This window comes from Nitrospira sp., assembly GCA_016788885.1.
Taxonomy (GTDB): Bacteria; Nitrospirota; Nitrospiria; order Nitrospirales; family Nitrospiraceae; genus Nitrospira_A.
Genome location: JAEURX010000055.1, coordinates 1 through 57671 on the forward strand (window position 1 = coordinate 1; position 57671 = coordinate 57671).

Annotated in this window: 52 protein-coding genes, 1 tRNA gene and 1 pseudogene (1 of these 54 running past the window's edge); 20 read left to right on the plus strand and 34 right to left on the minus strand. The window is 60.0% G+C overall.

Going from position 1 to position 57671, the window contains the following annotated elements; genetic code table 11:
* The 4 genes from JNL86_15400 to JNL86_15415 all read right to left on the minus strand — a co-directional run.
* Positions 1–537: alpha/beta fold hydrolase (locus JNL86_15400; GenBank protein MBL8044295.1), on the minus strand; the 537-nt coding region annotated here is incomplete at its 3' end.
* A gap of 6 nt (positions 538–543) precedes the next feature.
* Positions 544–1176 (minus strand): porin family protein, encoded by a 633-nt coding sequence (locus tag JNL86_15405; GenBank protein ID MBL8044296.1) that lies wholly within the window; start codon positions 1174–1176, stop codon positions 544–546.
* A gap of 104 nt (positions 1177–1280) precedes the next feature.
* Positions 1281–1607 (minus strand): TRL-like family protein, encoded by a 327-nt coding sequence (locus JNL86_15410; protein ID MBL8044297.1) that lies wholly within the window; start codon positions 1605–1607, stop codon positions 1281–1283.
* 181 nt (positions 1608–1788) lie between these two features.
* Positions 1789–2511, minus strand: coding sequence for an outer membrane beta-barrel protein (locus JNL86_15415; GenBank protein MBL8044298.1), 723 nt, complete (start codon positions 2509–2511; stop codon positions 1789–1791).
* A gap of 323 nt (positions 2512–2834) precedes the next feature.
* On the opposite strand from JNL86_15415, the gene JNL86_15420 reads away from it, so the two are divergent.
* Entirely contained in the window at positions 2835–3257 is a 423-nt protein-coding gene (locus tag JNL86_15420) for a PEGA domain-containing protein (protein ID MBL8044299.1), read from the plus strand.
* Positions 3258–3280: 23 nt separating this feature from the next.
* On the opposite strand, the gene JNL86_15425 is transcribed toward JNL86_15420, so the two are convergent.
* The 5 genes from JNL86_15425 to JNL86_15445 all read right to left on the minus strand — a co-directional run bounded on the left by JNL86_15425 (position 3281) and on the right by JNL86_15445 (position 8355).
* Positions 3281–5182, minus strand: a complete 1902-nt coding sequence (locus JNL86_15425) for a DUF4105 domain-containing protein (protein MBL8044300.1) — start codon at positions 5180–5182, stop codon at positions 3281–3283.
* Positions 5183–5244: 62 nt separating this feature from the next.
* The gene (locus JNL86_15430) at positions 5245–5754 is read right to left on the minus strand and encodes a DUF3015 domain-containing protein (protein ID MBL8044301.1); all 510 of its coding nucleotides are present in this window, start codon (positions 5752–5754) and stop codon (positions 5245–5247) included.
* Between the two features lie 120 nt (positions 5755–5874).
* A complete protein-coding gene (locus JNL86_15435; GenBank protein ID MBL8044302.1) occupies positions 5875–6360 on the minus strand; it encodes a metallophosphoesterase family protein in 486 nt (161 codons plus the stop codon).
* 13 nt (positions 6361–6373) lie between these two features.
* Complete coding sequence (locus tag JNL86_15440) at positions 6374–7507, minus strand: M48 family metallopeptidase (protein ID MBL8044303.1); 1134 nt, start codon at positions 7505–7507, stop codon at positions 6374–6376.
* Positions 7508–7671: 164 nt separating this feature from the next.
* Positions 7672–8355, minus strand: coding sequence for a TIGR00266 family protein (locus JNL86_15445; protein MBL8044304.1), 684 nt, complete (start codon positions 8353–8355; stop codon positions 7672–7674).
* A 208-nt stretch (positions 8356–8563) separates the two neighbouring features.
* On the opposite strand from JNL86_15445, the gene JNL86_15450 reads away from it, so the two are divergent.
* The 3 genes from JNL86_15450 to JNL86_15460 are packed head-to-tail and all read left to right on the plus strand — an operon-like array spanning position 8564 to position 10703.
* Positions 8564–8899, plus strand: coding sequence for a hypothetical protein (locus tag JNL86_15450; GenBank protein ID MBL8044305.1), 336 nt, complete (start codon positions 8564–8566; stop codon positions 8897–8899).
* Entirely contained in the window at positions 8896–9729 is an 834-nt protein-coding gene (locus tag JNL86_15455) for an HDOD domain-containing protein (GenBank protein ID MBL8044306.1), read from the plus strand. Before JNL86_15450 ends, JNL86_15455 begins: the two co-directional genes overlap by 4 nt.
* A complete protein-coding gene (locus JNL86_15460) occupies positions 9726–10703 on the plus strand; it encodes a diguanylate cyclase (protein MBL8044307.1) in 978 nt (325 codons plus the stop codon). Before JNL86_15455 ends, JNL86_15460 begins: the two co-directional genes overlap by 4 nt.
* 48 nt (positions 10704–10751) lie before the next feature.
* On the opposite strand, the gene JNL86_15465 is transcribed toward JNL86_15460, so the two are convergent.
* The 4 genes from JNL86_15465 to JNL86_15480 form a co-directional block, all read right to left on the minus strand.
* The gene (locus JNL86_15465; protein ID MBL8044308.1) at positions 10752–11258 is read right to left on the minus strand and encodes a DUF3106 domain-containing protein; all 507 of its coding nucleotides are present in this window, start codon (positions 11256–11258) and stop codon (positions 10752–10754) included.
* Between the two features lie 300 nt (positions 11259–11558).
* Positions 11559–11915, minus strand: a complete 357-nt coding sequence (locus JNL86_15470; GenBank protein MBL8044309.1) for a hypothetical protein — start codon at positions 11913–11915, stop codon at positions 11559–11561.
* Positions 11912–12463, minus strand: a complete 552-nt coding sequence (locus tag JNL86_15475) for an RNA polymerase sigma factor (protein MBL8044310.1) — start codon at positions 12461–12463, stop codon at positions 11912–11914. Before JNL86_15475 ends, JNL86_15470 begins: the two co-directional genes overlap by 4 nt.
* Before the next feature lie 505 nt (positions 12464–12968).
* Positions 12969–17729 carry a hypothetical protein gene (locus JNL86_15480; protein MBL8044311.1) on the minus strand — a complete coding sequence of 1587 codons (4761 nt, stop codon included), beginning with the start codon at positions 17727–17729 and terminating at the stop codon, positions 12969–12971.
* Between the two features lie 556 nt (positions 17730–18285).
* On the opposite strand from JNL86_15480, the gene JNL86_15485 reads away from it, so the two are divergent.
* Positions 18286–19116: an HAD-IIB family hydrolase gene (locus JNL86_15485; GenBank protein ID MBL8044312.1), complete on the plus strand. Its 831-nt coding sequence runs from the start codon at positions 18286–18288 to the stop codon at positions 19114–19116.
* 58 nt (positions 19117–19174) lie between these two features.
* Here JNL86_15485 and JNL86_15490 read toward each other — a convergent pair whose 3' ends face one another.
* The 6 genes from JNL86_15490 to JNL86_15515 form a co-directional block, all read right to left on the minus strand.
* Positions 19175–19396: a hypothetical protein gene (locus JNL86_15490; GenBank protein ID MBL8044313.1), complete on the minus strand. Its 222-nt coding sequence runs from the start codon at positions 19394–19396 to the stop codon at positions 19175–19177.
* 41 nt (positions 19397–19437) lie between these two features.
* Positions 19438–20145 (minus strand): hypothetical protein, encoded by a 708-nt coding sequence (locus JNL86_15495; protein ID MBL8044314.1) that lies wholly within the window; start codon positions 20143–20145, stop codon positions 19438–19440.
* Between the two features lie 57 nt (positions 20146–20202).
* The gene (locus JNL86_15500; GenBank protein MBL8044315.1) at positions 20203–21504 is read right to left on the minus strand and encodes a glycosyltransferase; all 1302 of its coding nucleotides are present in this window, start codon (positions 21502–21504) and stop codon (positions 20203–20205) included.
* Between the two features lie 205 nt (positions 21505–21709).
* On the minus strand, positions 21710–22078 hold the full coding sequence (locus JNL86_15505) for a hypothetical protein (GenBank protein ID MBL8044316.1): 369 nt from the start codon (positions 22076–22078) through the stop codon (positions 21710–21712).
* Positions 22079–22231: 153 nt separating this feature from the next.
* Complete coding sequence (locus tag JNL86_15510) at positions 22232–22576, minus strand: PilZ domain-containing protein (GenBank protein MBL8044317.1); 345 nt, start codon at positions 22574–22576, stop codon at positions 22232–22234.
* 155 nt (positions 22577–22731) lie between these two features.
* Positions 22732–23031 (minus strand): PilZ domain-containing protein, encoded by a 300-nt coding sequence (locus JNL86_15515; protein MBL8044318.1) that lies wholly within the window; start codon positions 23029–23031, stop codon positions 22732–22734.
* 736 nt (positions 23032–23767) lie between these two features.
* Between JNL86_15515 and JNL86_15520 the strand changes: the two genes are divergently transcribed.
* Entirely contained in the window at positions 23768–24286 is a 519-nt protein-coding gene (locus JNL86_15520; GenBank protein ID MBL8044319.1) for a RidA family protein, read from the plus strand.
* A gap of 1328 nt (positions 24287–25614) precedes the next feature.
* Here the strand turns inward: JNL86_15520 and JNL86_15525 are convergent.
* Together JNL86_15525 and pyrF are read right to left on the minus strand one after the other, a co-directional pair.
* Positions 25615–25691: transfer RNA gene (locus JNL86_15525), tRNA-His, on the minus strand.
* A gap of 115 nt (positions 25692–25806) precedes the next feature.
* Positions 25807–26535: an orotidine-5'-phosphate decarboxylase gene (gene pyrF, locus JNL86_15530; protein ID MBL8044320.1), complete on the minus strand. Its 729-nt coding sequence runs from the start codon at positions 26533–26535 to the stop codon at positions 25807–25809.
* 125 nt (positions 26536–26660) lie between these two features.
* Between pyrF and rpsT the strand changes: the two genes are divergently transcribed.
* Positions 26661–26939, plus strand: a complete 279-nt coding sequence (rpsT, locus tag JNL86_15535; protein ID MBL8044321.1) for a 30S ribosomal protein S20 — start codon at positions 26661–26663, stop codon at positions 26937–26939.
* Here the strand turns inward: rpsT and holA are convergent.
* From holA to JNL86_15550, 3 genes are all read right to left on the minus strand, one after another.
* The gene (gene holA, locus JNL86_15540; protein ID MBL8044322.1) at positions 26920–28032 is read right to left on the minus strand and encodes a DNA polymerase III subunit delta; all 1113 of its coding nucleotides are present in this window, start codon (positions 28030–28032) and stop codon (positions 26920–26922) included. The genes rpsT and holA overlap by 20 nt on opposite strands.
* 22 nt (positions 28033–28054) lie before the next feature.
* Positions 28055–28672, minus strand: coding sequence for a hypothetical protein (locus JNL86_15545; protein MBL8044323.1), 618 nt, complete (start codon positions 28670–28672; stop codon positions 28055–28057).
* Between the two features lie 76 nt (positions 28673–28748).
* Positions 28749–31184 (minus strand): leucine--tRNA ligase, encoded by a 2436-nt coding sequence (locus JNL86_15550; GenBank protein MBL8044324.1) that lies wholly within the window; start codon positions 31182–31184, stop codon positions 28749–28751.
* 218 nt (positions 31185–31402) lie between these two features.
* Here JNL86_15550 and JNL86_15555 point away from each other — a divergent pair, with 218 nt between their 5' ends.
* Both JNL86_15555 and JNL86_15560 read left to right on the plus strand, forming a co-directional pair.
* On the plus strand, positions 31403–32011 hold the full coding sequence (locus tag JNL86_15555; protein MBL8044325.1) for a class I SAM-dependent methyltransferase: 609 nt from the start codon (positions 31403–31405) through the stop codon (positions 32009–32011).
* A 123-nt stretch (positions 32012–32134) separates the two neighbouring features.
* Positions 32135–36079 carry a PAS domain S-box protein gene (locus tag JNL86_15560; GenBank protein ID MBL8044326.1) on the plus strand — a complete coding sequence of 1315 codons (3945 nt, stop codon included), beginning with the start codon at positions 32135–32137 and terminating at the stop codon, positions 36077–36079.
* A gap of 36 nt (positions 36080–36115) precedes the next feature.
* On the opposite strand, the gene JNL86_15565 is transcribed toward JNL86_15560, so the two are convergent.
* The gene (locus JNL86_15565; GenBank protein ID MBL8044327.1) at positions 36116–36730 is read right to left on the minus strand and encodes an HAD hydrolase-like protein; all 615 of its coding nucleotides are present in this window, start codon (positions 36728–36730) and stop codon (positions 36116–36118) included.
* Positions 36731–36862: 132 nt separating this feature from the next.
* Between JNL86_15565 and der the strand changes: the two genes are divergently transcribed.
* The 8 genes from der to JNL86_15605 all read left to right on the plus strand — a co-directional run bounded on the left by der (position 36863) and on the right by JNL86_15605 (position 44553).
* Positions 36863–38257 carry a ribosome biogenesis GTPase Der gene (gene der, locus JNL86_15570; GenBank protein MBL8044328.1) on the plus strand — a complete coding sequence of 465 codons (1395 nt, stop codon included), beginning with the start codon at positions 36863–36865 and terminating at the stop codon, positions 38255–38257.
* 244 nt (positions 38258–38501) lie between these two features.
* Positions 38502–39536 carry a hypothetical protein gene (locus tag JNL86_15575; GenBank protein ID MBL8044329.1) on the plus strand — a complete coding sequence of 345 codons (1035 nt, stop codon included), beginning with the start codon at positions 38502–38504 and terminating at the stop codon, positions 39534–39536.
* 78 nt (positions 39537–39614) lie between these two features.
* Positions 39615–40244 (plus strand): RNA polymerase sigma factor, encoded by a 630-nt coding sequence (locus JNL86_15580; GenBank protein MBL8044330.1) that lies wholly within the window; start codon positions 39615–39617, stop codon positions 40242–40244.
* Positions 40245–40276: 32 nt separating this feature from the next.
* Positions 40277–40576 carry a zf-HC2 domain-containing protein gene (locus JNL86_15585; GenBank protein MBL8044331.1) on the plus strand — a complete coding sequence of 100 codons (300 nt, stop codon included), beginning with the start codon at positions 40277–40279 and terminating at the stop codon, positions 40574–40576.
* 108 nt (positions 40577–40684) lie between these two features.
* The gene (locus tag JNL86_15590; GenBank protein ID MBL8044332.1) at positions 40685–41068 is read left to right on the plus strand and encodes a cytochrome c; all 384 of its coding nucleotides are present in this window, start codon (positions 40685–40687) and stop codon (positions 41066–41068) included.
* Positions 41069–41158: 90 nt separating this feature from the next.
* The gene (locus tag JNL86_15595) at positions 41159–42874 is read left to right on the plus strand and encodes a hypothetical protein (protein MBL8044333.1); all 1716 of its coding nucleotides are present in this window, start codon (positions 41159–41161) and stop codon (positions 42872–42874) included.
* 151 nt (positions 42875–43025) lie between these two features.
* On the plus strand, positions 43026–43451 hold the full coding sequence (locus JNL86_15600; protein ID MBL8044334.1) for a PEGA domain-containing protein: 426 nt from the start codon (positions 43026–43028) through the stop codon (positions 43449–43451).
* Between the two features lie 52 nt (positions 43452–43503).
* Positions 43504–44553: an NAD(P)-dependent alcohol dehydrogenase gene (locus JNL86_15605; protein ID MBL8044335.1), complete on the plus strand. Its 1050-nt coding sequence runs from the start codon at positions 43504–43506 to the stop codon at positions 44551–44553.
* A 204-nt stretch (positions 44554–44757) separates the two neighbouring features.
* Here the strand turns inward: JNL86_15605 and JNL86_15610 are convergent, their stop codons facing one another.
* Positions 44758–45723, minus strand: coding sequence for a multicopper oxidase domain-containing protein (locus JNL86_15610; GenBank protein MBL8044336.1), 966 nt, complete (start codon positions 45721–45723; stop codon positions 44758–44760).
* Positions 45724–45882: 159 nt separating this feature from the next.
* Positions 45883–47247, minus strand: a complete 1365-nt coding sequence (locus JNL86_15615; protein ID MBL8044337.1) for a M20/M25/M40 family metallo-hydrolase — start codon at positions 47245–47247, stop codon at positions 45883–45885.
* A 98-nt stretch (positions 47248–47345) separates the two neighbouring features.
* Between JNL86_15615 and JNL86_15620 the strand changes: the two genes are divergently transcribed.
* The 3 genes from JNL86_15620 to JNL86_15630 are packed head-to-tail and all read left to right on the plus strand — an operon-like array spanning position 47346 to position 49524.
* A complete protein-coding gene (locus tag JNL86_15620; GenBank protein ID MBL8044338.1) occupies positions 47346–47825 on the plus strand; it encodes a hypothetical protein in 480 nt (159 codons plus the stop codon).
* Positions 47826–47828: 3 nt separating this feature from the next.
* Positions 47829–48779, plus strand: coding sequence for an NAD(P)-dependent oxidoreductase (locus JNL86_15625; protein MBL8044339.1), 951 nt, complete (start codon positions 47829–47831; stop codon positions 48777–48779).
* A 13-nt stretch (positions 48780–48792) separates the two neighbouring features.
* On the plus strand, positions 48793–49524 hold the full coding sequence (locus tag JNL86_15630) for a hypothetical protein (protein MBL8044340.1): 732 nt from the start codon (positions 48793–48795) through the stop codon (positions 49522–49524).
* 223 nt (positions 49525–49747) lie between these two features.
* Here the strand turns inward: JNL86_15630 and JNL86_15635 are convergent.
* The 7 genes and pseudogenes from JNL86_15635 to hyfB all read right to left on the minus strand — a co-directional run.
* Positions 49748–50806, minus strand: a pseudogene (locus JNL86_15635) (porin).
* A gap of 307 nt (positions 50807–51113) precedes the next feature.
* Positions 51114–51635 carry an NADH-quinone oxidoreductase subunit NuoB gene (gene nuoB, locus JNL86_15640; protein ID MBL8044341.1) on the minus strand — a complete coding sequence of 174 codons (522 nt, stop codon included), beginning with the start codon at positions 51633–51635 and terminating at the stop codon, positions 51114–51116.
* Positions 51636–51711: 76 nt separating this feature from the next.
* The gene (locus tag JNL86_15645) at positions 51712–53304 is read right to left on the minus strand and encodes an NADH-quinone oxidoreductase subunit C (GenBank protein MBL8044342.1); all 1593 of its coding nucleotides are present in this window, start codon (positions 53302–53304) and stop codon (positions 51712–51714) included.
* A gap of 4 nt (positions 53305–53308) precedes the next feature.
* The gene (locus JNL86_15650; protein ID MBL8044343.1) at positions 53309–54841 is read right to left on the minus strand and encodes a hydrogenase 4 subunit F; all 1533 of its coding nucleotides are present in this window, start codon (positions 54839–54841) and stop codon (positions 53309–53311) included.
* A 37-nt stretch (positions 54842–54878) separates the two neighbouring features.
* Complete coding sequence (locus JNL86_15655; protein ID MBL8044344.1) at positions 54879–55544, minus strand: hydrogenase; 666 nt, start codon at positions 55542–55544, stop codon at positions 54879–54881.
* Between the two features lie 3 nt (positions 55545–55547).
* Complete coding sequence (locus JNL86_15660; protein MBL8044345.1) at positions 55548–56501, minus strand: NADH-quinone oxidoreductase subunit H; 954 nt, start codon at positions 56499–56501, stop codon at positions 55548–55550.
* Positions 56502–56572: 71 nt separating this feature from the next.
* A protein-coding gene (gene hyfB / locus JNL86_15665) for a hydrogenase 4 subunit B (GenBank protein ID MBL8044346.1) crosses the window boundary here: on the minus strand, positions 56573–57671 show its 3' portion. 929 nt of this gene lie beyond the right edge of the window; only the last 1099 of its 2028 coding nucleotides appear in the window; its start codon lies off the right edge, out of view — the gene reads right to left on this strand; the stop codon is at positions 56573–56575.

Sequence of the window (57671 nt, forward strand, 5' to 3'; positions counted from 1 at the left end):
TCGAAACGAGGCTCCCAGCAGCCAGTGCAGCGGCAAACCCATATAATGATGGCGGGCCACGGCCTCGATCGAAGGGAAGCAGGACTCCAGCAACAGCCCCATGGCAGGCCGCTGCGTCGCCAGTTCCCCGGCCACCGCGCCTCCCAGCGAGCGACCGAAAATCACCAGACGTTCCGGCCTGATTCGACAAACGCGCGTGAGATAGTCATAGGCCCCGATCGCATCCTGATACAGCCCGTTTTCCGACGGCCGCCCCTGGCTCCTCCCATATCCTCGATAATCGAAGAGAAACACCGAGAGCCCCAACCGATATAGGGCACGGAGATTGTCCAACCGATGGACCATATTGCCGGCATTGCCGTGACACCACAGCAGGACCGGAGACGCAGCAGACTGCTCCGCATACCAACCGAACAGTTTCGTCCCATCGGCAGCCTGAAACCAGACATCCTCCAACGGCACGCCGCCGGTCGCGGACCAATCGCCCTCTTTCCACGGCTCCGGATGATAGACAAAGAATTGATCGAGCAGACTCATGGCAGCTTAGAACCGCAGCCCAACCCCGACCACTCCATAATGAACGCGAAAATCTACCGCGAGGCCGTCCCAATGGTAGTTGGCAGAGAAGTAGCGATACTCTCCGAAGACATAGACCTTCGGGCTGACCATGACCTGAGCCCCCGCCAGATACTGATGCCCGAATGCGCGCGCGGACTCGAAATCCTTATCGGCCCGCCCGATGATATTGGGATTGAGCAACGTCCCATGCGACCAGCCGCCACCGATCCCGATGTAGGGCGTCACAACCTCCCCCGGATACCGGAGCACCAGGTTGACCATGGTATTCAGCACCAGCAAGCTTGAGCGCCCGGTCCCATTGTTGTGTCCGTTCGCCGTATTCGGGAAGGAAAGTGCGCCGCCATGCCCGTAGGAATCAATCTCGATACCGAGCATCCGGCGCGTGGCATGTGGGAAAAGGCCGATTTTCAACCCCGCGCCGAAGCCATGCTGAACTGAAGCCGGCACCGTATCGCCCTGGTTGAAGAGGGTCTGGTCCCTCGGCCAACTCCCCAGCAAATACCCGCCCAGATCGATTTCGCCGAATTCCGCGCTGCCGGCTGCGAGCGGATGCCAGAGGGAACCTAAGAGAAAACACAGGAAGATGGGAAGCCACATACACGTCGTACCGTACCATGTAGGAGGCCACTGAACGAAGAAAGAAAAAAGGGTCTTCGGGATACTCTCCCGAAGACCCTTTCTCAGAGGGATAACTAACCGGATCAGCTGCCCTTAACGATCGTGCACCATTCGCCAAGGATGACGAGAATGTTCTTCGCCGAGTGATCAACCGACGCCACCGTGGTGATCCCGCCGGCCGCTTTCGCTGCCGAGACGCTGGCATCACCCGTTGCTACCCAGCCCAGAATCGAGGTACCGCAGGCCTTACCTTCCTTCGTGGCGCTGTTGTGGGTCGTGGCCACATCGCCGTACTTCGTTTCGTTGTAGATTCCACCCGCCATCGGAGACGCCACGATCTGACAGCCCGTGAGGCTGAGATACGCTGCGCTGATCAGGCTCAGAGAAAACAAGACGGTCACCTTCTTCATAAGTCCTCCCTCTCGAGGTTAGTTGATGGCGCCCACCAAGTTGGGGCTCTACGTGGCGGGAGTATAGGTAACCTGCCCAGGCTTGTCAATCGCAAAGCCCGCCAGGCGCGGCCAGATACTGCCAAGCCGTACAAACCCTAGGTCCATACGGCCCGTGACGGCAACCTCGTGCTTGATGGTCTTAAAAGGTGAGGCCAAGCCCAAGCGCCACAATGTGGGTTCGAAAGGTAAGTGATGTGGTTGGGCCCGACACGCCCGAGGAACTCTCGCTCTTCCAATCATATGTAGATCCGAAGTATTTGTACTCACCGAACAGATACACATTCTTATTCACATAGGTGCGCATGCCCGCGAGAAACTGATACGCAAAGGCCACATCGCCGGCTTTTCCCGTCATTGTCCCCGAGCTCGTCTGAAGGGTGATATCCCGAAGGTTAGCCAACGAAGCACCAGCACCCGCGCCCACGTAGGGCTGTAAAACTTCACCGGGATAGCGGGCCATGACGTTAACCATCCAATTCAGCACCAACAAATCGGCATCCGCGTGAGGAAATGTTCCTCCGGGAGTCTTGAGCTTTCCACCATGCCCGAAAAATTCGCCTTCCAATCCCAGTACGCCGCCCATGGCTCCCGGATAGACACCGGCTTTAAGACCGGCACCCCCTGAACCTCGTATATTGGTTCCTCGAAACGTCTCATTCGCACCCCCGTTGCCTCCAATCGACAGATTGTTATCGATCGGAAAGGTGCCGAGCAGGTAGGGAGCAAAATAGGCTTCGGTCTTCCTGGCACTCTTTACCTCGGATTCCTGAGCCGACACGTCCTGGGCCTGCACGTTCGACACCCCTCCCATATCACCGGCGATCGCAAGCCCAACACAAAAGAGAACTCGCAACACCCGCATTCTGCCCTCCTTATTACAGATGACTTCCTGTGCGTCCTCGGCAGTTCACGTCAGGGCGTGTATGTGCACACTCACGACACCGGGACTCCGCACCGAGGGCTCTTACCTGCCATACTCGGCCAACGCCTGCTACACTACAGATCTGTGTCCTTCTCCTCCTTCAGGAATGGCCTAACTTGCTTCCGAGGAATTGTGCGTCACCCTGCTGTAGCCCCATAAACACCTCTCGCGAGCTTCTCAAATCGTGGTATCCGACCACCCGCGTGCCATAGGGTTACGCAGAGGACGACGAGGAGGAAATGATGGCGAGGGGATGGCAGACAATGGCAGCGTTGGCGATAGTGGGAATGATCACTTCCGGCTGCGCCACCATCGTTCATCTTGGTAGCAGCGAAGAGCTCAACGTGTCGTCGGAACCGTCAGGCGCAACGGTGCTCATTGACGGGACCGAGCGGGGTGTGACTCCCTTGGCCACTAAAGTAGAACGCAAGAAAGATCATGCCGTGGTCCTGACGAAGGAAGGATTTGAGGAGAGTCAATCACGGGTCGAGAGTCATATTTCTTGGTGGGTCGCAGGTAACGTTATCTTTGGCGGCTTGGTTGGTATTCTGGTGGATGTGATGAGCGGCGGCGGGTACACGATCGAACCGGACAAGGTCGCTGTCACTTTGAAGCCCGTCGAGGGGGGTGGCAGTTCCCCAACACCCTCCCTGTCTAGCGTCACGCAATCTCCTCCCATTCCTTGAGCACACGCAACCGTACAGGCGTCTTAAAAAAACGCCTGCACGGTGAAGAGCACGTCGTTGTCGTGATCGCGATGGTTATACTCCAGCCGAAGAGCCCAGTTCTGTGCGAGAGTATACCGTTGGCCCACCGACCATCGCATGTCATCGGATCGATCGCCTAACGCATACCGCAGATAGGTGGCTGACGCCAACAGCCGCCAGCGCTCGGTCAGATCGGCATACAATCCCGCCGATGCACCACCACCCACACGATGGCGTTCCTCATAGGCCCGGCTGTAATTCCCTTCGACTTCCGCAAACGCAAAAAACACTTCACGCCGCAACAAATGCGTTTCGGCCGACGCGCCGATCCCGCCATTCACATTCCAGTTGCTGCACAACTGGCACTCGCCGTGCCTGATAGTCTGCATCCCGAGATTCAATTTCCACGACGGCGCACGAAACAGGCTATCGATGGGCGACAGGGACACCACATTGAGTAGAGTCGCCCGCTCGATCCTGGTCTGATCGGCACGGTTGTAGTGACGCAGGCTGATTGAACCGACCTCGATCTGAGCATCGGGCGTGTACCCCGGCTCGGGATCGAGCAAATCGTGGTATGCGGTCCGCACGCTGAACTCTTCAAACGTATCGTTATTGCGCCAGCCTCCCCCGAGACTCGCGCGGGAGGTCTTGTGCCCCGACTCCGGTTGCGTCGCAAACGGCAGAATCGCGAGATCTTCGGATGGAATCCGCAAGAGGCTGCGCGCAGTCAGGAGCTGCCGGTTATGGTCGCGGGCCGCTGGCGCCTTCGATTCATCGTGTTCACCCGTGTACCGCACATAGTCCGACGCCACATCCAGTACGAACGCCTGGCGCGACAGGGGCAAGCTTCGCAGCTCATCCGATTGTACAACCGCCGCATCGCGCACTAATCGCTTGACCAATCCGTGCTCCGATGCCGTGAGATGCTCTCGTTTGCGACGAATGAGGGTCACACGTGATGGGCGAAAGGCGATATCCGTCACCAGTCCCGGTTGATCCGCCAGCAGACGAACGGTGTCTGCAGGAATGGTCCAAAAGCGGAACCGGTCGGTCAGGTGCAGCGAAGGATCGGCATATTCCAGCAGCGACAACAGGTGGTAGGAGCAATTTTCCTTGAAGAAAAAATAGTCGAATGACGCATTCCCGAGTTCCCACGCATGCATGAGCAACCGCCGTATTTGCGGCTCGCCAAAGCTCAGGCGGTACTCCCAGATATCGCGATTTTCAATGTCCCGATACTCCTGCACTTTGAGGTAGTAGGGAATGGTGGAAAAATACCCGCTATACCCCCCAAAAATCCCGCGAATCGGATAGGCCAGGCCCTCATCTTTGGGAACATCCGCGGCGAAGTTGATGGTGTAGGCCAGGATGCGGGTGTTTGGAGTCTGCCCCCGCTGATCGATCCGGAGAAACGTATGGCCGAACATCGACGCAGGGTTATTCATGAAGGCCGAGGGGAAAATAAGGGTGACTGCCTGGGCCTCGAACCCGGCAAACCAGGCGTCGAATCGCTCGCACCTCAACGGCTTCAATTGTGCCTCATCGAATGCGAGTTGCGCCTTCAGCCATGTATACCGCGCCACAAAAGCACATTGAGCCGGTTGTTTGGACCGCCCCACCAGGTCGGGCGAGAAAAATTGAGTCAGCGTCGCGTCGAGTTCAGCTTGAGGATCGGTCTTGCCGTCGGGGGAAAGAAAAAACCCGGGATCGTCCTGCTCGCTCGTATACCCGCCGAACAGATCAGCACGGTAGTGGAGCAGGAGATGCCATTCGCTCTCGTTGGCCAACTGCGCCTCATGGGCCCGTTGAAGGAGCTGTGATAGGTACGGAACCGGCGCTTCTTGCGCCTCGAGAGAGGTCGCCAGGAAAAGACCGGTCAGGAGGATCAACAGAATATGCACGATTGGAGACAGAAAACAGCGCAGGGCCCCGGTTATCGACCGGAGCCCTGGCATGGTATGAATTAGCGGCTGACGGCTTGGGCGAGAACGGGGCTCTTGGAGATCGCGTCATTCAGCGTCTTCACCAAAGCCACCGACGAGGTTTCACCCTCCTGCACCAGTGCCGTATAGCGTTCCTGGGTCAAGGCGAAGAAGGCCGCATGCTGCTCGTTGGGCACACCCATCAGGGTCGCCAAGGAGGCCAAATGCTCGCCCTTCCCTTGCGCCATTTCCTGCGTCAGGTTCTCGAAGTTCAACAGCGCGAACATCGTCGTCTTCTGATCCGCCATGACCTGACCATCATTCGTACAGCCTGACGTTCCGGAGCTGATCCCGAACGTCCCGCTGCCAAACGTGCCGTTCGTCGTGGCCATCATCACCTGTGGCGCAATGTTCTTTTGATTCTTATAGTCCGCCCAGGCGAGCTTCCCTAGACCGCAACCGGGTCCGGTATCCGGATTGGCCGCCATGGCCAAACCGGCCTGTGACGCAACAGCGACCATGCCCAACGCAACGATGACTTGTCTCAGCATACGTCCTCCTCCTCTTAACAAGTGAATGACTCCACCCGATCGATCGTCGAACAAGAGACCTCGCGCATTATAGCCAAGCCTCCGCAGCATGTAGAGTAAAAAATCCCCCGATCGGCGCGACTACTCCGCTCGATCGCCCAACATGATGTGCTGCGTTTCGATCGATCCATTTTGGAACAACAGCAATCCCACCGCGCGCGGCAAATGAAACCGTTTGGGCCCGGCGGAACCCGGATTGAATAACAAGACTCCGTCTCGCCATTCGGCCTTCGGTTGATGCGTATGCCCATACACACACAGCGATGGACGGACACGCGCGAGCATAGCCATCCCCTCCCGCGTCAACCGGCCACCTTCGTACAAGCGATGGTAGATTGCGATGCGGTGGCCCGCCAGGTCAACGGTCTGCTCCATCGGAATCCCGCTGGCGTCGAATCCATCCACGTTGCCGGACACGGCAATCACCGGTGCGATTCGTTCGAGTCGAACGAGCACATCACCCGGGCCGATATCGCCGGCATGCAGAATCTGCTCGACCCCCGCGAAGTGACGAGTGATGGAGGGATCGAACAACCCGTGCGTATCCGAGATGACCCCGATGCGCATGCCACACCTCGCGTTACGTCTTCGGCTCGGACGCTCCCAGTGAATCCTGAATGGTCTTCCACTCGAAGGTGAACGGTTCAGGCATGCGCTTGGGTAACGCCGCCAACTCCGCCTTCAATCGCTCCACACGCCCCGCACTCATGGGATGGGTTGAAAATATTTCGACGCGAGCCTTGTCTTTCTCCGAGAGCCGTTCAAAAAACCGGATCATGCCATCCGGGGCAATGCGTGCGTCAGATAGAAGTCGAATGCCGGTGACGTCCGCCTCCGTCTCCTGGGCGCGCCCGAACTTCAGCGTCACAAGCTCCATGCCCACCTGCTTCGCCAAGCCGGTCAGGCCTTGTTGATCCCCCAGCAGAATCCCTACGGCAGCCGCCAGCCCCAGCATTTTGACTATGCGCTCCATACCATGCCGCTGCAACACGTGGTTCAGTTCATGGCTCAACACTCCGGCCACTTCTTCGCCGCTTTCTACCTTCTTCAGCAAACCGGTAAACACCACGACATAGCCTCCGGGCAACGCAAAGGCATTCACCACGGGACTCTGCACCACCGACACCTGAAACTTGTATGGGTTATCGTGAATGTTGTCCGTTAACCGCTGCGTCATCTCCTGCACGGCGCTGACGGCCGGACCTTCCTTCAGCACCGTCTCTTTGGACAAAAAATCCTGGTACACCGATTCGCCTAATTTCTGTTCCCATTCGATGGGAATTCTGGCGACCGCCCATTCCACGATCAGATCAGACCCGAACCAGAACAACAGTCCCAGGCCAATCAAGACTCCGACGACAGTCCCCCACAAGACACGATGACTGTGCCGTGCGCGACGGACCTGTTGGGCCGCCCGATCGAGATGGGCGGTTAATTCCGGCGGCGCCGCGCGACGGAAGGCAACAATCAAGGCGGGATCTTTCACATAGAGTGTCCGGGCCAATGAGCCGGTCCCCCACGACACGACCAGCTGGTCATGATCCAACCCTCCGGCTTCGACCGACATCTCTGCAAAGGCCACACCTTGCTCCACGAGCGGCGATTCGCCTATAGGACTGACGCGCAAGCCCTCTGCCGACACCGCTGCCACACAAGGCACGCCCGACCCCGGCAAGCCGTCACCGAAACAAAGAGCGTTGGGCGTAGAGTTCATCGGGCTTGGACTTTCCTCATGAAGACCTATCGCCTGTGAAGCGGGCGTTCAACACGGCGGCCAACGCGGCCGCAGGCGAACGCAAACCGGAGGCGTACCCGCAGCGGTACATTGCGGATGTGTCGTGAGCCGAGAACGACGTGCACGAGCATGTTGGACAGCCGCTATTCCGAAACCGGGATGAACTGTCTGATCCAATTGCCAAAACTGCCGGGATTGCGGCTTTGAATGTAGACGACGCCCGGCCCGCGGAAACGGCACACCAGGCCCTCGCCCGATGTCAGGCTGGCAATCCAGCCGGACGACGCCTTCTCGATGTTGTAGGTGGTCGTGGAGGTCCAGGCCACCAGGTGGCTATTGTCCACGATGTATTCTTCGTTCGGTTTCAGGTCGATCTTGTGAATGGCTCCGAAACTGTTCAGGACCAACGGCCCGGTGCCGCCGATCTTCAAAATGAAAAATCCTTCTCCGCCCAGCAACCCGCGCGTGAGGCTTTGCATCTTGCTTTCGATCTTCACGCCGTCCGCGCCGGCCAGAAAGCCGTCTTTCTGCACCATGTACTCATTGACGCCGTCCAATTCCAGCAGCACAATTTCGCCGGGTACCGTCGGCGCCAACAAGACTTCGCCCGCCCCGCGACTGGCTCGAAGGGTCTGAAAGAAAAACTTTTCACCACTCAACATTTTCCGGGACAACGCGCCCAGAAACCCGCCCTCCATCTTGCTCTCGATGTCCACCGTCGGCGAAGCGGCCACCATCGCGCCGGATTCGGCTTTCACCGTCTCATTGGCGTCCAAATGGACCCGCACCATCGGAAATGCCCCGGGATACAGAATCTCACACTTCATCGATTGCTCCCTTCGTGAAACCACAGCCCCTGATGACCGGGATGATTCTGTTGAATGTCCCCCATCCTGTCAAGCCAACGGCGTAAAGGCACACCTCCAACGAGTGCCGCTATAGGAGTTGACCCATCTTCAGATTCACACGGAATCAACCGATAAGGCACTACCGTACTAGGGCCTCGACACCGTCGTCTCCGCAGAAACCGCTCGCATGAAACGCGTCGTGATCGAAGAACTCACGCCGGGCATGATCCTGGCCAAGCCCGTCACCAACAGCACAGGCCTGGTCGTGCTGCCCATCGGCGCGGAGTTGGATGAAGCCACCCTCGGCCGGCTCCAGCGTCTGGGCCTGCCCTCCGTCTACGTGGAAGGCGAAGCCGGCGACGCCAGCGGGAAGACCCTCGCTGAGTTGGAAGCCGAACTCGACCATCGGTTTCGACGCGTGATCGACGATCCACTGCAACTCCAGCTCCGTGAAGCGATCCGGCTGCAACTCCGGGCAACTCACGGAGTTGCCGATCATTCCGAGGCACCGCCGACCACATGAATCCTTCAGCCAAAGTCGATCTTCGCCGGCGCATCGAACAGGTGGGCGAGCTGCCGACCCTGCCCCATGTCGTCCAGAAACTGGCGTCGATGATCGGCCGGCCGAACGTCTCGGCGGAGGAGATCGGCATCCTGATCGAGAAAGACCAAGTCCTGTCGGCCAAAGTGTTGCGGCTGGCGAATTCGCCGTTCTATGGATTCCCCTCACGCATTGCATCCGTCGCGCATGCGGTGGTGGTGCTGGGGCTGAATGTCGTCAAGGGCCTGACGCTGTGCGCCACGGCGTTCGACATGATGCGCAATGCCGGAATGAATGAGCTGTGGCGTCATTCATTGGGCGTCGCGATCACGTCGCACATTCTCGGCACACAAGCAGGCATGAAGAATCCTGAGGAAGCCTTTGTCGGCGGACTGCTGCACGATATCGGGAAGGTTGTCCTGTACGTGAAATGGACGGACGTCGGCCAACAGATCACGGCGGCCCGAGACACCTCCCACTTCCTGATGGAAACCGAGCTGGCGTTATTCGATGTCACCCATGCCGATGTGGGAGGCTGGCTCGCCACCGCCTGGCATCTCCCGGCCAGCCTGCGAGAGCCCATTCTCCATCATCACACACCTTCGGCAGCGCAAGACGCGAAACTCCAAACCGCCATCGTCCATGTGGCCGATGTGTTGGTGAAGGGCCTCGCCTGCGGGAACCCCGGCGACGATCTCGTCCCCCCGCTCTCACGCCAGGCCTGGGACCTGGTCGGCTTGGACTCGCACAGCCTGGCCGGATGTCTCGCCCAGGCCACGGAAGAATTTCAAACCATCGACGACTACTTATGAGCGGGTCTCCTGCCAACCGACGCATCCTGTTGCTGCACAACGACCCGGTCGAAATCACGCGGGTGACGACGAGCCTCAACCGGTCTGGCTTCAGCGTCATCACGGCTGAAGCCGGTCGGCTGGCCATGCATGAACTTGTGCATGATCCGCCCTGCCTGGTGCTAGCGGCGGAAGGCACGAATGGACGATCGGCGGATACGCTGGCGCGGGAGATGCGCGCGGATCCCTTCCTCGGTCGGCTGCCGTTAATCATTCTCGTGCGGGATATCCGGATCAACGATTTGGACTGGGCCACGCTCGGCATCGATGACTATATTGCCGTTCCCTATCGGCCCGATGAAGTGCCGCAACGCGTGCGCCTGTGCCTCAGCCGTCTTGAACGGTCGCTGGATGCCAATCCCCTCACTCGCCTGCCAGGCAACAGCACCATTCTCCACGAAACGACGACACGGATTGAAAGCGGCGCCCCGTTCGCATTGGCCTATCTTGATCTCGACAACTTCAAGTCGTTCAACGACCGTTATGGGTATGCCCGTGGCGACGAAGTGCTGGTCGTCACCTGTCGGATCCTGACCACGGTCGTCAGTGAACTGGCTGGAACGGACGGATTCGTCGGTCATGTGGGCGGAGACGATTTTGTGTTTATGAGCGCACCGGCCACCATCGAAGCGATATGTCAGACCCTGATCAAACGCTTCGACTTAGTGATCCCGGATTTCTACGATCCGGAGGATCGCGCCAAAGGATTCATCGACTCCGTCGACCGCCGCGGCAATCACGAACGCTTCCCGATCATGAGCCTGTCGATCGCCGTCGTGACCAATGAACATCGCACCATCTCCCATCCTGGCGATGTCAGCAAAATTGCCTCGGAATTGAAGAAGCTTGCCAAGAGCCAGCCCGGCAGCGTCTATGTGAAGGATAACCGGAAGACCGAAGCCGGGGACCCAGCCTCAGACAGCCACGCGGCGTGATTGCTGTACGGACGTCCCGGCCGCGGATGCGAGAACGCTGCCCGCCTACTATCGCGAGGCGCTCTCCTCCGAAGGCTGACCGCCGCCGGCCCCGCCGTACTGGCGGCGAAGTTCCCGTCGATACGCACGACGTTCTTCGGGGGACATGCCCTGAAACTTTTCCCGCAACTCCTTCCGTTGTTCGGGGGGGAGTGACCGAAACCAGCGCCTGGCCTCGCGCACCGATTCTCGCTGTTCAGGCGGAAGCTGACGGAACTGCTGAAAGCGTTCGCGCATCTGCTGTCGTTGCTCCGGCGGCAGCGAACGCCATTGCTTGAAGCGCTGTTTCGCCTCCTGACGCTCTTCCGGCGTCATGGTGCCCCACTGTCGGGCACCATTCCGCAACCGTTGCTGTTTCCGCGGCGGCAACTGATCCCAGGTGTCGCTGAACCGCTGCAACAGTTGCTGCTCGCCAGAACTGAGCTGGTTCCACGGCACCCCAGCCGGATCACCCTGCGCCCACGCAGGCATGACCCCGATCACGACCAGCAGCACTCCTACCAACAACACTCTCATGGACCTGTGTGTATCCTCAGTGAATCGTGCGGGTGATCCTGGGCAGGCGTTGACGGGTTCTCCCGCGCGGGTTTTCGAACACCGGCTGTCGCCCTCTGGTGATCCGACGTTGACTCCACCGGAACCTGCGAAGCCCGATCACCGGTGAGGGCAAAGGGATCGACCCAGCGACCATCCTCATCCTGCCAGCTCCCCAAAAAATCGAGCAACTCGGCATCCGGCTCTTCTGTCGCCGGTGTCGGTGTCGGCGCCGCTTCTGCAACTCCAACGGCCAGGCAGAACAGGAGCAGCAGTCCCGGTCTACCCGGTGGTGGCGGTGCCATCGGCCAGCCAATCGTAAAATTCGAGGTCCTCGGATAATTCGAGATTTTCCGGAGATTGCATCAGCTCAAGGTCTTCCAACAACAGATGCGAGTGGTGAGTGCCATTCGCCTGCCACAGCCACATCGTCACTGCCAGCGCGGCGATCGAGGCCAAGGCCAGAGCACTTGCCCATCGGAGCCAGGGTCGATGCGCACGAGCCTGGCTCAGGGCATTCACCCGCGCACGTTGCACTGACAGCACGGTCTTCTGATCGAGCGCCTCGACACTTTGATCGAGAAGATGCTTCGCCGCGAGGGTCAGCGGATCCAGCCGTTCATCCGATCGTCGGTTCATGGCCAATGTGCTCCTAATCGCTGTCGCAAGACCTGCAGGGCACGAAACAAATGGGTTTTCACACTGCCTTCCGAACACCCCATGGCCCGAGCCGTTTGCGCCACGTCTAATTCTTCCCAGATTCGCAACAGAAACGCCTGCTGCTGCCGGAGCGGAAGGGCACGGAGAGCCACCTCCAATTCAGCACAAGCTCGCTTCTGCTTTATCTCTTCATCAGGCGCGGGAGCCGTCGAGTCGGGAACCTGTTCCAGGGGATCTTCGCTCTCTTCCTCGTCCTGAGAACCGCGGAAGAACTCCCGCAACCGATTCCGCACCCGTTCCCGCCGATACCAATCGCGAATCCGGCTTTGCAGAATACAATGAAACAGCGGCCCCCATTCCTCTTCGGGCCGCTGGCCGTACTTCTCTGCCAGTTTCAGCATGGCATCCTGGACGAGATCCAACGCCTCATCCTCATTGCCGGTGGCAATATGTGCCATACGGAATGCGCGCCGCTCAATGCCCGCCAGGAACCGGTCCAATGCCTGGGTTCGATCCAGAGAGCCCACCCTCTCCCCCAGGCAGAGATCGCCTGGCTGTCCATTGACGGCCATGGGAGACGACCACCCGATCATTCTCCCACCCATCTCACATGCGTCGAGTGGCCGGCTCTTGGTGGCCCAAGGTCGGTCACCGAGCTACAGGCATCCTCCTGTCGCTCAGGCCCGCCGTCACAACGCTCCCGCACGTCGTGAGCCTGGACCGCGAAAACAATGCCGCCGCTTCGATTCTTGGCTTGCCTCATCATGAAATCAAGAGTCGCCGAAGATCGCACCGGAAGACAGATCACCGTCCGCTCACTCCTTCATCTAGTCGGGGGACATCCTGTCTCTGCCCCGATTACAGGCAGGGCACGCTCTCCCTCTTAAGGAGAAACGCAGACACAGGCATACGGTTGACCAGACTCACGGAGTGATTCGAACGGGAGGGGAAGAACCGACGTCCACGAGGGAGCGATGCCTCAGGCCACAGGAAGCACCGCGAGGGGTCGCGGAGCAGGAGTTGCCGAAAGGATTACTTGGCGGCGCTCTGATCAGCCGCCTTCTTTCCGCCGGCCCAGGCGACCGAGGGAATTTTGGCGACGAGGTCGAGGCGCTCGTGCGCGTCATTGTCGTTGAGATCAGGACCGACGCTGTACAGGACCCCCTTCTTGAGATTGACCAACATCGGTAGGCCGGTGAAGGGATCATACAATCCTTGTCCGGCCTTGGCGAGCCTGGTCAACAGGTCTTGCTCCGACGGCGTCCGGCGTAACCACGCCTGCAATGAGGCCAGCCTCAGGCGCGCATCAGTTTCCAGCACTCGACCGGCATAGGCTTCCCACGTGGGAAGGGGATCGACGCCGACCAGACTCTCAATGGGATTCAGCACGAGGTCGCCCACACCGTACGGCGGCGCATGCACAAACGTTGACTGCTTCGGCACATCTGCATAGCGGCCCTCCGCCGCTGCCTTTCCGGCATCTTCATAATATTGCGCATACGCGTTGAACCGACGCTGCTTGGGTAGGGGCAAGGCCGCCGCGATCGCACCGTAGAACGGGCGGGTTTCAGCCCGGTCACGGTTGATGGCCTCATCCACCGTTTTGGTGGCTAACACGAACTGACTCTGCATCGGCCAGCGAACCGACAGTTCAGCCGGCTCGAGTGGCCGAGCGAGTTTGGCCAAACGACCGATCTGCCGCTCATCGAGATCGGGCCGTTGCAGCAACCCGCCCATGACCGCAATGTCGTCATTCATCGCGGCACTGGCCAGCAGTTTCATCGGCATGGTCTTGGCCTGCCCCAACACCGTTCGCCAGGCCGTCACATCGGTTTCGAGCCGGGCAAACCCTGTTTCGACATCCTGCGCAAACCCTTCAGCCACATAGAGTCGATGCGTCTGGAGGATCAAGCCGCAGTTTGGGCTGATCGATTGCCCATAGCCCTCGTCTTCAAACGGCTTGCTCAACCACTGCCGGTACCGCCCCAATCCGACCTCGTTCTGGGACACGAAGCTCTTCACTCCACCGGCGTTCTGAGACATCTGCAACGCCGGGTCGGATGCCTTGATCCATTTGCCGACCGCCTCGGCCGATGAGGTCTGGTCTCCGCTGGACGAAGCGCCTTCACCGGTCAGACAGACCTGCGCGAACGTCTGATCGGCACCCTCGACGCGTCGATCCATCCCGACCTGCACAGGATCCTGCGTGGAGGGCGCACCGAAACCAAGGAGAAGGACATAGCCGTTCTTGGCGGAATCCTGCAGCATCTGTTGCGGCACGGACGTCATGTTTCGATAGGCGGCACTCGGCTGCTCCTCGAGGACCAGCCAGGTCAACGCCACCCCCGCAACGGTTCCTCCGATCAGGAACAAGACGAATCCAACGAGGGCCAATCCCATGACCACCAGCGATCGCGTCGTGGACACTCCGGCGCCGACAAGCGCCGCGACCGCTTCTCCCGCACGAGCCCACAGGGGTCTTCCGGCAGGTCGACTGACGACGGGACGTTGAGGTACCTCCTGCACAAGCACCGGGATCTCCGGTGCGACCGGGGCAACCGGTTCGATCTCCTGCTCCTCTACCGGAGCGACGGACGCCTCTTCCTGCAAGACCACCGGAACATCTGAAACAAGCGAATCTGCAGCAGGTGGTGCGACATCAGGAACGGCACCGGCTTCGACGGCACCCGTCTCCATGGATTTTTTGAACCAGCGGGTCAGCATGTTCCCGCCGGACGCAGCGGGAGCGGGGGCCGGCGCGGAGGACCCATCCTCCCAGAGAATCTTCAAGTTCTCATCCGCAACCGGCTCGGAGGGAATCGGTGACGCCGATACTGGCCCCTCTTCCGCTGAGACAACAACAGGCTCGTCCGACACTTCTGCAACCACGGCGGGCGCAACCGGTTCCGGAACATCCACCGACGCAACAGAGATGGGGGCCGATTCCTCCAAGGGGGCCACCGCCGCTTCTTGGATTTCTGCAACCGCGGGCGACTCTTGACTCGGCTCAGCCGGCACGCACTCGCATTGCGGCAATTCGGCGAGGGATTCGTTTGCCTGAGCCTCGCACACGCTGTGGAATTCGGATTCGAGGGTCGGTTCCTGCACAAGAACCGGAGCGACTTCTGCTGCCGCCGGAATGTCCGGCTCGACAGAAACCGCCTCGTGCACCACCGTCTCTTCTTCCTGGGGAACCGCCGGCTCGACCACGGACTCAGGCGAAGCGGGCGCAACAGCAGCCTCTGGAATGGTCTCGAGCGGGGCCGGCTCGACGACCTCCTGCACAGCCATCGCTTCCACCGGTTGTTCCACCGGCAGAACAGCTTCTGGCAACGAGGCCTCCCTCGAAACCGGTTGACTCTCTGCAAGTGTGAATTCCGTCACCGGCTGGGCGCTCTCAGAATGCGACACCTCCGCGGCCATCGGCGTGACCGTCACGCTCTCAGCCAGACGGAAGGCTGGCGCTGCAAGCTGTTCCACCGTGGATGTGAGTGGCGGGTCAGACCCTGGCAACACATCCGGCACCGGCTCAGCAATCGCCTGATGCGCCTCCACGGGCACCGGGGTCACTTCATCTTGTGATGTGACCGGGGCGTCCGGCGACAGGATCTGGAGTTCGGCCGCAGAATCGGCATTCGCATCCAGGGAAGGAGCAGCCGCACTCTTCTGTTCGTGGGTCTCCTCAGTCGCCGCCGGTTTGGACTGGTCCGATGCAATCGGTACGAGTCGCGTGGCTTCCTGCTCAAGCTCAATGACCTCGACAGTCATAGATTCGACTGCTGGTTCCGGTTCCGGACTGGGAATCGTGATCTGGTCTGCTTCGATCTGTTCCCACGGCATGGGTGCTGACAAGGAGGAGGCCGCTACGACTGAATCGCCCGAGGGAGCTGCCGACGGAACATCGACCGACAGCGGGGCTGCACCGACGCCATCACTGGAGTCCTCGACAACGGACGCAGCCGGCTCAACCAGGGCCTGCTCTGGAGCTCGCTCGACCGGCGCTTGTGACAGGGGCGATGCAGGCTCAGCGGGAACTTGCATGGCCGCGACCGCTGCGAGAATTTCTTCCCACGTCAGCCCGGAAGACGTGACTTCAGAACGAGTCTGTTGGGCAGCCGGTTCCACCGTCGCGGAAGGATCGGGCATGGGCGAGACCACGGCTGTTTCATTGGACAGAGCGGTTTGCACAATGGAGCTGTCAGATGTGGGTGCAGCAGCCGCAGGCACAGAACTGATCTCCTCCTGAACGTGATCCCATGGCATGGGACGCGGACTCGTTGGAGCCTGGGCAATCGGCTGGCTACTGGTCTGCAGGAGCACTTCGAGCCTGGGAGACGCCGCCTCAGTCGATACGGATGCACCTACGTCCTCCACCGGCGCAGCCACATGGTCTTCCGCGGCCGGTGTAGTCTGCTTGGCAGGAGGCGGAATCAGAATGGCCGCCTCCTCGACCTGATCCCAAGGCATCGGTGCCGGAGGCTTGGGAATCTCGACGATCGGGTGACTCCCGCTCTGCGACAGGACCTCAATGGCCGGAACCACCGGCTCCACCGTTGCCACCGGTTCCGGAATCGACGCACTCGAATGCGCTGGAGGAAGTGCCGCCGGCTCCTCCGTCACGCTCGATTCCAGGCTTGGCGAGGTGGGAGTGATGGTAACAGGCCCTTCTTCAACTTGATCCCATGGCATGGCCGCCGGAGCAGTTGGCGTTTGAGCAATCGGGTGCGCACTGGTTTCCGTTTGGAGTTCGATCGCAGGCTGAGGTTCGGCCTCGACGGAGGGCATCGGCAACACCATCTCCGCCATCGGGGCCGGAGTCTCGTCCTTCGAAGGCGAACGGGTCTGATGCCGCTGTTCTGTCGGCTGTTCTTCGACCGCTGCGGCCGGAGGTACAGGTTCGGCGGAAACCTGAGGCTCCGGCAGAGCGTCCGGCACCACGACCTGCACGACTGCCATTGGATCGGGTGGCGCTTCCGCTGGAGCCACCACTGATGCCGCTTCAACCGGTGATGTAGGAGGGACGATTGCTTCCTCGGCTTGAGTCGATGGGTCTGCTGCCGAAGCAGAGGTGAGCTGGGCAGCTGACGGATCAACCGGTGCCGGGTCCATCTGCTCCCAAGACATGAGCCTGGGACTCTCCGCGGGTGACTCCGAGACCGCCGCAACGGCAGGTGGTTCACTTGTGACATCGGCAACCGCAGCCTGGGGAGCGGGCTGTAACACCTGCCCCGTTACGGTGTCAAACATGGCCGCAAATCGAAATGCGACCGGACTACCGGGTGCGAGGGAACGAATCCGTGCAAAGAGTTCACTAGGCCAGTTTGGCTTTTCGGCATCAGGATCTTCCAGCAAGACCTCGACTGCCTTGCCGTACTCGGCCACCGCTGCCATGACGTCGCCTTTTTCCTCATAGACATGTCCCAGCATTTCCAAGAACGGGACGAAACGCGGGCCCGCCGTCAGGTACTCGCGCAAGAGCGACTCTGCCAGCCAATAGTCCTGACGCTCCATGGCCTCCCGAGTCAGCGATTCGAACGCGGTCCTCGCGCTCATGAGGCTGCCTAGCCGCAAATGAAGCGTGGCAAACAACCGACGTGCTTCAGCATTGAGGGGATCGAGCGCAAGGAGATCTTTGAGCGCAGACGAGGCCCGGCCATACTTGCCGGCATTCATTTGTGTAATGGCGTCCTCGAGCAGCGCCGACTTTTTGTTGTAGCCGATGCTGCCCTTCTTCTGGGTCTTTGGCGGGACTTTTTTGTCGGGTTTAAGAGGCGGTTTTTTATCGAATCGCACGAGGTAACCCTATGACCTTACGGATGTTTTGTTCTCGCTACGGCTAAGTGGATGGCACACAGTCCCCCTGAGAGTCGTGCGAGCATGCGTGCATGAACAACCAGAGGACAGTTCGGGGAAAAGCCAAGGAAGTGCCGTGGCCACAAAAATGGTCCTCTTCTGAGCCATTGCGCACCGGAGGTCGGCACTGCCGGTCAGGCCCCCCAACCGACAACCCGGGGATCCGACAGAGCCATGTGACTATCCTTGTCGGCATCTCCGGGGACGATCTTGATTGGGGATTCTCCTGTGCCGGTTCCGACACAGACACCAACCGGCCGGAACCCCTACCGACTAGCCATCTGCGCCCCTTGGATTGGCCTGCGGGCAGGCTTTCTGACATTGCTTGAGCAATTGGCCGGGTTTGGACGCATTCGTGCACCGTTTCGCCTTCCAGTCTGAACAACGTGCTTCTCAGGTTGGCGAGAGGGACCGGTAAGGTCATACTGGCACTGCACCGGGACGGGGTTTTCTCCGCTGGTGGGACTTCCGTATACTTCCTTCAAGGAGTGACTCCGTGACCATGCGCCGCATCCTCATTTTTACAGACCTCGACGGGAGCCTGCTCGACGCGACGACCTATTCTTACGAGGCAGCCGGCGAGGCCCTGACACTCATCGGTCGACTCGGCGCCTCACTCATACTCGTCTCCAGCAAAACCCGGTCTGAGATGGAGCCGCTTCGCCGCCGTCTAAACAATCAGCACCCTTTTATCGTGGAAAACGGCGGGGCCGTGTTCATCCCGCAGGGCACCTTTCCATTCCCGATCGAACAGGCATCCGCTCGTGAGGGATACGAAGTCGTCGAAATCGGCACTCCCTATGCGCAGCTTCGCACGGCACTGAACGGCATTCAGAAGCAGGTCGGTTGTCGGGTACGGGGATTTGGGGATCTTTCCCTTGAGGAAGTCGTTCGCCTGACAGGCTTGTCAGACGCCGAGGCGGTGCACGCAACTCAACGGGAATATGACGAACCGTTCCTCGTTGAAGGTGAGCGCGTTGACTGGCATCGGCTCGCGGCGGCGGTGGACAGCCACGGGCTGCGCTGCACCAGGGGGGGACGGTTTTATCACGTGATGGGGGCGAACGATAAGGGAATCGCGACCAAGCAACTCATGTCGTGGTATCAGCGCTTGGCTGAACGGGAAGGACAGCAGGTGGTGACCGTCGGTCTGGGGGATAGCCTCAATGATCTCCCGATGCTGGCGGTGGTCGATCACCCTATTCTTGTCCGAAAACCTGACGGCTCCTACGACCCGGATGTGCAGCTCCCCCATCTCATTCGCGCTGATGGAGTCGGTCCGGTCGGATGGAACCGAAGTCTCACCGCCCTCTTGTCTCGCCTCTGAGGCTCGACCGGGCAGCACTCTCGGACAACTCTGAGCCAACGATGTAGCGGTCGACGCATTAGTGCCCCTTTGGTGGAGCAGTGGTACGACGGCTCTGCAGCCCGATGAGCAACCCACCGGCAAACCCCAACCCGACGGCAAAGGCGACCAGCCCCAACAACGAGCGGTTGAACCGAAACGGATTCTGGCGCCGTTGCGGGTAGCGTGGCACAGCCGCCTCCCCGCCCAACCAGCGTCGTGCCTTCGCTTCGCCATCGATTTCCGAAATATGTTTGGTCATACCCTGTCCTTTAGCATCCATCTGCCACACCCGTTCGGCCGTCATAAGTGCCTCAAATCATCGGGCGCGCCGGCACGAGTACGAACCGACAACCCCCGCTCGAGGTAATCCTTGGCTAAATCTTTCGCGCCCAACCCGAATGCAATTGCCCCCGCCATGACGATCCCGCCCAACGTAATACCGAACCCGACGACCACGATATTTTGGGCGATACCGAGCTGCTCCAACGCCATGGCCACGGCCAACAACTGAATGCCCCAGCGGGAACAGGTCGCCACCAGGCGCGCCGGTGGCAGCCCTGCGTTGACCGCGGCGATCAGCACCGCCTGGGAGACGAAGTTCGACAGCAGCCATCCGGCAACCAGAATCAGACTGGCGGTCACCAAATGCGGCACATAGGCCAGGAAGGACTTGGCAAAATCGTTGATCGGCTGAAGATTGAGCGCGCCCAACGCCGCGACAGTCGCAAAGATCATGACCAGCCAATAGGCCGCTTGCCCGACCAATCGCGAGGGATCGGTCTTCACCCCTCCGCGAAGGAGGGCGCCGGTGACCCCCAATCGATCGAACAACCGATCCAACCCCACCACACGCAGCAACCGTTCCAGTGCTTGGCTGGCGGTCCACGCCACCACGAGGCCCGCGAAGAAAATGATGGACATCGCCAGGAGGCTCGGCAACACCGCGAGGACCTGCCGCGCCATCAACTCTAGAGGGTCGAGGAGACCCTTCTCGAAAAATTCCTTCATAGTTCCCTCCTCCGGCCTCGACTACAGCCTGCCTTCAGATGGACGGAATTGCGACCATCAACTTGTGTGCGGTTCATTCCAACGCGCCACCAGGTACGACTTATCTTTTTCAAACGCCTGACAAAGCGCCTCAATACGGCCCTCCGCTTCGCTCGAGGTCAGCCCCTGGGTATCCAACACAAACGAGGCAGTCCGCCCCAGATACAACGGAGTGAATGCTTTCAGCACGTGATCTCGCGGCAACACACGATTGCGGTAGGCGACAGCCGCGTCATACACAACCCGAGCCCACAGGCTGTCTGCAATGCGAAAGTCCTGCAAGGCACAGGTTCCCAACGGCCGCAGGCTTTGCCTGGTCCCGGGCGCAAGGATTTGATCCCAGATTGCCCCCAAGTCGCTCAGCCCCTGCCGGAAGGTGCTGATCATGCGATCGACATTCACGTTGACCGGCTCCACGCCAACTTCGTACTGGAACCCGAACAACGGAACCGCGTTGGAGCCATCGGTCTTGCCCCACACCGCATAGTGATCTTCCATGAGAGCGAACACCGCACCGAGCACTTGCACCAGCATGGCCGACAAGTCGGCCGCCGGATCCTTGGGATTATGGATCTTGGCACCCAAAAAACTTTGGCAGACCCGCGCCCCGCTGGCGATGGCCTCGGTCGTCATCCAAATGTCGATGCCGAATTTTGCAACTTCCGACTCCCATACATGTTTGTCTAGATAGTGCTGAGCCAGTTGGCCGGAAAACCCAAAGTCGCCGCCGATCGGCTGTCTGATCCGGTGGCCGTAGAGCGTGCGGGTCAACGGATACACAATACTATTGGTGATCGTGCCGTCGTATTTGTGTCGCAGATAGTAGGGCGCGACGTAATCGAACCCCTGTTCAAACACTGGGCTCACCAGGAGTTCAATCCACTCCGGGGTAATGCTCCGCAAGTCCGAATCCACGACGGCACAGGCCTTGGCTTTCAACCGACGCGCGATTTCAAAGATCGTCCGAAACGCGCTGCCCTTGCCGGGAATACCGTGATACGGCGTAATGATTTTATGGAGCGAACTCTGTTGGTCCCCGATAAACAACGTCTTGAGGTCGACTACGGCCTGGGCGACCACATGCTGCGTGCCATCCGTGGACCCGCCGTCCGAATTCACCAAGACCGCGCGGGCGTCCGGAAAGTACTTGGCCAGGCCGGCACTCACCGCCTTGACCACATGACCGATCGTTTCGACGTTATTGAAACTGGGGATCCCGACCAAAATGTCCGTATGGGCAAATTGGTCAACCTGCGCTTCCGTTTCCGGTGTCAGGGGCGTGGTATGGACTACGTCAGGAAGATGGGAGCCAGGCGTCATACGTTCATCCCGCACGCCTCCGCCCTGGCAACACTGTTATGACAAGACCAAACGGAACCGGCGAAAGGCAGGTGTCTGTACTCATGTCTCTAAGCTAAGAGACACCATCTTACCCAACGATGTCAAGCCAATCGGCCGCGATGCAGGCAGCAATGGAAGGTGTTCGTGGAGACGAAGCGTAGGGGTCTGGAGGAAGCAGCGGCAATTATCCGGCATCCAAAATGACAATCTGCTCTCGCCGATCATGATTAAAGGGAGGCAACGGAAAATGCGCACTGACGAAATCGTTCAGACGGAGTTGATCGTCGGCATCCATGAGAATGGGATCGACCCCCAGGCGGGATTCATTCGCCCAACGAATCGTTGCGAGCCTCACAGAAAGCGGTTTCGGCTGCCCGGGAATATGCAGATGCAGCTGAAGGAGATCCCCCGCCTGCAACCCTTTGAGCCCGGTTCGCGACCAGCCGGGAATGGAAAGGTCCAGCATCCGGCCATTCCACACCAGCAGTCCATCTTCGGAACGCGACCCCGTACACTCGACGATAAAACGCGGGCGATTCTGTTGTTCCATCATGCCTCCAAGCAAATGCCTCGGCAGAATATGAAAAACAACAGATTGCAAGATAGTCCCCGAAAGTGGGGGATTCTCAGAGGCCGGGCAAGGGAGCGACGTGAACTTGCAGAACGACCGGAGCAGCGGAAGGCGGGAACAGCATCACCCTCCGGGTCAGGCGACGCGGGAGGAATCTGAAGACTTCAACACCGACTCCACGAACCGGTGAATGCGCGCTTCCGCGCTGGCGTTCATCCTGACGGTTTCCAGACCGAACACGCGATCTTGCACCCACTGAACGGTGACGCCTTCAACATCGATCGCCTTAGGCTGATCGGGCAGGAACACGCGCAGCGTGAGTTTCATGCCGACCGTGACCGGCTTGTCGCCCTCAATCCGCCAACCCTTGACGGAAAGATCACAGACCTTGCCGGTTCCGACCAGCCCATCTCCGAGGTAATAGAGAAAGCAGCTGACTGGTACGCGTGAATGGGAGCGAGTTTTGTGTGATTTAGCCATGGTGTTACGCAACGATGTTGGTCCCGGACGAGACGAACCCCGACCATGATCGAGTCTACTCAACTTGAGGGAAATGACCAAGGAGATTCTCGTTCCCGACACAGGGAGCCATCGTGATTCTCGGCTGGGTGTCGAGAGGAACAGCAGGGACGAGACTACACCAGGGCCGTCACGAACTGCTCAAGCCGAGCCCGTTCATCGGCTTTGATCGAATGGACTTCGATCCCGAATTCTTGGCCCCGCGACCAGCGCACGATTGCCTGATCCACAAAGACAGTGGGATGGTGATCCGGAAGAAAGATACAGAGCGTGACTACCGTCCCAGCTTCGACCGGATGCGTCCCATCAACTCGCCATCCGTTGAGAGAGAGATTCCAGGCCATACCGCTGCCTTGGAACTCATCGCAGGAATAGTAGACCGAACACTGGACAGGGAACCGACGGAAAGACCGCACCTGAAACCTGGTCCCAACCGTCGCCCGGGACCGAGAGGGGGCTAACGGAGCAAGATAGTTGTTACCACCAGTCATCATATTCCGGCCACAGAAATTCTGGCTCTGCGAAGTTTTGGTGAGCGGAGAGTGTCGAATTCCCCCGGACACCAGTTCCAACTAGCACAATCCACACCCTCTATCTCACACTTGATGCAGAAGTGGGCAAATTGTACGCGAATCCACAACCAGCCGCAACCAGGCATCAGAAGGGAATGAGCACACGAACAGACTCGTCTTGCGCACTGGAGCCGAGAACTTCCAGCCCCCGCGAAGAAGCCGAACGTGCGAGCAGGGACCTCCCGCATTGCGGAATGGGCCATGAAGGCTGTACTCGAACGGAAGCAACTATTTATTCCAGGGAGATAGGCGAAGGACGAACGCGTACACTTCCTTATAACCTGTACAAGAAGACAGCATTGACTGGCTGCAGACAAACGCCCATCGGGCGATTCCTGAGATCCCATAAACTTTTTCGAACCTGGGCGGAAACAACCCCCCGCCATCCATGCGTTCTGCACGCCTGGAATCAAGATGAGAAGGTATACTGTTTCGTCCTGTATATCGAACATCCACTTGAGGGAGAACGGCGATGCGAAACCCTATGGATGTGCCTTATCGATTCATGTTGCTCTGTGCCGGCCTCCTGCTCGTCGGCTGTGCAGGGCCACCGCGATCATATCCAGTTGGAGACATGCCCATGTCCGGCCCTCTCCCCCTCAAGGAAACCACCACGTTGGACACGTCCTGGGAAAGAGAGTTCGGGCTTGTCCAAGGGGTCAAAGCGAGTGGACTCGTGTTTCTCTCAGGTCAAATGAGCATAGATGAGAACGGCGTTGTCGTCGGGAAGGGCAGCATGGAAGCGCAGATGCGACAGGCCTATGCCAATGTCGAAAAAGTGCTGCAACAATTCAATCTCACCATGAACGATGTGCTGGAAGAAACGTTGTGCGTCACGGACATACCTCCGGCTCTCACGGTCGGGCCAAAGATTCGACGGGACGTCTATACCGGCCCGCCTGCCGTCGCGAGCACGATGATCCAAGTGCAACGGCTCGCCTTCGCCGACGCCATGGTCGAGATTCGAGTCGTTGCGAAGTCTGGACTCACTGCCGGATCACGTTCCGGAGGGTCATCATCGGATGATTCGCCACGGCATGGAGGTCGCGGAGGAGGGCGAGGACGAAGCGGAGGATATGGAGGAGTCTCTCCCGATTGATCAGGAAGCATCTCGCGGGGCCGCCCACAAGAGGCCGGCCCCGCGACGCCACACTACCCACCTCTATGCAATCACATTGACTTGGCTGGTCGCACTAGGCTGCGAGGAGGACACGCTGGCTCCCGTAGCCTGTTGATACTTGCTCAGCAAGTCATTCGCGATGCTCTGTGCGAGCTTGTCGATGAAGGAGTCCCCCGTTGCACTGGAGCTCACCGAAGCTGGCGTGGCTGATCCGGCCTCGGGCGATCCCCCATTCTCGGTGGCCTGCTGCAGATCGGAGAGAATCGATTCGGCAAGCCGATCTACGAAAGAACCGCCATCTTGCTCACCTCGATGATGATGGTGATGATGACGGCCCTGTGTGCCAACGGCGCCAGAAGGCTGCGACGAATCGGACACTTGCGAAACCTGGCTCGCATTGAGCTGAGCGGCCTCCTGGGAAATCGACGCGGTATCACCGGATGGCTGACAGCCACACGACGATGCACTGCCCTTCGAAGATCCGGCACCGGAAAGATACGATTGAAGCCACTGTAGGACCGGCGATGACCCGACACTCGAGATAGACATACCATCTCCTGGGTGAGCAGAGAATCCTGCAGTCCGTGCGTGGTGACTCTCTAGCGTGGAGAAACGAGCAGCGAGTCCATGTGCCGCCCACGGCGCCTCTTCGGTCGATTGGACCAAGGTCTTGAGAGACACGCGCAAGAAGCACGCCTACTAATCGAGAACGGCCACACCACGAACGGGCGCGAGAACCGGCGATTCTTTCGTCAAACGCCCAGACCACTAGGAAAAAATTGCCTCCTCAGGAGCATGAACGGAGTGACTGGGCAAAAAGCGCCTGCGGCCCGTTCCTGTGGCACGGCCGGCAATCTCTCCTTGGCCATATTGGAGACTCTTGCGGCATGAATCTGCCTCCGCAACCAAGCCTTCGCTGAGCAGATGAGCTTCGGGAATGACCCAGACACACACGGCGAACTCGTGCGTTCAGAACCGGCTTCGACCTCTCAGTCCGGCTCTCAGACTTGTCGTAGAAACTCGAGCACAGGCTGAGGGATCGGCAGAGGCAACGATAGGATGAGACCACCGCGATTGGTGGTCTACGGGAAGGATCAAATGGGGCTGCTCGTCCTTTCAGGTGACTATGGAACTGAGAGACACCTGATTCCGGGAGGCAACAAACAGGCGGTCGACCGACTCGATACTCCGGCCGCGGCATGGTTTGGCGGGGCCCAATCCGAAACCCCGGCGCAACCAGCGCAACCGGGGCCAGTGACTGGGTTCTCAGATTACTCGATGTATCAAGGAGTTACGGAGAGAACGGTTGGGGTGAGTGACGGGTTTCGAACCCGCGACCTCCGGATCCACAATCCGGCGCTCTAACCAGCTGAGCTACACCCACCACACACAATGCCTCAGGGAGCGCGCATCATAGCAAACCGCGAAGAACAGTCGCAACCGCCCCGCCCGACGATGGTATGATGCACCTCGGGTGAGGAGCGGGCGAATGAGAATTCCTAGGCTTGCTGTCCAACCCGGCGATCGAAGGCTGCCTGCATTTCGGCCAAAATCGCTGCCGCCGCAAGCGCCGGATCTTGTGCGTCTCGAATGGGTCGGCCGACCACCAAATAGTCGGCACCGGCCGCAATGGTCTGAGTCGGGGTGGTCGCCCTGGCGTGATCGTCGGTTCCGGTTCCCGTCGGCCTGATTCCCGGGGTGACGATGATCAGGTCCGGCCCCACCTTGGCCCGAATCGCCTCGGGCTCTTCTCCCGATGCGACGACACCATCACAGCCTACTTCCGCCGCCAACAGCGCGCGGGCCGTCACCAGATCCCTGACGCTCCGCTGAATCCCCATGTCTTGCAAATCGGCTCCATCGAAGTTGGTCAAGACGGTCACCGCGAGCAGTTTGAGGTTCGACTGCCCCCGCCCCTGCACGGCAGCGAGCAGTGCCTTGCGATTCGCATGCACGGTCAAAAACGTCGCGCCCATGGCGGCAACCCTGGCCGTCGCACGCCGAACAGTTTCTTCAATATCAAGAAATTTGAGATCCAGAAAGACACGTTTGCCGCGGTCCACCATTGTTCGCACAATGTCGGGCCCCGCCACCGTGTAGAGTTCCAGCCCAACCTTCACAAAGCGCACGTGATCTCCCATACGATCGACCAGCCGTTCCGCCTCGGCCGCCGAAGGGACATCCAGTGCGACTATCAACCGATCTCGAGCATCAATTTGCATCTTCATAACTCCGCCACAGCCACCGGGGGAGTCCCCAGCAACCCGACGCACTCCTTTCCGTCGTGTCTTCTCCTTGACCTGCCTTCTCCACCTGTGCTACAAGCTCAAGCTTTGAACGTAGGAGATTCCGTATGCCTGTTGTCCACAAATCCACGATTCGACGTGCCCGTCAATCCGAGAAGCGTCGGTTGCGCAATCGCGCCACCCTCAGCTCGGTCCGAAGCATCCTTCGCAAAGTTCAGGATGCGATCGCAGCCAAGAAGCCTGACGAAGCGAAGGCGACCTTGCGCGATGCGACGGCAGCCCTGGGCAAAGCGGTCACCAAAGGTGTCCTTAAGCCCAACACGGCCTCACGCCGCGTGTCCCGGCTTGCTGTTCGAGTGAACGCGCTCATCGCTTCCGCGTCGTAATCGTTCTGACATTCGACACCGGCCTCGCCCCAGACGGTCGCGGGGCCGGTGGTATCGCTTGTGCTCGCTCCGCCGCTGCCGCCGGTTTCGATGCCGGTCCGCAGAGTCGGAACAGCAGGTCTTCCATCACACGGACCGGGCTGCTCCCGCTCCCGCCTTTAAGCTTGGAATCGGTTTCCAAAAACCAGTGAAATGCCTGCGTCAACTGCGCGTCGGGGAATTGGGCGAAGAAGCCACGTAGTCGTGACGGGTCCATCCGGAACGTCCGCGCCGCCTCCCCCTCACGCCCTCCCGCCTTCATCTGGTCTTTCAATTTCCACAGTCGCCGATACTGCCAGATCAACGCGCCGAGGATGCGCAATGGCGCCTCCCCATTCTCGACATTGCGCGCCAGGATCCGTATCGCCCGCCCGTGATCGTGAGCCCCGATGGCGTTCAGCAGATCAAACACCGACACGCCTGGCTCGGTCCCCCGCAACGCCTCCACCTCTGCCGCCTGGACGCTTCGCTCGGACGACACATAGGCCGCCAGTTTCTCCAACTCCCGCTTCACCGCATAGAGCGATTCGCTGCCCACTTCCTTGAGCAACTGAACCGCATCGTCCTGAAGGCGCACCCCCAGGGCCGCGGCTTCCTGCCGAATCCATGTGGAAAGCTGCGCCTCTCGTAACGGCGCACAATTGACCGACACCGCCTGCTTCGTCAGCGCCTGCGTCCACTTGAGGCGCCCATCCAACTTGACCGCCACCACAATCAGGGTCGTCGTGTCATTCGGAGCCGAGAAATAGGGCAGGAGTTTGTCTCCCTCGCGAGCCGGAAGCTTCTCCACAGACTTGTAGACCACGACACGTCGCTCGGCGAACACTGGAATCTCCGCCGCGCAGGCCAACACATCCTCAATCGCCGAGTCGTCGCCATGAAAGATGTCGTAGTTGAATCCGCTGTCCGCTGCCACGCCCAAGGCGGCAGTTCGAAGGGCAGCCACGGAGTGGTCACGGAGGTAATCCTCCTCGCCGACAACCGCATAGAGCGGTGCGACTCCGTCGCGCGCAAGCGCCTGAGGCAACTCTAAACTCGTAACCGAGGCACCCATCCGTGACAGCCCTCCCGTATCTCTATCGCACCGACTCCGGCTGCGGCGGGTTACCCTGGCCGGCCTCCGCCTTCACCGGGCGCTTCAGCACCTTGTCCAGTTCGCCCGCATCCAGAAACAGCAGGAAACGGGAGGCAAGATCTTCCGCCACAAATCGCCCCGCCTGCTCCAAGGCCCGATTCTGCAGCACGCGATTGAATTGCAGATCCTGGGTGAGAAAAAACTCCGACGTGCCCTTGGCGACCTGCGACCAGACCACCCGCTTGGTCTTTGCATCCTCGATTTTTACGCTCACCAGCATTTCCACGCGGCTTTCAAACGTGGTGGTTTGGTCGAAACTCAAGGTCGGCAGAAGAATTTGCATGATCTGCCCGGACAAGAACAGGTCGGCACCGGCCGAAGGACCCACAATCTCCGCCCCTGCCCCCGCGGAGAATTCCCGACGAAGATAGTTGGCGAGCTTGATTTCAAAATTCGGCTCATAGGTAGTATTGGAGATCGGCAGAATGGCCAATCGCGGGGTCTGCGTGCGCTTGGTGGTCGTTTCCGGGGCGCCGCCGACCGTTGGACCTGCGCCCTGCACTCGAAACTGATACCCGCAGGCACTGAGCGACAGGCTCATCGCCAGGGCACAGGCCATACGAAACACATGCCCAGGGACGGCCGAGCCATCCCAAACGCGAGAGTCCGTTCTTCGTGGTTCCAGACGCACCGCTTCACACCACAAAATTGATCAACTTCTTCTCGACGTAAATGACCTTTTTCGGCTCTTTCCCCTGCAGCCATTCGGCGACTTCTTTCCGGGCGAACGGCTCCAGCTGCTCGCGTAATGCCCCGGCATCGACCTCCAACTTTCCGCGCAGCTTCCCGTTGACCTGAACCGGTATCGTCAATCGATCGCTGACGACCAGTGCCGGATCGAACTCCGGCCAGGGCTGCTGGCCCGCGCTTGGCGCATGACCGAGACGTTCCCAGAGCTCCTCACTGAGATGGGGGGCAAACGGCAGCAGCAGTAAGACGAACGGTTCCAATAATCCGCGAGGCCGCTGATCCAACTTGGTCATCTCGTTCGTAAACACCATCATCTGCGAAATGGCCGTGTTGAATCGCAGCGCCTCGATATCGTCCGTCACCTTCTTGATGGTGTAGTGCAGCAACCGCTGCTGCTCCGGCGTCGGCGCCGCACCTGTCACCGCCACACTCAGCGTGCCATCCTCAGCGACCATCAGTCTCCACACACGATCCAGAAATCGTGTAATACCTTCGACGCCGCGCGTGCTCCACGGCTTCATGGATTCCAGCGGCCCCATGAACATTTCATACAGGCGCACCGCATCGGCACCGAACTGATCGATCATATCGTCCGGGTTGACCACGTTGCCGCGCGACTTCGACATCTTCTGATTGTCTTCCCCCAACACGATGCCCTGGTGCACCAGCTTCTTGAACGGTTCGGGGGTACTGACCACTCCGGCATCGAACAACACCTTGTGCCAGAACCGGCTGTAGAGCAGATGCAGCACCGCATGTTCGCTGCCGCCGATGTAGAGGTCCACCGGCATCCAGTACCGTTCCTTCAGCGGATCAACCATCTGACGGGAATTCTTCGGGTCGATGAACCGCAGGTAATACCAGCAGGAGCCGGCCCACTGCGGCATGGTGTTCGTCTCGCGCCGCGCCGGCTTGCCGGTGACAGGGTCCGTGGCCTGCAACCAGTCTTCAAGATTGGCCAACGGGCTCTCGCCGCTCCCGGAAGGCTTGAAGTTCTTTGTTTCGGGCAAGGGCAACGGCAACTGCTCTTCCGGCAGCGGCCTGGGCTCTCCGTCCACCCACACGATGGGAAAGGGCTCACCCCAGTAACGTTGCCGGGCAAACAACCAGTCCCGAAGTTTATAGTTGACGGTCTTCTTCCCCTTCCCGGCAGCTTCCAACCAGGCAGTCATTTGGGGGATCGCTTCGCTAGGCAGCAGGCCATCGATTGAGCAGGACCCGTCGGGCGTGGTGGAGTTGATGACACGGCCGCGATCCGTATCGACGAAGGCAGCCTTGTCGACCTGTCCACCTTGAATCACTTCTCGAATCGGGAGCTGGTACTGCGTGGCAAACGCCCAATCGCGTTCATCATGGGCCGGCACGGCCATGATCGCGCCGGTGCCGTAACTCATCAGCACGTAGTCGGCGATCCAAATCGGCAGACGTTCTTGATTGGCGGGGTTGATGGCATAGCCGCCGGTGAAGACGCCGCTCTTGACCTTCTCCAATTCCTGGCGCTGCAAGTCGCTCTTGCGCGCGGCCGCTTCACGATAGTCTTTCACCCGCGTGCGCTGCGAAGGCGTCGTCACCACATCGACCAGGGGATGCTCGGGAGCCAGAACCATATACGTAGCGCCGAAGAGCGTATCGGGGCGGGTGGTAAAAACGCGCAGATTGCCCGGCACATCAGCAAGCGCGAAATCGACCTCGGCACCGATGGAGCGCCCGATCCAGTTCTTTTGCATCTCCAGCGTACTGGTCGGCCATTCAACGAGACTCAGATCTTCCAACAACCGCTCCGCGTAAGCGGTGATTTTCAGAACCCATTGTCGCATCGGTTTGCGGATGACATCGAATCCACCGACTTCGCTCTTCCCGTCGACGATTTCCTCATTGGCCAGCACCGTCCCCAACGCCGGGCACCAATTGACCGGGACCTCGGCCACATAGGCCAGCCCGCGCTCGAACAGCCGGAGGAAAATCCACTGCGTCCACCGGTAGTAATCCTGATCGGTGGTGCTGAGCTCACGATCCCAATCGTAGGAGAGCCCGACGCGCTTCATCTGCCGTTTGAAGGTCGCAATATTTTGCGCCGTGGTGATGGCGGGATGGACACCGGTTTTCACGGCATACTGTTCAGCCGGCAGCCCAAACGCGTCCCAGCCCATGGGATGCAGCACATTAAACCCGCGCATCCGTTTATACCGGGAGACGATGTCAGTGGCGGTGTACCCTTCCAGGTGCCCGACGTGCAGGCCGGACCCAGAGGGATACGGGAACATATCGAGACAATAAAACTTCGGCTTCGAGGGATCATCCGACGCCCGAAAGGGGCGATGTGTCTCCCAATAGGTCTGCCACTTCGACTCGACAACCTGGTGATCGTATGATTTGCTCATCCTGCTCACATGAAACGCGAGGCGCCCATTCGCACTCGGCGAGAGAACGGACGACTCTAGCATACGCGACACGGAGCGACAAGGATGAGACCGGCGAATGAGGGCCCTCGGGCCCCCTCCACGCCCCTTGATCCCCGGCCCGACTCCTGGTCAAATGCTCGAAGGTATCGAGACACTCAGTACCTGTTCTCATCGACCATCGGAATCCATCCCACGCCATGTACGCGACCTACATCTTCCCCCGCCTCATGGATTGGGTGCTTCGGGGCGAGCGCTTCCAAGCCCAGCGACAGCGACTACTCGCCGCAGCCCATGGGAACGTGGTGGAGATCGGCTTCGGCACCGGACTGAACCTGCCGCACTATCCTCGAACTGTCACCGACCTGTATGCCGTCGACCCCGCCCCCCTGCTTCCCCAGCGTGTGGCGCAGCGGGTTGCGCAGGCCCCGTTTCCGGTCCGTCTCCAACATGTGAGTGCCGAGGAACTGCCATATGAGCCCGCCACATTCGACTGCGCGGTCAGTACCTTCACGCTCTGCACGATCCCGGACCCATTGCGCTCGTTGCGCGAGGTTCGACGGGTGCTCAAGCCCGATGGGCGGTTCCTGTTCCTGGAGCATGGCCGAAGCGACGATCCCATCACCGCCCGATGGCAAGATCTCCTCAATCCGTTGCAACGTCGGGTGGCCTGCGGCTGCAACCTCAACCGCCAGATCGATCGGTTAGTGGTCGAAGCAGGTTTTCACCTCGAACAGCTTGACCGTGAGATCCTCTCCGGCGTGCCCAGGATCGGCGGAGAGTTGTATCGTGGCACCGCCATTCCCTAGCACCATCCCTTAATGGGAACCAACGACGTTCATCAAATTGTATCCCTCACGGCAATTTTGTAGACTGCAGTCTATGGCGCACATGCCTTGCAGTCGTCCTTCCCCAAGACGGGAGTGATCCCGATGGCTTCCACGCAACCAGTTCCACTGGACCGTCCCTCCTCGACCGCGTCACTCACACACGCCGCCGATGCGGCCATGGAAGCCAACCTGATGCTGCAGCGAGTCACGCTGCTCTATGAGGGTATGCCGGCGGCCCTCGCAGCCGGACTCGGCTGTGCGCTTGCGCTGGTCGTCGTCGATTGGCAGGTCCTCCCGCAGAACTGGCTGCTGGCGTGGCTGACCTACCATATGATCCTCTCCACCGGGCGATACCTCCTCGCACGATCATTCAGAGCCACCAAACCGACCACCTCTACGAGCCAACGCTGGCACCGCGCATTTCTGACCGGAACGACTCTCGCCGGACTGGGATGGGGTGCGTCGGCGCTGATCCTGTTTCCCGAGTCTTCTCCCACGCATCAGGTGTTTCTGGCGTTCGTACTCGCCGGGGTCTCCGCCGGCGCCTCATCCACTCTGGCCGCGCGCTTCGATGCGTTTCTCTCGTTCGCCCTTCCGACTCTGACGCCGCTCATTCTGCGGTTTTTCTTCCTCAACCATGAGCACGCGCTGCCCATGGCGATCTGCACCCTCTTGTTTTCCCTGCTCATGATCTACACCGCGTCCCGAACCTCGAACACCGTGCTGGAAACCCTTCGGCTGAAATATCACAACGCCCAACTCGTGGATCAACTCGCCTCACAACTGGAGGAAGGGGAACAAACCGCGCTGCGTCTGAACGTCCATTCCGAACACTATCGCTTCATCATGGAGTATGCGCAGGACATCATTTACCGCACCGACCGGAGCGGCCGCTTGACCTTCATCAATCCCGCCGTCATCCGCCTGCTGGGCTATCACGAGACCGAGATGCTCGGCCACCGCGCGCTGGACCTGGTACACCCGAGCTACCGCCGTACCACGGAACATTTCTATATCCGGCAATTCCTCCGGAAACTCCCCAGCACCTACTACGAATTTCCAGTGGTGACCAGACGCCTTCAGACGCTGTGGGTCGGCCAAAACGTGCAGCTCCTGCTGCGCGACCAGGAGGTCATCGGATTTCAAGCGGTGATGCGTGACATCTCCGCACGCAAGCAAACCGAGGAAGCGTTGCGCTTCAGCCAGGAGCGCTATCGGGCGCTGTATGAGAGCAGCCCTGAAATGTTATTGACCGTCGACTCCAAAGGCAACCTCCTCACGGTCAATGCCACTGCCGCCGCCGAATTGGGGTATGACGCCGACGCATTGATCGGTCAGCCCGTCTCCCTCATCGTCCACGCAAACGATCAGGCCAAGATGCAGCAGCATTTTGATGACTGTCTTGCCCGGCCTGGCGACGTGCTCCGTTGGGAGTTCCGGAAAATCCGGAAAGACGGAAGCCACATCTGGGTGAGAGAAGCCGCCCGCGCTGTTCGGAATCCGGACGGCCGATTCGACATCGTCATCGTGTGCGAAAACGTGACTGAACGAAAAGGCATGGAAGACGCCCTAACCCATACACGCCAGCTCCTCGAATCGATCGTCGAACACATCCCTCATATGGTCTTTCTGAAAGACGCGCTGGAGTTGCGATACGTCCAATTCAACAAAGCGGGCGAGCAGCTGACCGGCCTCCCGCGTGAAGCGCTCCTGGGAAAGAACGATTTCGACTTCTTCCCTCGGGAACAGGCGGAATTTTTCACCGCGCGGGATCGCGAAGCGCTGACGGGCGGCGCCATGCTGGACATTCCGGCCGAACCGATCCAGACGAAGGATCACGGGCTGCGTTGGCTCCATACCAAGAAACTCCCTCTGTACGACCACGCCGGCGTGCCACGGTACCTTCTGGGCATCTCGGAAGACATCACGGACCAGAAGCAGCGACAGGAAATCGAACAGCTCCGCTTGGGGCAACTCGCGACGCAACAGACGGTCCTCCACAAACTGGCCGAAGACCCGGCCATTCATAGCGGACACCCGCAACAGGCGTTCCCCGCGATGACTGAACATGCCGCCGCCACCTTCGCCGTCGAACGGGCGAGCATCTGGCTTTTCGACGAGGCCCAAACAACGCTGATCCTTCAAGACCTGTTCGAAGCCACACCGAAACGCCACCTGCGTGGGGCCACCCTGTCCACCGCCCAATACCCGGCATACCTGCGAGCACTGGAAACCGAACCCTATTCCCTGGCCGCCCATGCGGCCCAAACCGACCCACGCACCTGCGAACTCAGCGCTTCCTATCTGGCTCCGCTCGGCATCGTCGCCATGCTGGATGCCCCGATCCGCCGTCACGGGCGCGTGGTCGGAGTCTTGTGCCTCGAGCATATCGGCCCGCCGAAATCCTGGACCAGCGAGGAAGAAGCGTTCGCTGCCTCCCTGGCCGCCATGGCCACCCTCACACTCGAAGCCGCCGACCGACGGCAGGCGCAAGAAGCCCTGGAGCAACATGTCCGTGAGCGCACCGGTGAGTTGCGACGCATGACCGCGCACCTGCAGACCATCATCGAAGAATCCCCGCTGGCAATGATCGAACTGGACCAGGCCGGACACGTCACGACCTGGAATGCCGCCGCCACCTCGCTGTTCGGATGGACCAAAGAGGAAGTCCTTGGACAGGAACTCCCGTACGTGCCGTCCGGACAAGAGCGGGAGTCCGATGAATTGTGGAATTCGGTCATGAGCGGGGGCGCGCCACGCGGCCTGGAGCTGCGCCGCAAACGAAAAGATGGCAGCCTCATCGACGTCAACATGTGGGGGACACTGCTTCAAGGCCCGGGCAGCCAGACAACCGGATCGATCGGATTTTTCATCGACGTGACTCAACACAAACAACTGGAAGAGCAACTCCGGCAAGCCCATAAGATGGAAGGCATCGGACGACTCGCCGGCGGCGTCGCCCACGACTTCAACAATCTTCTGACCGTGATCAACGGATGCGCCACGCTCGTCCTGGAACAGGTGCGGACTGAAGATCCGTTGCGCCGCTCGCTGACTGAAATCCTGACTGCCGGTCAACGGGCGGCGGCACTGACCAGGCAACTCCTCGCCTTCAGCCGAAGACAAGTCCTCACCTTTCAGACCTTCAACTTGAACGAAGCCCTGGCCTCCATCGGTTCGATGATCGAGCGGCTGATCGGGGAAGATATCACCCTCATTCGGGATCTGACACCGAAACCGTGCATCATCCGCGCAGACCGGGGGCAAATCGATCAAGTGATCTTGAATCTGGCGGTCAATGCAAAGGATGCCATGCCGCATGGCGGAACGTTGACGCTGGGGACGCGCATCCTGCTCATCACTGAGGATTCGCCGGTGCCGCATCCCGCCCTGCTTCCTGGAAGCTACACACACCTGTCCGTCCGCGACTCGGGTATGGGCATGGACCGGGCCACCCTGTCGCATATCTTTGAGCCATTCTTCACGACCAAGGAAGAGGGCAAGGGAACTGGCCTGGGACTGGCGACGGTCTATGGGATCGTCAAACAAAGCCAGGGCTTCGTCTTTGCCGACAGCAACCCGGGCGAGGGCACTACGTTCGATATCTACTTTCCCTCAGCCGAGGCCCCTCAGCTGGCCGCCCCGCCACCTCCCGCCTCACGACCACATTGCGGGCATGAAACCATTCTGCTGGTGGAAGACCAACAAGCCGTCAGGCTGTTACTCACCCACGCCCTGTCGGACTATGGGTACACCTTGCTGGAAGCCTCCAGCGGACAGGAAGCGTTGCGGCTCGTCGCCGCAGCGAAGACACCGATCCACATCCTGCTCACCGATGTGGTCATGCCACAGATGACGGGGCCGGCATTGGCCGAACGCCTCCGTCAGCAATGGCCGGATCTGCGGGTGTTGTTCATGTCGGGGTATGCGGAAGGGAGTGTGCTACCGACATTTCTCGCCGAACCGGGCACCGGCTTCATTCAGAAGCCGTTCCTGCCCACGGAACTGGCGAGGAAATTGCGCGAACTGCTCGATCCGGCCAAGTGACTCACCCGCACCGGAAGGCGGAACAGCGGGGCCGCCCTACCGCGACAAAATCGACTGAAACGTTTCGATGGAGTGAAATCGCGAGGAAGGGATTGCGGACGCCTGCGAGCTCGACTTCGAACGGTGATAGATGCGGCCGATACCAAACTGCGCCGCCGCCGCGAGACATTGCTCGTCGTCATCGATGTAGAGCGCGCGTGACGGCTCGAATCCGACCAACTCTCGGCACGTCGGCCAGTATTCAGACCGCATCTTGAGCCACCCCACCTCAAAGGCGTCCACGATACGATCGACCCGCCGATCCAGACCGGTCTTGGCGGCTTTGACCTCGACTCCCGCCCGATGCGCATTGGTGAGAATCGTCACGCGTTTGCCCAATCGCCGCAACGACGTCAAAAATTCCTCCGCGTCGGGAAGAAACCCGATCATATGGTCGAGTTCCCGATGCATCGCCACCACGTCGATATCCACTTGCTCCGTCCAATAGTGCAGATCCGTCCAGGCCAGCTCACCCTCCACGGAACGATACATCCGCATCAATCGGTCGCGGGCTTCGTCGAAGGGCAACGCATGTTTCACCGCATACCGTCTCGGCAACTCCTCCTCAAAAAAGAAGTTGTCGAAATGACGGTCCAGCAACGTGCCGTCCATATCGAGCAGGACATCGTCGATCTCGTTCCAGTCGAGCGTGTGGGGTGCCCGATCGGACTGATTGTGGTGCATGGTCACAGTATAGCGGAGACCGGCGGAACAAGACGAGTGATTGTGTTCGTTGAAATCTCTGTGATACCGTCCTTCACCATGCCACGCCCCAAAACCGCTCGTGGACCCGTTGCGCCGCTGTTCACGCTTGAAGGCGGTCGACTGCCCATTATCGCCCTGATCGGACGGCCCAACGTCGGCAAATCGACGCTGTTCAACCGCATTCTCGGCACCAGAGCCGCGATTGTGGACGACGTGCCGGGCGTGACGCGCGACCGCAACTATGCCGATACCAGCTACCGCAATCGGCACTTCCGGCTGGTCGACACGGGCGGCCTCGATCCGACGGCCCACGAAGGCATGTTGTCCTTAATCCGGCAACAATCCCAACTCGCCATTGCCGAAGCCGATATTCTCGTGCTCGTCCTCGATGCCCGAGCCGGCCTGACCCCGCCGGACGAAGAAGTCGTCCACACCTTGCGCGGAACGGACAAGCCCGTCTTTTATGTGGTCAACAAAGTGGATACCCCGAAGGCCGATCCGCTCGTCTCCGACTTCTACCGCCTGGGCCAGGAACAACTCTATCCCCTGTCCGCCGAACATGGGATCGGCGTCGCCGAATTGCTCGACGACCTCTTGCCTCACATGGTGGAGTTGGCCGGCGAGGAGACTGCGTCGGAGATCCCCCGGATTGCGATCGTGGGACGTCCGAACGTCGGGAAATCCACCCTCGTCAACTCGGTTCTCGGGGAAACACGCGTCGTCGTCAGCGATGTGCCTGGAACTACGCGAGATCCGGTGGACTCGGTCGCGACGTTCAAAGATCGACAGTATGTATTGACCGACACCGCCGGCATCCGTCGTCGAGGCCGCGTGGAGCGCGGCATTGAAGGCTATAGCGTCGCCCGATCCTTGCGTGCCATCGGCCGTTCGGACGTGGCAGTGCTCCTCCTCGACGCCGAAGAAGGCGTGACCGAACAGGACACCAAGATCGCCGGCCTGGTCCTCAAACAAGGACGAGCCTGCATCCTGGTCGTAAACAAGTGGGACCTCAAGGCCGACGACGTGAGTGCCCGTGAAGCCTACAAGCAAGACCTCGAACGACGCTTTCCCTTTCTTGCCTGGGCTCCCGTGCTCTTTATTTCTGCCCTGGAGCAGGATTTCTTGCGCGGCCTGTTTGCCCTGATCGACCAGGTCTACCTGTCATTCTGCAAACGGGTTCCCACCGGCAGCCTGAATCAATTTTTCCAGGGCCTCTTGGAGGAACACCCGTTGCCGGTGCGAAAAGGCAAACCGGCCAAGGCCAGCAAGTCGGCCTTCATGACGCAAGTTGCGACACGTCCCCCGGCATTTGCGCTGTTTGTGGGACACCCGGACAACATGACCCCGGCCTATCTGCGCTTCCTCGAGAACCAAATCCGGAAGGAGTACCATTTTTCCGGGACCCCCATTCGGTTGATGATCCGAAAAAAGTGACGCGGCGTTCCGGCGAGTGGCCCCCTACAGTTCGCCACGCCTGATCCTTGGCGACACCAGCCTCGCAGCAGCCGGCTTCGAGGGCCTTTCATCTTGACTCACACCGACCGGCATGTTATTCGCACAGGAGACGTTGTACGCCACGCACGATCCGGCAGGACCCGTCACTCCCAGGAGAGGACCGGTTTCTCCCCCGCACAATCGGCGTCACACCATTTCCACACAGAACCAGTCGATGAACACTATGGCTACCTTCGTGCATTCCCATCAGCGATCGTTGCTTCTCTCACTCCCGTTGCGCATGGGTGTTTCCCTGTTGTGCCTGACGACACCGACCTGGGCAGACACGGCCACACCGCTCATTGAACCGCCACCGCTGGCCGAATCCGGCGAATCCCCCGCTCCGCCCATCGAGACGGAAGGAGCCGCGCCCGAGATGGTGGCCCCTCAGGCCCCGGTTTCGCCGTCCGTGCAGGTCTCCGGCTCAATCTGGCGGTCCAAACCCGGAATCATTTTCCTGCAGACCCCGATCGGCCCGCTCTCGCTCAGTTCAAAAAGCACGCTGCGGGACATCAAAAATTCCCACAAGATCACGCTCTACGTCCATGGCACCACCACCGTCGTCGATATACGCGAGCGGGGCGTCGACAAACTGGTGCACCGCTACGTGACGGGGATGCCTAACTTCACGACTCCGGATAAACATGCCGTCGAGCTCTGGACCCCAGACGGCGAACGGTCGTTCACGCTCGGCGCGTATGAATCCAAAATCGCCGGCCGTTCGGACCAACAGCCGTTTACCGTCGAAGTCGACGGAGCGGGAACCGTTCGCGGCCTACACGACGTGCAGTTCGATCTCCAGGTCAACCAGATTCCCCGCACCGCCTCAGCCGTCCGCCTCTTGCTGAACGGAACCGTCTCCAAGCTGAAGTCGAACTATGTCTTTCTTAAAACCCCGCTTGGCATCGTCACTGTCAGCGCAAAAACCGGGGTCCGGAACGCCAAGGTAGGGCAAGAGATGTCGGTCTGGGTCCAGGACCGGCATGTGGCCATCGATCTCTACCAAGACGGTCTCTCCACCCCCTCGCGCCGATTCCTGTCGGGCCCGCTGGCGTATGAAGACGGACAGACCGCGCTGATCATGCACACTCCCGAAGGGACACAATCCATCCCCCTCACACAACGACCGTCGTCCCTGTCAGCCATGAAAGAAGGCCTGCCGATCACCGTGGAATTAGGACAGCAAGGCGAACTCGTCGACATCCGTCGCGTTCCCTAACCGTCGGTGCAGCCACATGGAGTCGAATCTCGCTCCCTTGACAGGATTCCAACCCCGCCCGTAGACTTCCCTCCGCGTATGGCAGCACGGAAGCACAGTCATCACGGCTCTACAGACGGCCATGACGCCTCCCCCGCCGCATCTCGTCCGTTCGACCAACTCTACCGCGACAACGTCGATGTGATGTATCGCTTTGCCTATCGTCTCTGTGGCGAAGCAGAAGCGGCCAAGGACCTGGTCCAAGAGACCTTCCTCAACGCCTACCGCGCCTACGACCGCTTCCGCGGGGACTCGCAGGTCTCGACCTGGCTCTATGCCATTGCCTCCCATGCCTGCCAACGCATGCGGCGCAAGCGAAAGGGGGAACCGGAACGAGAGTTATCCCTCACCGAGTTCATCCCGACGTCCGAGGGCGAATTTTCCCTACAGATCCCCATGGAAGGCCTGAGCCCTCAGGAAGCGCTGGAAAATAAGGAACTGCGGCAGATTCTCGACCGGGCCATCGCCAAGCTGCCGCGCAAATACCGCATGGTCCTGGTCTTGCGCGACATGGAAGGGTTAAGTGCCAAAGAGGTCGGCAGCATTCTCGGACTGAACGAGCGCGCCATCAAGTCCCGGCTACACCGCGCCCGCTTGTTTGTCCGGAAAGAACTCAGCGGAAACGGCCTGACGGCAGAAGGGCACGAGGGCATTACCACCCGGCACTGAGAGTTTGGTATAGTCAAGAAGACGCAACCACCATGGCAGACCGCGTACGCACATATCCAGGCAGCCGCAAGCCGACCCCTCACCAGGGTCACGGCAAGCGAAATTGTGTGAAGGTCCTCGAACGCCTCTCAGCCTACCTGGACAACGAATTGTCGAGCGATGTGTGTTCGGAGATTCGCATGCACCTCGGCGATTGCCCGAATTGTGAGGTGTTTCTCGACTCCCTACGCCAAACGGTCCGCCTGTGTCAGCATCGCCCTGCCCCGCCGCTCTCCGAAAAAGATCGTACCGCCCTGCGGCGACAGATTTTAAAAGCTACCGAAGCGGTGTAGCCGGTCGTGATGGCGGCGCTCCACAGCCCGACGAAGCCTGCGTCGCCGTGCGCTGACTGTTACACAACCGCCGATTTACCCGCGCACCCCACCACCAGATCTCGTCGCATGAGGCTGTCCGACCGCCTCTTCCTCGTGCTGCTGCTCTGCGGGAGTGGAAGCGGGGTGCTGCTGGCTCAACCATCGGGCACGCTTGATCGCGGCCACACCGTCTACCGTGAACATTGTGTGGAGTGCCACGGGGAAGGCGGGAAGGGCGACGGCCCTAAGGCCCCGTTTCTCTCGCCGCGCCCGGGGAATCTCGTGTCGGCAGCCACCTCCGCCAAAACCGATAAGGAACTGCTGCGCACGATCGCGCAAGGCAAGCCCCGCACCGCCATGCCCGCCTGGCAGGACCGATTAGCGGCGGAAGATCAAGAGGCCGCGCTCCAGTATATTCGCTCATTGGTGCGGTTCAGCCGATCCCCGGCCCCCTCGTCCCCATCCCCCTGAAGCGGGACTCTTTACGTCCACGCCCCTTTCGTCTGAAAAGAGCCCCGTGATAGAGTGACCTTCTTTTTATCCTCACGGGAGGTCGTTCGCATGATTCGCGGGAACCTGTTCCATCGACGACAGATGACTACTCTTGCAACCCTCGCACTCACGCTCGTGGCCTGGGCCGGATCAGCCGAATCGGCACCCACAGCCGGCGCGAAGGGACATGCCAAGGCTGGCGCCGTCAAAACGACACCGGCCATACAAACTGCGATCCGGTATGCTGAAGCCCTTTCACAGGGCGATCGCGTCACGGCGGGACAACTGGACTTCGCCTGCCAGTACCGTTTCGTCACCGCGCTTCAGGGGAAGGCGAAACAATTCGCCCCCTCCGGAGACGCCTTCTACGATGCCTGTTGGCAAACCCTGACCGACGCGTATGCACCCATGCTGAAACGGTCGGACATCGCCATGGATATCCTGTGGCCAAGCGCCGGCCCGCTGGTCTTTTTCGGCGATGATCTTCCAAGAGCCCCCGCCTCCACCTTCGTCGCGGACGTGGTGGGGATTTCGCCTCCCGGCAGCGGCCTCCATGTCACGGCCCTGGGTAGCCGCACCATTCCGTCCGGTTCGTTCAAACTGACGCGAGCCGGAAAGGTGCTGGCGGCCCCGACAACCTTGGTGCAGCTTGCGATTCAATATCAGGACCCCCTCACCTCGCCTGTGAGCTATGCCGCGGGCAATGTGAAATGGACCAATACGATCAAGCGCCCTCGACGGGCGCTCAAATCCATGACCACCCAATGGGTCGTCTTCACCGGATTGAAGCAACACGGATTCCCCGGCGATACCGCGGTCTTCAACCTGCCGGTTGCCTCCCAACCGGAAGCACCGGGCATGGTCGCGGATAAAATTCCGTTCACCACCGAGGTGAGCCGGGTGTTGCCGGAATCCCTGTCCTGGTGGGGACCGAACGATCAGCCTGGGGTTCTGACCGCCGCGGCCGCACGCGCAGCCATTTTCCCTGACCTCCGGGATCGGGTCGCCTTGCTCAATCGCGTGCTGATCATCGATCCTCAGCAGCCGGACGCCCTTACGGTCCTGACTCGTCATCTCTACAGTGCACTCCTGTTTGAGGCTCGAAGCGCGCACCAGGTGCCGACGAAAGATCCGGCACTGGGCATCGTCGTCGACGAGTTTTATTGGAACATCTATGCGCAAGGTCTCCGGATGGACCTCTCGAATGGGATGGAGATGGGCGGCCTCAGTCAACCGACGCCGGCCGACCTCTTGTACCGCCTGATACCGGCGCTCCAAACCCTGGCCACCATCCGGCCGGAGCAACTCGACAACCGGTTCCGGCTCGGAGTTGCCTATCGATGGAACAACGACCAGATTCCCATGGTTGAAACCTTCGAAGCTCTGGTCAAAGACATTCCCGACAGCCGCAGAACGCCCAAAGCCGAGGCCTTGCTCCAGCTCGCCTGGTCTCGCATCAACAAGGTGTCTTGGAATCGTATCCTGCATGACCCGGAAACCCCGCGAGCCTACGCCAACGCCGAAGCCTCTTTGGCGCAAGCCGAGCTTCCCCTGGATAAATTCCTGGCCGAATATGCCATGGCCTACACCATGATCTTTCTGCCGAACTACGGGGACAAGGAGAAGATGCTCCACCACCTCACCGAAGCCAAACGATGGTTCGATGAAGTCCCCGGCAAATCGGATGCCGTATGGCGCTACTTCCTTCACACCGGACTGTTGAAAGCGGTGCTTGACGCCGATCCGCTGTTCGCCCCCATCCTGGCCACCGCTCCCCAGTCCTAACCGATCGACCCAGGACCGACAGAGGCGGACCAGCCTCTGTCGGTCTGTCGGCGAAGCCCGCGAGCACATTCCTTCCACCCATCCCTTCCCGCCTTGTCAACCATAGATGCCTGTGGTAACGATGTCGCCGAGGCAGAGAGCAGGAGGGACGATGCCACACCCACGACCAAGCCGATACACACACCACTTCGCCACGCTCCTCATGCTCCTCGCCTGTTCGCTTCATCTCGCCGGCTGCTCGATATTCGGTGGAACATCACAACCGTTGATCGTCAATTCAGAGCCGCCGGGCGCTGACGTCTTGATCAACGGCACCCTCGCCGGCACCACCCCATTGCAACAGCAGGTGCCCCGAAGAGGAGACCTCACCGTGGAGGTCCACAAAACCGGCTACACGCCGCAGACCCGCGTGACCGGCCGAAAACTCAGCAGTGTCGGCATCGTCGATGTCATCGGAGGAGCATTCTTCCTGCTGCCGCTGCTCGGCCTCATCGCGCCCGGCGCCTGGGAGCAGGACCCGTCGACGATCGGCATCACTCTCGAACCGGACAAGCCACACCCTGCAACCACACCCTAACCGACCTGTCCATGATGCCCCGGCCATGAACGGATCAGAAGGAGTACAGAGAATGATCGACGTACAGGGCTATGCCGCCCGCACCGCAAAATCCCGACTCGCCCCGTTTACTTTTTCGCGCCGCGCTGTGGGCCGGCACGACGTGCTGATCGGAATCCAGTACTGCGGTATTTGCCATTCAGACGTGCATCAAGCGCGGGATGAATGGGGCGGCTCGAGCTTCCCCATAGTGCCTGGACATGAAATTGTCGGCATCGTCGAACAGGTCGGCGCCTCAGTGAAGCAATTCAAGGTCGGCCAACTGGTCGGCGTCGGATGCTTCGTCGATTCCTGCCGGACCTGCCCGCAATGCAAGAAGGGCCAGGAGCAATACTGCGAGGGCCATCTCAGTTTCACTTACAACGGGACGGAGCGGGACGGGGTCACTCAGACCTATGGCGGCTACTCCACGAAGGTCGTGGTCGATCAGCGGTATGTCCTTCGCATCCCCAAGCAATTACGTCCCGAAGAAGCCGCGCCACTGCTGTGCGCAGGCATCACCACGTACTCTCCCTTGCGCCATTGGGGGGTGGGAAAGAAACATCGACTGGCGGTGGTCGGCCTGGGGGGACTTGGCCATATGGCCGTCAAAATCGGAGCGGCCTTAGGAGCTCACGTCACCGTGCTGAGCCATTCCGACAAAAAACGGCGCGATGCGAAACGATTGGGCGCCAAAGACTTCTTCAAGACATCCGATCCCAAAACATTCACGACGCTGGCCAAACAATTCGACTTCATTCTGGACACCGTTTCAGCGCCCCATGACTTGGATGCGCAATTGGAATTACTCAAGACCGACGGCACGATGATTCTCGTCGGCGTGCCGGACAAGCCGGCGCAATTGGGGGCCTTTCCATTGATCATGCAGCGGCGGAGATTGGTCGGCTCGTTGATCGGAGGGATTCAGGAAACGCAGGAGATGTTGGATTTCTGTGCGAAGCACACCTGCGGAGCCGACGTGGAGGTCATCCCGATACAACAGGTGAATGAGGCCTATGACCGACTGGTTCGAGGCGACGTCCGCTATCGGTTCGTCATCGACATGAGTTCATTGCGACAATAGCCGCGAGGCCCGTTACAGTGGCAGGACGTTCGATCCTCGCTCCGCATCCCTGATCCAGCCTGCGATCGTAACACGTCGACAGACTCATGGCCCTACGCAAGCCGATGAAGTTCCCCGCTCGGTGGCGAACCACGCGTATATCCTGTCAGGAATCACACGAACCGGAAGGCCGGGCGGCCACAGGGCCGCCCGGAGTCGAAACGATTACTTGGCAGGAGCCACCAACGGCATGAGCGGCAACTGCCTCGCATCCTTGTCCACCTTCAACAGTGCAATGGCACCACGGAGAGCGTCGGTCAAGGAGTGGGTGACGATCGGATACACCCCGTCGTTGTTATCCAACACCATATCGAGAATGGCAGCTCCCGCCGGCGGAATCAGTTGCGTCTGCACGCCACGCGTGTGATTGGCCGGATTTCCGCTTTCCCACACATCATCCCAAATTTCGGCAATCGGATGGACCGCCGACACGTTGTTCGGTCCGGCGTTCACGAAATAAAACCGGACCCGTTCACCCGGTTTGGCATCCAGAAAATCGCCTCCTGCCTTGCTGTGCACGGGGTCATACCGGAAGACGGCTCCGTTGAAGACGACGTGCTGATATTTCCGGTCGAACATCCCGTCGACATCGTCGGGCTCTTTGAACAGTTCGCTCTGCACGAGTACATATTCGCGATCCGCCTTGGGCATGGCCTTGGGATCTTTCGGATCAACGATGATCGCCCCCATCATGCCACGCGCGATGTGCTGGATCATCGGAGACGCGCCGCAGTGATACGCAAATACGCCGGGCCACTTGGCCTTGAAACGATACTGCAGCGACTCGCCCGGCCGCACTTCTTTGTAGTGTTCCAAGAAATTGGTTTCCGCGGCGTGAAAATCCATCGAGTGGGGCCGACCGTTGGTTTCGGGATTCGTGAGCGAAAACACGACTTCATCGCCTTCCTGCACACGAATCACCGGACCGGGAAATTGCCCGTTGAAGGTCCAGGCATCGTATGTATGTCCTTCGCCGTCGATGACGAGCTTCGTTTCCACGGCGGTCATGGAGACTTCGACGACTTTCGCGAACGCGGATTCGACCGGTTGCATGGCGAGGCCCGATAGCGCGGCCAGGCCCAGAACCGTGCGGATCACCGATTGACGAAAGCGGGTAGTGCGTACTGTCATAATGCTGCGGCTCCTCCTGTAAAAGTTATTGATATTGGTTCATACAGAACCGGGTGGAGGATACCGCACCTACCCACACATCCAGTATGACGTTTATCATGTTTTCAACACGTCATCCGAACATGCGGTTGCTTCGCCATCAATACCTTGCGCCGGGCACTACCGATTCTCGGCCAGCTCCGAAAAATAGTGGGCGAAGGCCTTCATGCCGCCGGAGGCCTGGCCCCAATCGAAATATTCGTTCGGCGCGTGATAGCCGTGTTCCGGCAGGCTCAGGCCCATGAAGAGGATCGGAACCTTCCAGGCCTTTTGCATCGTGACCACCGCGCCGATCGAGCCGCCTTCGCGGATAAACGCCGGCTCCTTGCCGAACCCTGCCTGGACTGCACGCTTCACGGCCTCGACATACGGTCCGTCGAAGACCCCGCGAAACGGATGTAACATGCCTTCCCGTTCCACTTTCACGGCGGGATTCAACTTGGCCACGTATTTCTTCAACAACGTGAAGACCTTCTCAGGGGTTTGACTGGGGACCAGCCGCATGCTGATCTTGAGTTCTCCATGGCCGGGCACAACGGTCTTGACGCCAGGGCCATGATAGCCCCCGGTCAGCCCATGCACTTCGAACGTCGGCGCGGCCCAAATCCGCCGCATGACCTCGGCGGGATTCTCCGTCCGCAACGTCTTGAACCCATAGGCCTGCTTGAATGTGCGCACTTGAAAGCCCGACTTGAGGAAACTCGCGATTTCCGCTTTCGTCGGCGGGATGACCTCATCGTAGAAGCCGGGAATCTTCACCTTGCCGGTTTTGGCATCGACGCAGGCATGGGCAATGTCCATCAGCTCGACGAGTGGATTGCGAGCCGCCCCTCCGGTCACACCGGAATGGGCGTCCTTGGTTCCGGTTCGAAGGACGAGCCGCGCGCCGAGCAATCCCCGCAACCCGTATGGCATGGCCGGCTGATTCTTTGAGAGCCAGATCGTATCCGAAATAACCACGGAGTCCGGGCGAGGGATCACGGTCTTGTTCTTGATGGCTGCCGCAAAATTGGGGCTTCCGTTTTCTTCTTCCAGTTCCCAGAGAAAGCGCACATTGATCGGCACGCCCTGCTCGATCGCATATCGCGCGCCGAACAAGGCCGCCAGGGCCGGCCCCTTATCGTCTGTCGCTCCTCGACCCCGGTAGATGCCGTTGTCATTCTGAAAGGCAAATGGAGCCTGCTTCCATTCAGGCTCCTGGGCCGGCTGGACATCCATGTGATTGTAGACCGTGACGGTGGGATATGCGGGGTCGATCGTCCATCCGCCCGACACGACCGGATACCCCGGGGTCTCGACGATGTGCGCCTCTGCGCCCGCATCCCGAAGATATTGTGCAGCGAGCTCGGCCATGCGGTGCACATCCGGCGCATGCCGGGGGTCCATGCTGATGGAGGGAATTTCCACCGCCTGCCCAAGCATTTCTTCATAGCGCGGACGCATGTCGTTGATGTAGGTCTCCAGCTGCCGTTGCCCATCGCTCATCGGTTCACCTCCCTTATGGTCGAGGCGATTATATCGACTCACAAAACGAAAGCCTATGAGGGGCGATCATCAACGCAAACAATGGTAGAATGCCCGTCATGCACGACCTCCTTCCCTACAGCGCGCGACACCTCAGGGCTACGCTGTTCGCTTGGAGCACCCTCTTCACCCTGGTGTCTCTCAGTCCGGGCCTGGCGCAAGAGGACCTCACCGTGCAGGAAGTGCTGGCTGATCCCGCACTGTTCCATTTACGGCAGGTCACGCTCAAGGGAACCGTGCGCCAGGTCCAACCGCTCGATCCTTACGAAATTCCGGCCGGATCGACCTGTTACGGGGGCTACCTGTTCAACCTGGAGGATGACACCGCCACGCTGTCCGTCGCCGTCCCAGGGCTGTGCGGAGTACCGATGGTGAAAGATCCGGATGTGGAGGATGGCGCGCGCGTGGTTGTCGAGGCCACAATCCAAGCCCCTAGCCACGGAGGCTACGCGCTCAGCTTCAAAGGATCAAAGATCGCCATGGATCAAGAGGGAGTCGTGCAGGCGATCGCGAACCGGATCACCCCCCTGGTGGAATAGACCATGTCCTCTCCTCCCCACGTACAGCCTCTCCGCCTGACGACTCCGTCCGCCACCCGCATCGGGTGGATCGGCACCGGCGTCATGGGCTGGCCCATGTGCCAACACCTGCTACAGGCCGGTTATCGCGTAACGCTGTTCACGCGCACTCGCACCAAAGCCGTGCCGATCCTGACCAAGGGCGCCACCTGGGCCGACTCCCCTCACGCCGTGGCCCAGCGGACGGATGTGCTCTTCACGATGGTCGGCTTCCCCCAAGATGTGCGGGAAGTCTATTTCGGAAACGATGGCGTGCTGGCGGGATTGCGACCCGGCATGATCGTGATCGATATGACCACGACGGAACCGTCCCTCGCCTGCGACATCGCGGAAGCGGCGCAAGCCCGTGAGGCCGACGCCCTCGATGCGCCGGTCTCCGGCGGGGACGTCGGCGCGCGCAACGCCACCCTCTCCATCATGATCGGGGGAGCGGCCCACGCCGTGCAGGCTGTCATGCCGCTGTTCGAGCGTCTGGGAAAAAAGATCGTCCACCAAGGCGGCCCCGGCGCAGGCCAACATACCAAGCTGTGCAACCAGATCGTCATCGCCGGCACCATGGTCGGAGTGTGTGAAAGCCTGCTCTACGGATATCGAGCCGAGCTCGATGTACCACGCATGTTGGAGTCGATTCGTGGCGGCGCCGCGGCATGCTGGACGCTGGACAATCTCGCCCCTCGAATAGTAGACAGGAATTTCGATCCCGGGTTTTTCGTGGACCACTTCGTGAAAGACATGGGGATCGCGCTGGAGGAGGCCCGGCGCCGACAGCTCACCCTGCCCGGCCTCTCCCTCGCGCATCAGCTCTATCAGCGAGTGCAGGCACTCGGCCATGGCCGCTCCGGCACCCACGCACTCATGCTGGCCTTGGAAGATCTGTCACGCAACACTATGTCCGCACCTTCTACCTCACGCTAACCGCAGGAGAGACATGAACGCAGTCGCATGGCCCCTCATTCTGACGCTCATCGGAGTGATGAGTCTTTCCGCCTGCAGCAGGCCCCGTGGCCTCAACCGCCAGATTCTGCAGGAATCCTTCCACGACCATCCGGATGTCGTGACCGACCGTGACATCGCCGCCACGATGGCAATCCAGGCCAGCCTGCCGTCACCGTATCGCCTGGCCGTGTACTTCAAGCAGGAGGATTTCCCCAGCCGTCCCGCACTCCAGCGCGTGGACTGGACCAGCGCCGACGCTGAGCGTGTACGGCAGGCTTTCGCGTCGGTGTCGGAAGAAGGCCTGCTTCAGCGGAACTTCCTACTCGCCAACTCCACCGTGCAGGGTAACACCTTGCGGGACGTACGCATGGCCGCTGCGCGCTACAATGCCGATGCGATACTGGTGATCAATGGAGCTTCCGCGGTCGAACGATATAACAACGGTCACGCCGTCTGGTACGCGACCGGAATCGGCGCATACTTTGCGTACGGCACGGAAAGCCATGCGTTGTTCATGGTGGAAGGGACCCTGTGGGATGTTCGGACCGGGGCCCTCTACGGCACACAAACCGCCGAGGGGGAAACGACGCTTATCGGACCAGCCCCCTCGATCGACGACAAAACGGCCGTAGCCGAAGCCAAAGACGTGGCACTCGAACGGTTCGGCAAGGAACTCGCCGATATGTTGCGGGAACTGAAGGAGAAGCAGAAGGCGATGCCGTGAACGCCCTCCTCAGATTCTCCATCCAATTGTGACCGAGATGCTGCCCGCGCATCGTCGCGAAGCAGTTGAGTCCGAAGCCTGCCGCGGAACCTTGGCCTCTAGTGCACTCGCCATGGCTGTCGGACGAGGCCGCAGTGAGCGAGAGGCTGAGACATACTCCCGGCAGGACGTCGAAGGTGTGAGCGAAGCGAGAACGAAGCCCGAAGCCATGTTCAGTGCCCGGTTACAGACTATCGAATGTCCACAGAATGCCCAGTAACACCAGGTGCTGATTGGGCGTCAAGCTAAGCACGCCGGGTTGCACCTCGCCGCGACGAAAAAATCCCCCGCCCGCTCCAGTCGATTCGTCCCATCGATGTTCGAGCCGCAGTGTGGTGTTGGTCCACTTATAGGGAATCCGATATTCAACCGTGGAGGTCACCGCCTTCACGAACTGTTCGGATCCGGTCCAGCGGCCATTCCGATCCCAGTAAAATTCAGGACGCACCGCCAGAGCCCACGGTCCGGTCACATGCCAGCGTGCCACCACATTGCCACCCATGACAAACGCCCTCGGGTGTCCTGGCCGGTCGGCAACGGCCTCGGTGCCGATGTCATACGAAGCCGCCAACGTCAGGTCCTCGCCCTTCCATTCGACGATATGGTTCGCGTAGAAGCGCCAGAATTCCAGCGCCGTGTTGGTCTGATCCGGCCCGCCATACACCGTCTGCGTCAAGGTGAGGTGCGGAGTCGCCTTGTAGGCCCACTGACCGCCATAACTCGGTTGGTCGTTTGGATGTGACAGGTGATAATAGCCGTTGACGATGAACCCCGTGAGCGTCAGCGTGTCGGTGACCGGATATTTCGCATTGATGCCGAACATCATGTAGGGCGTGTTGTCGGCAATCCAGGACCGCGTGTAATTGACGTTGTCCTTGGCATAGAGCGACTCATACCCGATCAGGCTGTTGAAGAGGCCGGCCGTAATCGTAAGGCCCTTCCCGATCGGAGCGAGATACGACACATTCGCGCGATGGATATGCCGGAGCGTATCGGCCCCGCCGACCTCCCGTTCCCCCTGCAAAAATGCAAAGCGCTCAGAGTCGTAGCCTCCTTGGACGCCGAGTTCCATGCCCCAACGCGAAGACTCCTCCACATCCTTCCTGACATACGCCAGGGCCATATTCGGCGCGAATTCATTGTGCCGACTGGCCGTCGCACGATTTCTCCACAGATGGTTCTCCGGAAAATTGAAGTTCACCACGTATCCGACATCGAGATAGGCGCCGTAGTGCCACAGCGAGGGGGCTTCACCGATAGCAGCCGCTGTATCCGTCGCCAAACCACTATCGGCAAACGCTGCTGGCGCAAAGGAGATTGACAAGAAGGCCGCCCACCCCAACCACATCATGCTTCGGCGTGGAACATTCCGGGGAGTCGAATCGGCAGAGGCGTTCAAACAATGACGTGGCATCATCTCACGTTCACAGACAGGCACCCCTCACACATTGGAAGTGTGCGCGATCACATCATCGAGAACCAGGAGGAGATGTACACCGAATCGCGGAGAGAAGGGAATCGAAAAAGCACCCGGGCAGCGCCTCCGGCGATTACGTGTCCGAATCGGCAGACGGCTGCCGGAGCTGTTTCAACACGGCCAAAATCTCCGCCGGACGTGGAGGACAGCCTGAAATACGCACATCAACGGGAATATGGCGGTCGACCGGCCCCGTCACCGCATAACTGCCTTTGAACTTCCCGCAATTGACGGCACAGTCTCCCAATGCAATGACGATCTTGGGATCCGCCGTGGCCTTGTACACGTCTTTCAAGGCTCGCTCCATGTTCACAGTCACGGGACCGGTTACGACCAGCGCATCGGCATGACGAGGAGATGCGACAATATGCACCCCGAACCGCTCCACGTCGTAAACCGGATTGGCCAGAGCATTCATTTCCATCTCACAGGCATTGCACGAGCCCGTATCGACCTCACGGATCGTCAGGGAGCGACGGAATGGTGCGGCCTTCTCAATGGCTTCGGGACTGACCGGCTCAGGCGGCCCCGCCGCGGCAGGGTGATCGCCCGTGACCACGCCGGTCTTCAGGCTTTTCTTGATGATCCGAAACATGTGGCCTCCTTAGCCGTCAGCAATCAGTTTTCAGCTCACACCCGACTGCTGAAGGCTGATTCCTGAAGGTTGTTTCTCACAGATCATTTCCTGCATAGGACAAATTAAAACTTTTATTGATCAACGGAAAATCCGGCACGATATTGCCAAGCGCGGCCCACTGGATCGCCGGCCAATGCACGAAGGACGGATCTCGCACTTTACACCGGTGAATCCGCCCTGCCTCGCCGGCCATGACGACATACAGGATTTCGCCTCGCCACCCCTCGACCGCTGACAGCGCCCACTCACCCGCCTGTGGTGAGCGCGTCGCTTCCGCAATCAACGTGCCGGACGGAATGCACCGGCGAACCTCACGGATCAAACGGACGGATTCATGGATCTCATCCATACGCACCCGCATCCTGGCGCGCACATCTCCGTAGCGGTAGAGCGCCACCTTCGGCTGGAGGACATCGTAAGCGGCAAACGGCCGGTCGCGACGAAGATCCCGATCGATACCGGACGCTCGGCCGACCACGCCCATCACCGCGTGGTCCCAAGCGATGCCTTCGGTGAGGATGCCCGTATTCTCCAGCCGTTCCGTCAGGGAGGCATTGGCGAACAGGATCTTTTCGAGACTCGAAAACTCCTGTTCAAGGGCGTTCAGTTCCACTTCCACCTGCGCAAGGTGCAGACCGCCGAGATCCACCGTGATGCCGCCGACGCAGATGACGCCACGCAGAAACCGCGACCCGGTCAGGCGATCGTTGAGCTGCATGAGGTGCTCTTTCATCCGCCCACAGTGCGCATGGGCCAACGCATAGGCCGTGTCGTTACAAATGGCGCCGACATCCCCGATGTGGTTGTGCAGGCGCTCCAGTTCCAGAAACAGCGTGCGCAGATATCGGGCGCGCGGCGGCGGTTCGATGCCCAGCAAGGTCTCCACAGCCTGGCAATAGGCCAGACTATGACCGACGCTCGTGTCACCGGAGACCCGTTCAGACAACGGGACCGCTTCGGTCAACGGCTGCTGCTCGAACAACTTCTCCAGGCCGCGATGTTTCCAGAAATGGCGCACTTCGAGTTGCATGATCGGTTCGCCGGCTACGGAAAATCGGAAATGACCCGGCTCGATGATGCCCGCATGGATCGGCCCCACAGGAACCTCGAAGACGCCTTCGCCATGGATTGTCCGAAAGGCATATTCCCCCTGCACACGCCCAAGCACGCGGTCCCACGGAAAGTCTTTGGTGAGCGGATGCGCGCCCTTTGGCCAATGTTCATGGCGAACGAGCCGCCGCAGATCCGGATGCCCGACCGGGATCAACCCAAACAGATCACGGATCTCCCGTTCGTACCATTTGGCCGCATGCAGGTGAGGCGTGATCGACGGGAACTCCCGCTCCTCGCCCTGCAGATCCACGGCAAGCAACAGCCAGTCCTTGTGCTCAGCCAACGTGAAGAGATAGCAGAGTTCGAACCGCGTCTCGCGCGGGCGATGGTCGACCGCCCAGAGCAACGACAACGATGCTCGCAGACTCGGACTTGTGTGCAGAAAATGTGCGACCGTCGGCAACGCCTGCTTCCTCAGTCTGAGCATCGGGACGCCATGAATGGCCGTGACCTCGATGACCGCCCCTGCGAATGCCGCCTGTATCTGCTCGACCGCCGAACGTGCGTCGATCATCCGATTACCTCACCACAATCACGTTGACCGCCCTGGTCAGCAATGTGTGAATCGGCTCTGGAAGGACGAACCCGAACCCCAGCAAAGCCACGATCATAATCATGAGGGGCACGTGGCCGACCGTCCAGACCTCTCCCCTCGCGATCCCGTCAGGCGCGGCACCCCAGACCATGGTCCCGATACGAAACATAAACCCACCGAACAACACGACGGCAAAGAACAACAGCAAGGCCACGATGCCGAGGCTTCGCATCTCGTCGGAGATCGTCATGGTCACAAACCGCCCCACCTCCATCGTATCCGACGCAAAATCCTGCGCCGCCACGGCCGACACGACGAGTAACTCGCTGACAAAGGGGGAAAAGGGGGGTAAGCCGACCAGGGCACAGCCGGCCACGAGCATCGCCACGGCGGTAATCGGCTGCACCTGCGCGACCCCACGCACCTCATTGATCTCCAGCGTCTCGAACCGGCGATGGACATTGCCCGCGACAAAAAACGCCAGCGCCTTGGCCACCGCATGATTGAGCAGGTGAAAGAGACCGGCGAACGTCCCCAACGGCCCGCCGACCCCGAAGCCGATCATGGCCAATCCCATGTGCTCGATACTCGAATAAGCGAAGAGTCGCTTGTAATTATGTTGGATGAGAATAAACAGCGAGGCCACGACGAACGACAGCAACCCGAAGGTGAGGAGCAGGTTCCCGGTGTATGTCGGGGGTAGCGCCTGGTCGACCAACGCCTTGCTACGCAACACCGTATACACGGCCACCGTTTCCAACACTCCGGCCAACATCGCCGCGATCGGTGCCGGCGCTTCGCTATACGCATCAGGCAACCAGGTATGCATGGGAACCAGGCCCACTTTCGTGCCATAACCGACGAGAATGAAAATAAACGCCAGCTTGAGCACATGGGGATCCAATTGGTTGGCCACGCCGATCAGCGCAGTCATATTGAGCGCCGAGCTCGCATCGCCAAGAACCCGCACAGAGGAGTAGTAGGTGAGCACCACGCCGAAGAGCGCGAGGGCGATGCCCACCGAACAGAGAATCAGATATTTCCAACCGGCTTCGAGGGATTCCCGCCTGCGGAAAAAGGCGATCAAGAAGGTCGTCGCCAACGTGGTCCCCTCCAGCGCAACCCACTGCACGCCCAGGCTGTTCGCCATCGTGACCGCCACCATCGCGAATAGGAACATGTGAAAGAGGAAAAAGAAGAGGCCGAGCCGTTTCGGCGCGATGACGCCCCGGGCAACCTGGTCATCCATGTACGACCACATGTAGAGCGAGCAGGACAGGCCGACGGCGGTAATGATGACCAGAATAAAATCCGAGAGCGCATCCACGTAGACGACGGCGCCCAAGGTCGTGACCGACCCTTCCGCCAGCACCTGCCGCGTCAACACCGTCTCGGCGACGGCCAACGCCAGCATGGTGAACAAATTCACCAGGTGCAGAATCCGGGCACGCTGGACCACCAGACTGAACAGGCCGGCCACCACCGGCCCGGCCAGCAACACGATTACCGGCCACATGCGTCACCCACTCGCAGTTCGCACGTCATGGTCTCGATCATTCCTTCAGCACCGTAAGCGTGCTCGTGTCGACGCTATCAAACGTGTCCTGCAACCGGTGGGTGTAAATCCCGACGATCAGGCCGGCCACCAACACGTCAAAAAAGATCCCCAATTCCACGATCAACGGCATGCCGTAGGCGGCCGCGGTCGCCCCCAAAAACACCCCGTTCTCCATGACCAAGAAGCCGACCATCTGCGTAATCGCCTTCTGGCGGGCAATCATGGTGAAGAACCCGATCAGAATGATCGCCAGGGCAATGGCCAGCGAATCGCGCGTCAGCAGATACCCGAGCGGAATGATCGGTTGAGTGATAAAGAAAGCGAGGATCACCAATGCCCCGCAGAGCAGCAGGCCCGCGGGAATGTTGATGTGCATCCCCAACTCGCGAGAAACATTGAGCCGCTCGATGACCTTCCGGAGAATACGTGGCAACACGATCACTTTGATGACGATGGTCAGGGCCGCGGCGACATAAATGTGCGTGTGCCCGGTGAGGAACGCCACGAGCGCCGCAGTCGCCGCCAGGAAGGCGGATTGCAACGCAAAGAGATCCACACAAGCGGACAGTCGACGCTGCGCGACGATGGCAAAACAGCAGAGCAGCAGCAGGACGGAGCAGAGATCGACGAGTTGCGAGCCGACATGAGTCGAAGCCGACACGGCTTATCCTTTCAACGTGTAAAAGAACACCAGTGCCAGCAGCGCCAGAATGAACGCCGCTCCCAACATTTCCGGCACACGAAACAGCCGAAGCTTCGCAAACATCGATTCGATGACCCCGATTACCACGGCCAGCGCGGAGACCTTCACCAGATACACCAGGAGGCCGACCGTGATGGCCGCTGGCGACAGACTCGTCGCAATCCCCCACGGCGCAAACACATTTACGATCAGCGTCAGAAAGACCACCAGCTTGATACCCGCTGCCCACTCCATCAAGGCCAGGTAGCGGCCGGAATATTCGAGCAGCATGGCCTCATGGATCATCGTGAGCTCTAGGTGCGTCGCGGGATTATCCACGGGAACGCGACCGGTCTCCGCCAGTGTCACGATGAACAAGGCGGCCAGCGCCATCAAATGCGCGGGCGGAGCGAGTGCGCCTTCCATCAATGCGGACTGATGAACAATCGTGCTCAAATTCGTCGAGCCGGCGGTCAACGCAATAGCGAGAATAGACAACATCATGGCCGGCTCAGCCAGCGTGGCGACAATCGCTTCACGACTGCTGCCCATGCCACCGAACGCCGATCCGGCATCGAGCCCGGCCAAAATCAGAAAGAAGGTGCCCAGCGCCAACATATACACGAGCGCGATGATGTTGCCGGCAAAGTTCAAGGGGGTGTGTGAGACAAAGACCGGGACCAACAGCCCTGCCGCCACCGTCGAGGCAAACACGATGTACGGCGCCGCGGTAAAAATCCAGGAGGTCGCCGAAGAGATCACCGGCTGCTTTTGAAACAATTTGGCCAGGTCGGCATAGGGCTGGAAGAGACTCGCGCCGCGGCGACATTGGAGACGCGCCTTCACCTTTCGGATCAGGCCGACGACGAACGGGGACAACGCCAGCAACAAGGCAAGTTGCATGAGCACCACAGCGATGTGAAGAAGTGCCTGCATGTCTCTTGTCACTCAATGTTCAACGATCGAACGGGTCGGCACGACGCCCCTCTCCATTCCGCGACGGTTCTCTATCCGGCCCACAACAGCAACAGGACCAGGGTCAGGAAAATATAGCTGAGATAGACATGAAGGCTGCCGGCTTGAATCACACGGAGACGGTCGGCCAACGCGAGCAGCCGTCGGACGACCGGCTCATAGAGATAGGTTTCAAACATTGGGTGAATATGCGACTCGAACCGCTGGTGCTTGATGAAGTACTTCGACTGTTCCAGAAACTCTCGTTCGAGCTTCACCGCCGGCTGATAGATGGTTTCGAACACCTGCTTGATGGGTTGCGCGAATCCCATCGCGCTATATTCCATGCGCGGCGTCAGGTTCAGCCCGCAGCCCCAGGTCTTGTAGTACCGTGCACGCAGGCCCTTTCCGCATAGACGGGCAATCAGCACCCCCAACCCGCCGGCCCCCACCAGCAGCACGGCGAGCACCGGCGTTGAGATGCTGGAAAATTCCACCGTCACGGGTGCCACGACCCAACCGTCCAGTGCCAGCACCTGCACGCTGATGGACACCCCCGTCAGCAGCGCGGTCACGCGATCCAACAGGGGGATGACCAGCATGGGCGCCAATCCCAGCACGACGCAGGCCCCCGCCAGAAAACCCATGCCCGCTCGCATCGACCAGGGGACCTCCTTCGCTCGTCGGGCCTGGGGACTTCGTGGCTGCGCCAGGAATGACAATCCGAAGGCTTTCGCAAAACACGCCAGCGCCAGCGCGCCGGTCAGGGCCAGCATTGCGGCGGCAATCGGCAACATGAGTTTCAGGAGCAGGGGCGGCAGTTGAACGCTGAGGAAGAGGCTCTGAAACACCAGCCATTCACTGACGAATCCGTTCGTGGGCGGCAGCGCAGCAATGGACACAGCCCCGATCAGGAAACAAGCACCCGTCCAGGGCATGCGTCGAAGCAAGCCTCCGTACTCCTCGATGTTTCTGGTGTGCGTGGAGAACTGCAGCGCTCCGGCGCCGAAGAACAGCAATGCTTTGAACGTCGCGTGATTGATCGTGTGGTACAGACCGGCCAGCAACCCGAGCGCCGCCAGTTCCTGCAATCCATAGGTGTGGAAGATCATGCCGGCACCGATCCCCAACAGAATGATGCCGATGTTTTCC

Coding starts and splice junctions, on each gene's coding strand:
- JNL86_15405 (MBL8044296.1), bottom strand. CDS start 1,176: ATGTGGCTTCCCATCTTCCTGTGTTTTCTCTTAGGTTCCCTCTGGCAT.
- JNL86_15410 (MBL8044297.1), bottom strand. CDS start 1,607: ATGAAGAAGGTGACCGTCTTGTTTTCTCTGAGCCTGATCAGCGCAGCG.
- JNL86_15415 (MBL8044298.1), bottom strand. CDS start 2,511: ATGCGGGTGTTGCGAGTTCTCTTTTGTGTTGGGCTTGCGATCGCCGGT.
- JNL86_15420 (MBL8044299.1), top strand. CDS start 2,835: ATGGCAGCGTTGGCGATAGTGGGAATGATCACTTCCGGCTGCGCCACC.
- JNL86_15430 (MBL8044301.1), bottom strand. CDS start 5,754: ATGCTGAGACAAGTCATCGTTGCGTTGGGCATGGTCGCTGTTGCGTCA.
- JNL86_15435 (MBL8044302.1), bottom strand. CDS start 6,360: ATGCGCATCGGGGTCATCTCGGATACGCACGGGTTGTTCGATCCCTCC.
- JNL86_15440 (MBL8044303.1), bottom strand. CDS start 7,507: ATGAACTCTACGCCCAACGCTCTTTGTTTCGGTGACGGCTTGCCGGGG.
- JNL86_15445 (MBL8044304.1), bottom strand. CDS start 8,355: ATGAAGTGTGAGATTCTGTATCCCGGGGCATTTCCGATGGTGCGGGTC.
- JNL86_15450 (MBL8044305.1), top strand. CDS start 8,564: ATGAAACGCGTCGTGATCGAAGAACTCACGCCGGGCATGATCCTGGCC.
- JNL86_15455 (MBL8044306.1), top strand. CDS start 8,896: ATGAATCCTTCAGCCAAAGTCGATCTTCGCCGGCGCATCGAACAGGTG.
- JNL86_15460 (MBL8044307.1), top strand. CDS start 9,726: ATGAGCGGGTCTCCTGCCAACCGACGCATCCTGTTGCTGCACAACGAC.
- JNL86_15465 (MBL8044308.1), bottom strand. CDS start 11,258: ATGAGAGTGTTGTTGGTAGGAGTGCTGCTGGTCGTGATCGGGGTCATG.
- JNL86_15470 (MBL8044309.1), bottom strand. CDS start 11,915: ATGAACCGACGATCGGATGAACGGCTGGATCCGCTGACCCTCGCGGCG.
- JNL86_15490 (MBL8044313.1), bottom strand. CDS start 19,396: ATGACCAAACATATTTCGGAAATCGATGGCGAAGCGAAGGCACGACGC.
- JNL86_15495 (MBL8044314.1), bottom strand. CDS start 20,145: ATGAAGGAATTTTTCGAGAAGGGTCTCCTCGACCCTCTAGAGTTGATG.
- JNL86_15500 (MBL8044315.1), bottom strand. CDS start 21,504: ATGACGCCTGGCTCCCATCTTCCTGACGTAGTCCATACCACGCCCCTG.
- JNL86_15505 (MBL8044316.1), bottom strand. CDS start 22,078: ATGATGGAACAACAGAATCGCCCGCGTTTTATCGTCGAGTGTACGGGG.
- JNL86_15510 (MBL8044317.1), bottom strand. CDS start 22,576: ATGGCTAAATCACACAAAACTCGCTCCCATTCACGCGTACCAGTCAGC.
- JNL86_15520 (MBL8044319.1), top strand. CDS start 23,768: ATGTCCGGCCCTCTCCCCCTCAAGGAAACCACCACGTTGGACACGTCC.
- pyrF (MBL8044320.1), bottom strand. CDS start 26,535: ATGAAGATGCAAATTGATGCTCGAGATCGGTTGATAGTCGCACTGGAT.
- rpsT (MBL8044321.1), top strand. CDS start 26,661: ATGCCTGTTGTCCACAAATCCACGATTCGACGTGCCCGTCAATCCGAG.
- holA (MBL8044322.1), bottom strand. CDS start 28,032: ATGGGTGCCTCGGTTACGAGTTTAGAGTTGCCTCAGGCGCTTGCGCGC.
- JNL86_15545 (MBL8044323.1), bottom strand. CDS start 28,672: ATGGCCTGTGCCCTGGCGATGAGCCTGTCGCTCAGTGCCTGCGGGTAT.
- JNL86_15550 (MBL8044324.1), bottom strand. CDS start 31,184: ATGAGCAAATCATACGATCACCAGGTTGTCGAGTCGAAGTGGCAGACC.
- JNL86_15555 (MBL8044325.1), top strand. CDS start 31,403: ATGTACGCGACCTACATCTTCCCCCGCCTCATGGATTGGGTGCTTCGG.
- JNL86_15560 (MBL8044326.1), top strand. CDS start 32,135: ATGGCTTCCACGCAACCAGTTCCACTGGACCGTCCCTCCTCGACCGCG.
- JNL86_15565 (MBL8044327.1), bottom strand. CDS start 36,730: ATGGACGGCACGTTGCTGGACCGTCATTTCGACAACTTCTTTTTTGAG.
- JNL86_15575 (MBL8044329.1), top strand. CDS start 38,502: ATGGCTACCTTCGTGCATTCCCATCAGCGATCGTTGCTTCTCTCACTC.
- JNL86_15580 (MBL8044330.1), top strand. CDS start 39,615: ATGGCAGCACGGAAGCACAGTCATCACGGCTCTACAGACGGCCATGAC.
- JNL86_15585 (MBL8044331.1), top strand. CDS start 40,277: ATGGCAGACCGCGTACGCACATATCCAGGCAGCCGCAAGCCGACCCCT.
- JNL86_15590 (MBL8044332.1), top strand. CDS start 40,685: ATGAGGCTGTCCGACCGCCTCTTCCTCGTGCTGCTGCTCTGCGGGAGT.
- JNL86_15595 (MBL8044333.1), top strand. CDS start 41,159: ATGATTCGCGGGAACCTGTTCCATCGACGACAGATGACTACTCTTGCA.
- JNL86_15600 (MBL8044334.1), top strand. CDS start 43,026: ATGCCACACCCACGACCAAGCCGATACACACACCACTTCGCCACGCTC.
- JNL86_15605 (MBL8044335.1), top strand. CDS start 43,504: ATGATCGACGTACAGGGCTATGCCGCCCGCACCGCAAAATCCCGACTC.
- JNL86_15610 (MBL8044336.1), bottom strand. CDS start 45,723: ATGACAGTACGCACTACCCGCTTTCGTCAATCGGTGATCCGCACGGTT.
- JNL86_15615 (MBL8044337.1), bottom strand. CDS start 47,247: ATGAGCGATGGGCAACGGCAGCTGGAGACCTACATCAACGACATGCGT.
- JNL86_15620 (MBL8044338.1), top strand. CDS start 47,346: ATGCACGACCTCCTTCCCTACAGCGCGCGACACCTCAGGGCTACGCTG.
- JNL86_15625 (MBL8044339.1), top strand. CDS start 47,829: ATGTCCTCTCCTCCCCACGTACAGCCTCTCCGCCTGACGACTCCGTCC.
- JNL86_15630 (MBL8044340.1), top strand. CDS start 48,793: ATGAACGCAGTCGCATGGCCCCTCATTCTGACGCTCATCGGAGTGATG.
- nuoB (MBL8044341.1), bottom strand. CDS start 51,635: ATGTTTCGGATCATCAAGAAAAGCCTGAAGACCGGCGTGGTCACGGGC.
- JNL86_15645 (MBL8044342.1), bottom strand. CDS start 53,304: ATGATCGACGCACGTTCGGCGGTCGAGCAGATACAGGCGGCATTCGCA.
- JNL86_15650 (MBL8044343.1), bottom strand. CDS start 54,841: ATGTGGCCGGTAATCGTGTTGCTGGCCGGGCCGGTGGTGGCCGGCCTG.
- JNL86_15660 (MBL8044345.1), bottom strand. CDS start 56,501: ATGCAGGCACTTCTTCACATCGCTGTGGTGCTCATGCAACTTGCCTTG.